This window comes from Phytopseudomonas straminea, from assembly GCF_900112645.1.
In the GTDB taxonomy this organism is placed as follows: Bacteria; Pseudomonadota; Gammaproteobacteria; order Pseudomonadales; family Pseudomonadaceae; genus Aquipseudomonas; species Aquipseudomonas straminea.
Genome location: NZ_FOMO01000004.1, coordinates 399,022 through 455,494, shown reverse-complemented (window position 1 = coordinate 455,494; position 56,473 = coordinate 399,022). Strand labels below are relative to the sequence as shown.

The window sequence follows — 56,473 nt, the reverse complement described above, 5'->3', positions numbered from 1 at the left end:
AAAAGGACCTGGCCGCCGCCCGCGCCAGTGGCCTGGAGCCGGCCATGGTCGACCGCCTGGCGCTGACGCCGAAGGTCATCGACAGCATGATCGAAGGCCTGCGTCAGGTCGCGACCTTGCCGGACCCGATTGGCGAGATCCAGGGTATGCGCTACCTGCCGTCCGGCATTCAGGTCGGCAAGATGCGCGTGCCGCTGGGCGTGATCGGCATCATCTACGAGTCGCGGCCCAACGTGACCATCGACGCCGCCAGCCTGTGCCTGAAGTCCGGCAACGCCACTATCCTGCGCGGCGGCTCGGAAGCCATTCATTCCAACCAGGCCATCGCCCGCTGCATCCAGACTGGTCTGGCCGAGGCCGGTTTGCCGGCCAGCGCCGTGCAGGTGGTGGAAACCACTGACCGCGCCGCCGTCGGCGCGCTGATCACCATGCCGGAATTCGTCGACGTCATCGTGCCGCGCGGCGGCAAGGGCCTGATCGAGCGCATCAGCCGCGACGCCAAGGTGCCGGTGATCAAGCATCTGGATGGCGTGTGCCACGTTTATGTGGATATCGCCGCCGATCTCGACAAGGCCATCCGCGTTTGCGACAACGCCAAGACCCAGCGCTACTCGCCGTGCAACGCCATGGAAACCCTGCTGGTGCATGCCGATATCGCCGCCCGGGTGCTGCCGCCGCTGGCCGCCATCTACCGTGAGAAGGGCGTCGAGCTGCGCGGCGATGCGCAGACCCGCGCACTGCTCGGCAGTGACGTGCTGGAGGCCAGCGAAGACGACTGGTACGCCGAGTACAACGCGCCGATCCTGGCGATCCGCGTGGTCGACTCGCTGGAAGCGGCCATCGAGCACATCAATAAATACGGTTCGCAGCACACCGACGCGATCATCACCGAAAACTTCAGCGACGCCCGGCGCTTCCTTACCGAGGTGGATTCCAGCTCGGTGATGGTCAACGCCTCGACGCGCTTCGCCGATGGTTTCGAGTACGGCCTGGGCGCGGAGATCGGCATTTCCACCGACAAGCTGCACGCCCGTGGCCCGGTCGGCCTCGAGGGGCTGACCAGCGAGAAGTACGTGGTATTCGGCGACGGGCACGTGCGCACCTGATGGCAAATCCCAGGCGCATCGGGCTGCTCGGCGGTACGTTCGACCCAGTGCATATCGGCCATTTGCGCGGTGCGCTGGAGGTGGCCGAGTTCATGGCGCTGGACGAGTTGCGGCTGATCCCCAGCGCGCGGCCGCCGCACCGTGAAACCCCGCAGGTCGGGGCGCAGGATCGCCTGGCGATGGTCGAGCAGGCGGTGGTGGGGCTCTCGCCGCTGCAGGTGGATGATCGCGAACTCAAGCGCGACAAGCCGTCGTACAGCATCGACACCCTGGAGTCGCTGCGCGGCGAGCTGCGCGCCGATGACCAGCTGTTTCTGATTCTGGGCTGGGATGCCTTTTGCGGCTTGCCAGCCTGGCACCGCTGGGACGAGTTGCTGCAGCACTGCCACATTCTGGTGCTGCAGCGCCCGGACGCCGGCAGTGAGGCGAGCGAGCCGCTGCGCGACCTGATGGCCGCGCGCAACGTGGCAGACCCGCTGGCGCTCAAGGGGCCGGCGGGACAGATTTCTTTCATCTGGCAGACGCCTCTGGCGGTGTCTGCCACCCAGATCCGTTCGCTATTGGCGAGCGGCCGCTCGGTGCACTTTCTGGTGCCCGATGCGGTTCTGGCTTATATCAACGCCCATGGACTTTACCGTGGGTGAATCGAACACGAGGCAAACGAGCACGTTATGACGGACAAAACCATGCACAGTGAAGACCTGGTCAAAGTGGCCATCGCAGCACTGGAAGAAATCAAGGCCCAGGACATCACCACCATCGACGTGCGTGAGAAGACCAGCATCACCGACTACATGGTGATCGCCAGCGGCACCTCCAGCCGCCACGTCAAGTCGCTGGTCGACAACGTACTGGAAAAGACCAAGGAGCAGGGCGTGCGTCCGATCGGCAGCGAAGGCCTGGACAGCGGCGAGTGGGCCCTGCTCGACCTGGGCGACATCGTCGTTCACGTGATGCTGCCGACCACCCGCCAGTTCTACGACCTGGAGCGTCTGTGGCAGGGCGCCGAGCAGAGCCGTGCCCAGCAGGGCGGTGAGCGCGAGTAAGGCATTCGCGTGCGCATCAAACTGATCGCGGTCGGCTCGCGCATGCCGCGCTGGGTCGAGGACGGCTGGCAGGAATATGCCAAGCGCATGCCGTCCGAGCTTTCCCTGGAACTGGTGGAAATTCCCCTGACCACGCGTGGCAAGAATGCCGACGTGGCGCGGATGATCCGTCAGGAAGGTGAGGCCATGCTGGCGAAGGTGCAGCCCGGGGAACGCATCGTCACCCTGGAAGTCGAAGGGCGACCCTGGAGCACCGAGCAGTTGGCGGTCGAGCTGGACAAGTGGCGGCTCGATTCGCGCACGGTCAACCTGATGGTCGGCGGCCCCGAAGGCCTGGCGCCGGAAGTGATGGCGCGTAGCGAACAGCGCTGGTCGCTGTCGCCGCTGACCTTGCCCCACCCGCTGGTACGGATACTGGTCGGCGAACAGATTTATCGTGCCTGGACGGTGTTGTCCGGTCACCCTTATCACAAGTAGTCAGCGGTCCCGATGCCCCAGCCGATCCGTCTAAAAGATCACGAGAAGGACGCGCGCCTGATTCGCAAGCGCGCGCTGGTCGGCGGCTCGGTATTTCTGGTGCTGACCCTGGTGCTGATCGCCCGCATGTATTACCTGCAGGTGATCCAGTACGAGTACCACTCCACTCTGGCGGAAAACAACCGCATCCACGTGCAGCCGATCCCGCCCAACCGTGGGCTGATCTACGACCGCAACGGGGTGATCATCGCCGACAACCGGCCCAGCTTCAGCCTGACCCTGACCCGCGAGCGCGCCGGCGACTGGGAGAAGGTGCTGGACGTGATCGTCGAGGTGCTGGAGCTTGCCCCCGAGGATCGCGAGCTGTTCGAGCGCCGCGTCAGGCAAGGGCGGCGGCCATTCGAGCCGGTGCCGGTGCTGTTCGAACTTAGCGAGGAGCAGATCGCCCGCCTGGCGGTGAATCAGTTCCGTCTGCCCGGCGTCGAGGTGGTCGCCCAGCTGGTGCGCCACTATCCGCAGCGCGAGCACTTTGCCCACTCGGTCGGCTATGTGGGGCGCATCAACGAGAAAGAGCTCAAGGAGCTCGATCCGGTCGAATACAGCGGCACTCACCATATCGGCAAGACCGGTATCGAACGCTTCTACGAAGACGAGCTGCACGGCAAGGTCGGTTACGAAGAAGTCGAAACCAACGCCCGTGGTCGCGTGCTGCGGGTGCTCAACCGCACCGACCCACTGCCCGGTCGAGACGTGACGCTGACGCTCGACGTGCATCTGCAGGAAGTCGCCGAGAAGGCCCTGGGCGGACGCCGTGGTGCAGTGGTGGCGATCCAGCCGCAGACCGGTGAAGTGCTGGCGATGGTCAGTCAGCCGAGTTTCGACCCCAACCCCTTCGTGACCGGTATCAGTTTCAAGGCATACGCCGAGCTGCGCGACTCCATCGACCGACCGCTCTACAATCGCGTGTTGCGCGGCCTGTATCCGCCAGGTTCGACCATCAAGCCAATGGTTGCCGTATCGGGGCTGGATGCCGGCGTGGTAACGCCGAGTACACGGGTGTTCGACCCCGGCTACTATCAGTTGCCCAACAACAGCCACAAGTACCGTAACTGGAATCGCACCGGCGATGGCTGGGTGGACATGAACACGGCGATCATGCGGTCCAACGACACCTACTTCTACGATCTGGCCCACAAGATGGGCATTGATCGCCTGCATGACTACCTGAGCCGTTTCGGCATCGGCCAGCGCGTGTCGCTGGACATGTTCGAGGAAACCGCCGGCCTGATGCCGTCGCGGGAGTGGAAGCGCGCCCGCTATCGTCAGGGATGGTACCCGGGAGAGACGCTGATTCTCGGCATTGGACAGGGATACATGCAGGCCACGCCGCTGCAGTTGGCCCAGGCCACCGCGTTGGTAGCCAACAAGGGCAAGTGGATTCGTCCGCACTTGGCGCGCACCATCGACGGCAGCCCGCCCCAGGATCCGAATCCGATGCCGGATATCGTGCTGCGCGATCCCAAATATTGGGATTACGCGCGACAGGGTATGGAGTCGGTGATGCACGGCGCTCGTGGTACGGCGCGCAAGGTCGGCGACACCGCCGCCTACCGGATCGCCGGCAAGAGCGGTACCGCCCAGGTGGTCGCGATCAAGCAGGGCGAGAAGTACGACCGCAGCAAGGTACAGGAACGCCACCGTGACCACGCCCTGTTCGTCGGTTTCGCGCCGGCGGACAATCCACAGATCGTGGTGTCGGTGATGGTCGAGAATGGCGAGTCCGGCTCCGGGGTCGGTGCACCGCTGGTCAAGCAGGTAATGGACGCCTGGCTTCTCGACGAAAACGGCCAGCTCAAGGCCGAGTACGCCAAGCCCGGTGCCGCGGCGCCACTCAACGCAGAGGTGAAGCAACCATGAGCCTGACCGGCAGCTTCGACCGTACGCTGTCCAGCGAAGACGTTTTGCGGCGGCGCTCCAGCCTGCTGCAGCGCATGCACATCGATGGCATCTTGCTGCTGCTGTTGTTGCTGCTCGCCACTGGCAGCCTGTTCGTCCTCTATTCGGCCAGCGGCAAGAACGTCGACCTGCTGATGAAACAGGCTTCATCCTTCGGTATCGGCCTGGTGGCGATGGTGATCATCGCCCAGTTCGAGCCGCGCTTCATGGCCCGCTGGGTGCCGCTGGGTTACCTGTGCGGGGTTGGTCTGCTGGTGGTGGTGGACGTCATGGGCCACAACGCCATGGGTGCCACGCGGTGGATCAACATCCCCGGTGTGATTCGCTTCCAGCCCTCGGAATTCATGAAGATCCTGATGCCGGCGACCATGGCCTGGTACCTGTCCAAACGCACCTTGCCGCCGAGCCTCAAGCACGTGTCGGTGAGCCTGGGCCTGGTGGTCACGCCGTTCGTGCTGATTCTGCTGCAGCCGGACCTCGGTACTTCGCTTTTGATTCTTGCCTCGGGCGCCTTCGTGCTGTTCATGGCCGGTCTGCAGTGGCGCTGGATCGCTGGGGCTGTGGCAGCGGTGGCGCCGATTGCCGTGGCGATGTGGTTCTTCGTGATGCATGACTACCAGAAGCGCCGGGTACTGACCTTCATGAATCCGGAAAGCGATCCGCTGGGCGCCGGCTGGAACATCATCCAGTCCAAGGCTGCGATCGGCTCCGGCGGCGTGTTCGGCAAGGGCTGGCTGCTCGGCACCCAGTCGCACCTGGACTTTTTGCCGGAAAGCCACACGGACTTTATCATTGCCGTTCTGGCCGAAGAATTCGGCCTGATTGGTGTCTGTCTGTTGCTGCTGTTGTACAGCCTGTTGATTGCGCGCGGTCTGGTGATTACCGTGCAAGCGCAGACGCTGTTCGGTAAGCTGCTTGCCGGCGGTTTGACCATGACCTTCTTCGTTTATGTGTTCATCAATATCGGCATGGTCAGCGGTTTGTTGCCGGTAGTGGGGGTACCGCTGCCGTTCATCAGTTATGGCGGCACGTCACTGATTACGTTGTTGTCGAGTTTCGGAATCCTGATGTCCATCCACACGCATCGCAAGTGGATCGCTCAGGCATGATTGGGGTTATGAATTCAATGCAGATTCTGCGTGGCTGGGCCGCACGACATGCACACTGGCTGGCAGTCGCCGGCCTGCTCGGAGCGCCTCAGGCGATGGCTGCCGGCGAATACGCGAACTCCCCGGACGTGGGCGAGTTCATCACCGAGATGACCCGTGACTACGGCTTCGCCAGCGAACAACTGACCGCTCTGTTCGCCGATGTGGAACGCAAGCAACCGATCATCGATGCCATCTCGCGGCCCGCCGAGCGGGTCAAGCCGTGGAGCGAATACCGGCCGATCTTCATCACCGACGCACGCATCAACAAGGGCGTGGCGTTCTGGAACGAGCATGCCGAAGCTCTGGCGCGTGCCGAGAAGGAATACGGTGTACCGGCGCAGATCATCGTTGCCATCATCGGCGTGGAAACCTCCTATGGTGGCAATACCGGCAACTACCGAGTGATCGACGCGCTGTCGACCCTGGCCTTCGATTACCCACCGCGCGCGCCGTTCTTCCGCAAGGAGTTGCGCGAATACCTGATGCTGACTCGTGAGGAGCAGGTCGACCCGGCCAGCCTCAAGGGTTCCTACGCCGGCGCCATGGGGCTGCCGCAGTTCATGCCGAGCAGTTTCCGCGCCTACGCCGTGGACTTCGATGGCGATGGCCACATCAACATCTGGAGCGATCCGACTGACGCCATCGGCAGCGTGGCCAGCTACTTCAAACGCCATAACTGGCAGCCGGGGCAGCCGGTGGCAACCCCGGCCAAGGTCAAGGGCGAGCATGTCGATCAGGGCCTGAGTGCGGGGCTCGATCCGGACAAGACGGTTGGCGAGCTGCGCGCCCTTGGCTGGTCGAGCCAAGATGCGCTTGCCGACGATCTTCCGGTCACCGCCTTTCGTCTCGACGGCGCCGAAGGCCCCGAGTACTGGATTGGTCAGCCGAATTTCTTCGTCATTACTCGCTACAACCGCAGCGTGATGTACGCCATGGCGGTCAATCAGTTGTCCGAGTTGCTGGTTCAGGCCCGAGGTGCCAATCAATGACACGCTTGCCGTTCAAGCTGGCCGCCTGCGGCATCGCTGTTTTGCTGCTGGCCAGTTGTTCTTCCAGCCGGGCGCCGAGCAGCTCGTCGCCAACCCAGGCGGGCAGCTCGATGTCCGGCCCGGATGATTTCAACCGTCCGCACAAGGACGGCGCGCCCTGGTGGGACGTCGACGTCTCGAAGATCCAGGACGCCGTGCCGATGCCTCACTACGGCCCGGTCAAGGCCAGCCCCTATGTCGTGTTCGGCAAGCAGTATTACCCGCTTACCGACGCCCGTCGCTACGTGGCGACCGGCCCGGCGTCGTGGTACGGCACCAAGTTCCATGGTCAGGCCACCGCCAATGGTGAAGCCTACGACCTGTACGGTATGACCGCGGCGCACAAGACCTTGCCGCTGCCCAGCTATGTGCGGGTGACCAACCTGGAGAATGGCAAGAGCGTGATCCTGCGCGTCAACGACCGTGGGCCGTTCTATTCCGACCGGATCATCGACCTGTCCTTCGCCGCCGCCAAGAAGCTCGGGTATGCCGAGAAGGGCACTGCCCAGGTGCGCGTCGAAGGCATCGACCCGACCGAGTGGTGGGCCCAGCAGGGGCGCCCGGTGCCGATGATGATGGCGCAGCCTAAGATGGCCCAGGTGCAGGGCGCTCAGGTGGAGCAGTTGAAACTGGCTAGCGCGCCGGTCGAGCAGTACTCGCCACCACCGCAGCAGCATGCCGCCGCCACCGTACCGGTGCAGATCGACTCAAAAAAAAACGGTTCAGCCGCAGCGTCTGGCCTGTATCTCCAAGTTGGAGCTTTCGCCAATCCCGACGCTGCGGAGCTCCTGAAGGACAAGCTGAGCCAAACGGTGAGTGCGCCGGTATTCATCAACTCAGTGGCGCGCAACCAGCAGATACTGCACCGCGTGCGGCTGGGACCGATCAGCAGCCAGGGCGAGGCTGACCGGGTGCGTGACAGCATCCGCGTCGCCAACCTCGGCCAGGCGACCCTGGTCAAGGCGGAGTGAGGGCATAGCCCTCTGGCGAGCAACTAAATGGCTCGCCGCCTGACTAAGCAGTGGCTCGCTGCGATGTGGCGGCCACGTTGCACATTTACCCGCAAGGGCCTGTTCCACCTTCCAGCGATCTAGAGAGACGGATGAAAATCACCAGCTTCGCGCAACGCATCTTCCTGTCACTTACTTTGCTCGGCGCTTCCAGTGCCTGGGCAAACCAGGCGCCGCTGCCGGCTCCACCCCAACTGGCAGCCAAGTCCTACGTGCTGATGGACGGCGCCAGTGGCAACATCCTGGTCGAGAACAACGGTGACGAGCGTCTGCCGCCGGCCAGCCTGACCAAGCTGATGACCGCCTACATTGCCACGCTGGAAATCCGCAACGGCAAGATCAGCGAGCAGGACAAGGTCACCATCAGCGAGCACGCCTGGCGTACAGGTGGTGCGGCTTCCGGTGGCTCGACCATGTTCCTGCCGGTGAACAGTCAGGCCACCGTCGGCGAGCTGCTGCACGGTGTGATCATTCAGTCCGGCAACGACGCCAGCATCGCCATCGCCGAGCACATCGCCGGCAGTGAAGACGCCTTCGCCGACATGATGAACGCCACTGCCGAGCGTCTGGGCATGAAGAACAGCCACTTCATGAACGCCACCGGCCTGCCGAACCCTGAGCACTACTCCAGTGCTCATGACATGGCGATTCTCGCGCGCGCGATCATCAACGAAGATGCCGAGCACTACGCCATCTACTCGCAGAAAGAGTTTCTGTGGAACAACATCAAGCAGCCCAACCGCAACCTGCTGCTGTGGCGCGACCGCACCGTCGACGGTCTGAAAACCGGCCACACCCAGGAAGCCGGTTTCTGCCTGGTAGCCTCGGCCGTACGTGACGGCGCGCGGATGATCACCTCGGTATTCGGCACCGACAGCGAAAGCGCTCGTGCTGCCGAAACCCAGAAGCTGCTGACCTACGGTTTCCGTTTCTTCGAAACCCGTACCTTCTACCAGAAGGGCACCGAGCTGGCTCAGGCGCCTGTGTGGAAAGGCCAGACCTCCCAGGTCAAGGCCGGTCTGGCGCAGGACCTGACCCTCACGTTGCCCAAAGGCCAGCTGGAGAGGCTGCAGGCGAGTATGACTCTCAACCAGCAGATCACCGCGCCCATCGCCAAGGGCGACGTGATCGGCAAAGTAGAAGTGAAGATGGGTGATCAGGTGGTGCACAGCGCCGACCTGGTGGCGCTGGAGGCGGTTGAGGAGGGTGGTTTCTTCCGTCAGCTGTGGGATAGCATCCGCCTGTTCTTCTACGGGTTGTTTAACTGACAGCTTGCCCCCATGTTGTGATGAACGCCCTCGAACCGAGGGCGTTTCATTTTGGATCCGGGAACATCATGACCGACACCGACGTACAAGCCCCGAAAATCGAATTCCCCTGCAAGAACTATCCGATCAAGGTGATCGGTGAAGCTGGCGACGGGTTCACCGACATGGTGATCGAAGTGATGCAGCGCCACGCGCCCGACTTCGACGCCGGCACTCTGGTCACGCGCGACAGCAGCAAGGGCCGCTTTCTCTCCGTGCAGGTGCTGATCACCGCCACCGGTGTCGAGCAGCTGGAAGCCATTCATGTCGACCTGCGTGCCACCGGCCGCGTGCACATGGTGCTGTAGTGGCTGCAGCCGAACTGATCGTGCGCCATCTCGGGCTGGTGGACTATCTGCCAACCCTGGAGGCCATGCGCACGCTGACCGCCGAGCGAGATGAAGCCACGCCCGACGAGATCTGGCTGTTGCAGCACCCGCAGGTGTTCACCCAGGGGCAGGCTGGCAAGCCCGAGCACCTGCTGGCACCCGGCGACATTCCGGTGGTGCAGGTCGAGCGCGGCGGGCAGGTGACCTTTCACGGCCCCGGCCAACTGGTCGGCTACCTGATGCTGGATTTGCGTCGCCTCGATCTGGGCGTGCGTGAACTGGTCACGCTGATGGAGCAGGCACTGGTCGAGGTACTGGCGGGCTATGGCGTCGAGGCAGCGCCCAAGGCTGATGCGCCGGGCGTTTACGTGGGCGGTGACAAGATCGCCTCGCTGGGGCTGCGGGTGCGCCGCGGCTGCTCGTTCCACGGCCTGGCGCTCAACGTCGACATGGACATGACGCCTTTCGGGCGCATCAACCCGTGCGGCTATGCCGGCTTGAAGATGACCCAGTTGAAGGATCTGGTGGCGACGCCGCCTGCCTTCGATGAGGTCGCCAAGCGCCTTGAGCAGGTGCTACGTCAGTGCTTGGGCTACGTTTAATACGGTAAGCAACAAAAAAGGGACGCCGAGGCGTCCCTTTTTTGTTCGTCCGGTAGAACGTGATCAGTTGACGTTCAGCGCGGGGATCAGGCTGTTGTCGACCTGCTGGCCCGGCACCGGAACCGGTGCAGCCAGGCCCAGATTGTTCTTCTCGAACACCTTGTCGGCACGGTAGCTGGAGCGCACCAGCGGGCCGGCTGCCACTTCCATGAAGCCCATCTGCAGGCCGATGTCGCGGAAGCGATTGAATTCGTCCGGGCTCACCCAGCGCTTGACCGGAAGGTGGTTACGGGTCGGCTGCAGGTACTGGCCGAGGGTAAGGATGTCGACGCCCACGGCGCGCATGTCCTGCATGGCTTCGAACACTTCGTCATCGGTCTCGCCGAGACCGAGCATCAGGCTGGTCTTGGTGAGCACGTCGGGACGATGGCGCTTGGCGTGGGCCAGCACGTCGAGCGTTTTGCGGTAACCCGCGCGCGGATCGCGCACTTCACGGGTCAGACGGTTGACGGTCTCGACGTTCTGGGCGAACACCTCGAGGCCCGAATCCACTACGCGCTCGATGCACGCCAGGTCGCCGTCGAAGTCCGGCGTCAGGGCTTCGACCACCACCTGCGGGGTGTTGGCCTTGATCGCCTGGACGCAGGCCGCGTAATGCGCGGCGCCACCGTCGGGCAGGTCGTCGCGGTCCACCGAGGTCAGCACGATGTAGCGCAGGGCCATCAGCTCTACCGATTTGGCGGTGTTCTGTGGCTCTTCCTTGTCCAGCCAGCCGTTCGGGTTGCCGGTGTCCACTGCACAGAAGCGGCAGGCGCGGGTGCACACCGAGCCCATCAGCATGATGGTCGCCGTGCCATTGGACCAGCACTCGCCCATGTTCGGGCAGTGCGATTCCTGGCAGACGGTGCTCAGGCGATGCTCGCCAACGTTACGCTTGACCGCTTCGAAACGGCTGCCGCCCGGCGCCTTGACCCGCAACCAGCTCGGCTTGGGCTCGTACACCTTTGCTTCGGTCGAGGCGCGGCGCTTCTGACCGTCCTTGATGGCGGTAATACCCTGTGCAGTGCGGAATTTTTCGCCGCTGGCGATGGGCTTCGGGGGGGCAGTATCGGACATCGAAAATCTCGGCTCCGGTAGGGGCTGCGGTGGCGGAGGGGCAGCTTTTGACCGCCGCGCAGTGTATCACAGCGCGCGGCGGCAAGCGCCCGACCGTCTGCCCCTGTGGAGCCGCCTCGGGCGGCGATCAGGTGTCCGGCAGCTTGGCGATCACCTTGATCTCGAACTGGAAGCCATACAGCCAGGTCACGCCCACGCAGGTGATGTTCGGGAAAGGCGCGTCGCCCCAATAGTCGGGCACCACTTCCCAGATGGTCTCGAAGCGCTCTTCGGGGTTGACGATGAATACCGTCACGTCGACCACGTCGTCGAAGCTGCAATCGGCGGCCCTGAGCACCGCATTGAGATTCTCGAAGGCCAGACGAACCTGGGCCTTGAGATCCGGCTCGGGTGAGCCGTCCGGGCGGCTGCCCACCTGGCCGGATACGAACAGCAGGCCGTTGGAGCGTACAGCCGGTGAGTAGCGGTTGCGTTCGTAGAGGGCCTGGCGGCCGGCGGGGAAAACCACCTCGCGCGTTGTCATGTCGTCTCCTCTGGGCCTTTGGCCCGTTCAAGTGATGGATTCACTTTAGAAAGGCTCGGGCGCTGGATAAACCGGCCAGTTCGTTCAACACTGTTTGTAAATCCCAAACAATCAGTGGTTGAGCGGATGGACCGATTCGATGCGATGCGCGCCTTCGCCCGGGTGGTGGAGTCAGGCAGCTTCACCAAGGCAGCCGATACCCTGCACATGAGCAAGACCAGCGTGACCCAGCTGGTGCAGCAGCTCGAGGCGCGTTTGCGTGTGCGCCTGCTGAATCGCACTACCCGCAAGGTTGCCGTTACAGCCGATGGCGCTGCCTATTACGAGCGTGTGGTGCGCCTGCTCGCCGACATGGACGACGCCGAGACCAGTCTGTCCGATGCCAGTAGCCAACCCCGCGGGCGCCTGCGTATCGACGTGCCGAGCCCATTCGCGCGGATGATCCTGGTGCCCTCGCTGCCGGCCTTTTATGCCCGCTATCCGGATATCCAGCTCGATCTCGGCGCCAGTGATCGCCTCGTCGACCTGCTCGGCGAGAACGTCGATTGCGTGATCCGCGGCGGGGAGATCACCGATCAGTCACTGATGGCTCGCCGCGTCGGCGACCTGCGTTCCGGCGTCTATGCCGCGCCGGATTACCTGCAGCGCTGCGGTACGCCGCTGCACCCACAGCAGCTGGTCGACAGCCATCACCGTATCGTCGGCTTCAAGCGGGCGCGGACCGGCAAGCTGTTTGCTTACCGCATGCAACGCGGCGACGAACGCCTGGAGGTGGAAGGTCGCTACGTGCTGGCCGTGGATGACGGTAATGCCTATCAGGCCGCCGGCCTGGCCGGCTTGGGCGTACTCTGGCTACCCACTTACATGGCCGATGAGCATGTGCAGCGCGGCGAGCTGGTCGAGGTGTTCACGGATTGGCAGTTCGAGCCGATGCCCATGTACATCGCCTATCCGCCCAACCGTCACGTTAGCGCCAAGCTGCGGGTGTTCATCGAGTGGATCGTCGAGCTCATGGCGCTGCATGCGCCGGTGATCGACCGCAGCGACCGCTGAACGACCGGGCAGAGGCGATCCTGTGCCGCGGATAGCGGCGGCGTTGCGGTAAACTGCATGCCCGTTTCGCCATGATGTTCGTCGCATGTCTCGACCCAAACGCCCCGCATCGCGTCCCTACCGAGTGGCCAAGGCCCCGCCCGCCGAGCCGCGGCTGATCGTGCTGAACAAGCCGTTCGATGTGCTGACCCAGTTCAATGACGACCAGGGCCGCGCCACGCTCAAGGATTTCGTCGCCGTGCCCGGCGTGTATCCGGCTGGTCGGCTGGATCGCGACAGCGAAGGTTTGCTGCTGCTCACCAATGATGGGCAGTTGCAGGCGAAGATCGCCGACCCCAAGCACAAGCTGGCCAAGACTTATTGGGTGCAGGTAGAAGGCGAGCCCAGCGCGGAACAGCTGAAGCAGTTACGCGACGGCGTGCAGCTCAACGATGGGCCGACGTTGCCTGCCGAGGCGCGGCAATTGGATGAGCCCGAGCTGTGGCCACGCAATCCGCCGGTGCGCTTTCGCAAGAGCGTGCCCACCAGCTGGTTGGAGCTGGTGATTCGCGAAGGCCGTAACCGCCAGGTGCGGCGCATGACGGCAGCGGTCGGCTTGCCGACCCTGCGCCTGGTGCGCGTGCGCATCGGGCCCTGGTCCCTGGATGGCCTGCAGCCGGGGGAGTGGCGCGACCTGTCGCCGCGCCTCGATTGAACCGGGCGGCTTAGCCGTTGTAGCCGGCCTTGATCACGCTGATGCCCTTGATCAGCACTTCGCGCCAGCCTTGCTGGGTGGCTGCGTCAGCTTCCCTGTCGTGCTCGATGATGGTCTTGAGCAGCGCCTCCAGCCACAGATCGTAGAGCTCGGGGCGAATATCCATGGCGCTGCGTGCGTGGGTGCAGCCCAGGGCGCGCAATTTGGTGTCCGGCATACCGCGGGCGTGCATCACCAGGTTGAGAATGCCCTGGCGCAGCAGCAACTTCTGCGCGGCCATGTCGGTATTGACGAACTTCTCGCGCACGGCCGGTGAGCTGGCGAGGAAGTGCCGGTAGAAATCGTCGAAAAAGGCCGGGCTGGCACAGCAGCGTCCGTAACTTTGCATGACGCGATCGGTGGCGTTCATGTGTTTCTCCATGGGCAGCAGACAAGGCAATGCGGCGGGCGCCGCGATTCTTTTTGGTGGTTTCAGACGCTTTCCAGGCCAGCGATGACTAGGCTCTTGATGACAAAGCCGAGCACGCCCAGGCCCAGGGCGAAGAACAGAATGAAGGTGCCAAAGCGGCCGGCGCGGGACTTTTTCGCCAGGTCCCAGACGATGAACGCCATGAACAGCACCAGGCCGCCTACTAGCAGGGTCATCATCAGCTCTTCGAAAAACTCGGGTTCCATCCTGACCTCGGCGGCGATCCATCGGCTGCCGCCCAGGGTCGGGCGGCAAGGCACAACAAAGGTGTGGATATTACAGCGTTGCTGGCCAGTAGGCGTAGTTGCCCGATGGTCTTAGAACCTGTTCACGATCTTTATGCGCCTGAAGCGGTAGCTACAAGGCAAAAGCGGACTGTCTCTGCAAAGGGGGGACGACGCTTCACCTACGCGGCCCGACGCGTCCACCGCTCCAAAACCACAATGGTGGACGAAAAAAGCGTCATCCACCCTACGTCCTGACTTTCAGCGATCTCGTGGGAGCGGCTTTAGCCGCGAGTTTTTTATTGAGGCAAACATAGAGCTCGGGGCTAAAGCGCCCCTCCTACACGTTTACGAGAACGGCTACTCCCGCCACTTAGCCGCGCAGGTGCTGCAGCGGCAGCTGGGTGCTGGAGAGGATCTGCTGCAGCACGAAGCTTGAGCGTACGCTGGACACGCCATCGATCCGGGTCAGGGTGCCGAGCAGCAGCTTCTGGTAATGGTCCATGTCCGGCACCACCACCTTGAGCTGGTAGTCGGCGTCCATCCCGGTAACCAGGCAGCATTCCAGCACTTCCGGGCATTTGCGGATCTCTTCCTGGAAGTGCTCGAAGCGTTCGGGCGTATGGCGATCCATGCCGATCAGTACATAGGCGGTCAGGGTGAGCCCCAGTTGGCGGCGGTCGAGCAGCGCGACCTGGCCAGTGATGTAACCGTCATCCTGCAGTTGTTTGACGCGGCGTGAGCAAGGCGAGGGCGACAGGCCGATACGCTCGGCCAGTTCCTGATTGGATAGCGTCGCGTCGCGCTGCAATTCGGCGAGAATATTCAGGTCGTAGCGATCGAGTTTGTTCATGGTTAACCGATTTCGTTATCAGATTGCTGTTTTGGTTTGTTAATCGATTTATTATTGCGCAATTGGTTATCTGATTAGCAATGTTAGCAATCTTTCTTCACGGCCGTGGGCGTAGTCTTTACCTCAGTTTCACGGCCCGGACGACACGTCCACCCGGCTCGCCCAATCAGGGGAGCTGGCGCCGCCGACCCTACCGGGTCGTCACGGCACCCGGGTCCGCACTGCCCAACCAGGCGGGCGACGAAAGCGGCGACAGAATTGCCAGCACAGGACATCTACGAGAGGGGAGGCCGAGAGGTCTCCCCTTTCTTCTTTTCGTGCCTCAGTGATTCTTGCAGCAGGATACCCAGTGCTTCTTCTTGGACGTCTGGCCGATGCCCGGGTTGAAGGCATTGGTCGGGTCCAGCTCGCGGTAGAAGTCCGCCAGGGCCGGTTTGGCGACGTAGAGATGGCCCACGTTGTGCTCGGCCGGGTACTCGGCGCGGCGCTCGTCGAGCAGCTTCCACATCGCGTGCTCCATGGCGATCGGATCGACGCCCTTCTTGACGATGTAGTCCTGGTGGAACACGTGGCAGAAGAAGTGCCCGTAGTAAAGCTTGTGGATGATCTGCGCCTCCATGTGCGCCGGTAGCGTTTCCACCCAGTCACGGTCGTTGCGGCGCAGGGCGATATCCAGAGCGAGGATGTCCTCGACGCTGCCGGGGTGCGCCTCACGGTAGCGAATCGCCGCGCCGGCAATGGCAAAACGATGCAGAAAGGCCTTGCGGCCTTCGTCGGCGTCGCACTCGAAAAAGGCTCCGGTGCTGGCGCTGCCGAAGTACTCGGCTAGAAAACGCCTGGTTTCTTCCAGGCTGTCGTTGGCCACGCGAATCATCAGGTGATGCTCGAAACGCTCGCGGTAATCGCGCATGCGCGCCGGCAGGTGGCTGGGCAGCAGATTCATGGCCAGCTGGATGATGCGGTCGCTGACGCCGCGCAGGCCGAAGCGCTCGAAGAAGCCGTCGACCCGGCTTTTCATGGCGAAGGCAGCCGGCACTCTGGCGGTGCCGAAGCGGTCGATCAGCAGAAAAGTGTCCTTGCCATATTTCTCGCCGATATCGAAAGCGGTGCGGTGAATGTATTCACCGGCGATCGGCAGGCTCGGCAGCTGGTTGAGCAGGTGGCGGCGTACCTCGGTCAGGTCGTCCGCGGCGTTGGTGCCGATGTAGAAGACCGTACTCGGCTCCTTGGGGAAGGTGTCCAGGCGCACGGCGAACAGGCACAGCTTGCCAGCCGAGCCCGAGGCTTCGAACAGCCGTGATGGGTCGGCATTGAAACGTGCCGGCGTGTCGGCGTCGACATCGCGTACGTGCTCGCCGTAACGCTGGTCCGAGGCTTTGCCAGCTGCCTCGTTGCTGACCTGGTGCGGGCCGTAGTCGCCGCGCTGCAGGCGCGTGAGGATTTCCTCGGGGCTGTTGCCCAGGTCGATACCCAGGTGGTTGACCAGCTCCAGGGAGCCATCGGCTCTCACCTGGGCATAGAGCGCGAGCTCGGTGTAGGCCGGCCCACGGCGTACCAGCGAACCTCCGGAATTGTTGCACACGCCGCCGAGCACCGACGCGCCGATGCACGACGAGCCGATCACCGAGTGCGGCTCGCGGCCCAGGGGCGCTAGGGCCTGCTCCAGGCGGTCGAGGGTGGCGCCGGGCAGGCATATCACCTGCGCGCCGTCGTTGATCAGCTGTACGCCGCTGATACGCAGGGTGTTGATCAGCACGATTTCGCGGTCGTAATCGTTACCGTCCGGCGTCGAGCCGCCGGTCAGGCCGGTGTTGGCCGCCTGCATGATGACAATACGGTCGGCGGCAACGGCGGCCTCAAGCACCCGCCACTGTTCCAGCAGGGTGCCGGGGCGCACCACCGCCAGCACGTTGCCCTCGCCGGTACGGTGGCCCTTGCGAAAGCGCCGGGTGCTTTGCGCGTCGGTGAGCACATGGTCGCGGCCAACGGCGTCGCGTAGCTGTTTTAGCAGTGCGTCGCGGCTGATCATCTCAGAGCTCCCGAACCAGTGAATCTGCACTGATCTGGTCGATGGACCTAGCGCCGGTCAGCACCATGGCCACGCGCATTTCCTTGTCGATCAGGCTCAGCAGGTTGCTCACCCCGGCACCACCCGCAGCAGCCAGGGCATACACGAAGGCGCGACCGAGCATCACCGTGTCGGCGCCCAAGGCGATCATGCGCACCACGTCGAGGCCGCTGCGGATGCCGGAGTCGGCGAGAATCTTCAGGTCACCCTTCACTGCGTCGGCAATGGCCGGCAGCGCGCGGGCGCTGGAAAGAACACCATCGAGCTGACGACCGCCGTGGTTGGAGACCACGATGCCGTCGGCGCCGAACTTGACCGCGTCGCGCGCATCCTCGGCATCGAGAATACCCTTGATGACCATCGGGCCGTCCCAGAACTCACGAATCCACTCCAGATCCTTCCAGGAAATCGACGGGTCGAAGTTGGCACCCAGCCAGCCGATGTAATCGGCCAGCCCAGTCGGGTTGCCTCGGTAAGTGGAGATGTTGCCCAAATCATGGGGCTTGCCCATGACGCCCACGTCCCAGGCCCAAGCCGGGTGCGTGAAAGCCTGCAGCATGCGGCGCATGGCAGCGTTCGGCCCGCTCATGCCGGAGTGGGCGTCACGGTAGCGGGCACCGGGCGTGGGCATGTCCACAGTGAACACCAGGGTGGTCACGCCCGCGGCCTTGGCGCGCTCCAGGGCGTTCTTCATGAATCCGCGGTCTTTCAGTACATACAGCTGGAACCACATCGGCCGGCTGATCGCTGGTGCGACCTCTTCGATCGGGCACACCGACACGGTCGACAGGGTAAAGGGGATGCCCTTGTCCGCCGCTGCCTTGGCGGCCTGCACTTCACCGCGGCGCGCATACATGCCGGTCAGGCCGACCGGTGCCAGGGCCACCGGCATCGACAGGGTCTCGCCGAACAGCTTCGTTTCCAGGCTCAGCTCGGCCATGTTCTTCAGCACGCGCTGGCGCAGGGCGATACCTGCCAGGTCTTCGACGTTGCGCTTGAGGGTGTACTCGGCATAGGCGCCGCCATCGATGTAGTGGAACAGAAACGGCGGCAGGCGCCGCTGGGCAGCAGCGCGGTAATCGGTGGAGGCAGAAATGATCATGGGCTCTATTCCGAGTCTGGGCTGGCGCGTTGCCGCGGCAGCTACAAAGCCCGGACACTGTCGCGGGCTTTGGGTGTGTAGCACGCCCGGGGCAGGGCGCTGCGTTTGTATTCAAGTGCGCGTGGCCGCAGGGCCGACGCGCAGCTGCTCGTACCTCAATGCACCAGCATGCCGGTCAGCCAGTAAGCCTGCGTCAAGGTGATCAGGCCGACGAAGGTGGCGAAGATCAGGCTGTGCTTGAGGGTGAAGCGGAACAGGTCGGATTCCTTGCCGACCATGCCGGTCGCGGCGCAGGCTACGGCGATCGATTGCGGCGAGATCATCTTGCCGGTTACCCCGCCGCTGGTGTTCGCCGCCACCAGCAGGGTGTCGCTGACACCGATCTGATGTGCCGTGGTGGCTTGCAGCGAGCTGAAGAGTGCGTTGGACGAGGTATCCGAGCCGGTCAGGAACACGCCCAGCCAGCCGAGGAACGGCGAGAAGAACGGGAAGGCCGCGCCGGTTCCAGCCAGCACCAGGGCAAGGGTAGTCGACATGCCGGAGTAGTTGGTGACGAAGGCGAATGCCAGCACCATACCGATGGACAGGATGGGCCAGCGCAGTTCGTAGAAGGTTTCCTTAAAGGTGGTCAGACCAATTTTAAGGTTGATCTTCAGAATCAGCATCGACAGGACAGCAGAGAAGAAAATCGCAGTGCCGGTCGCCGAGATCGGATCGAGCTTGAATACGGCAGCGATCGGCGTCGGGTTGGCGACGATGGGGGCGACCTTGACCACCAGCTGATCCAGATGCGGGATCGGCACCATGAACACCAGGTGATCCAGAGCGCCGCCTGGGGCGAATAGCGCCTTGAAGGGTTTCAGCGTCCAGACGGTGACCATGGCGGTGAGAATCAGGAAGGGCGACCAGGCCTTGAGGATCTGCGCGAAGCTGTAGGGCGACGGTGTGGTGCTGCGCACACCGCCAAAGCCGCCGGCTACCGCAGCGCCACCGGAGGTGCCGGCGACCTGGCTGTCGGCAGCGCGCTTGGGCTGCCAGACCTTGAGGAACAGGGTCAGGCATACCAGGCTGACCAGCGCCGAGGTGATGTCCGGCAGCTCAGGGCCGATGTAGTTGGAGGTGTAGTACTGGGTGATGGCGAAGCTCACGCCAGCCACCAGCGCAGCCGGCCAGGTTTCGCGGATGCCTTTCCAGCCGTCCATCATCGCCACCAGCCAGAACGGCACGATGATCGACAGGATGGGCAGCTGGCGACCTGTCATGGCGCCGATCTTGAAAGCGTCGATACCCGTGACCTGGCCGGCGACGATGATCGGGATGCCCAGGGCGCCGAACGCCACCGGGGCGGTGTTGGCGATCAGGCACAGGCCGGCTGCATAGAGCGGGTTGAAACCAAGGCCGACGAGTAGGGCGGCGGTGATTGCCACCGGTGCGCCGAAGCCCGCTGCGCCTTCCAGGAAAGCACCGAACGAGAAGCCGATCAGCAGTACCTGCAGGCGCTGGTCATCGGTGATCGAAAGCACCGAGCTGCGGATGACTTCGAACTGGCCGCTCTTGACGGTCAGTTTGTAGAGGAACACTGCCGCGACGATGATCCAGGCGATCGGCCACAGGCCGTAGGCGAAGCCATAGCCGGCGGCGGCCAGGGCCATGTCCACCGGCATGCCGAAGGCAGCGATGGCGATGATGATCGACAGCGCCAGAGTGATGCTACCCGCTAAATGCCCCTTGAGGCGGAATACGGCGAGGGCGAGAAAGAAGAAAACGATGGGGATCACGGCCGCTAGTGCGGACAGGCCAAGGCTGCCGAGCGGTGTGTAGAACTGTTGCCATGTTTGCATGGGGAGGCTCGCTGATTGTTGTTGGTATCGCCTGATCGCGAGCTGCTGGTGATTCACCGAATGCAGAGCAGTTTTGCGAACGGGTTGTTATTATTGGTAAGACCAATTTACAAGTGGCAAGCGCCAGAATAATTTCTTTTGCTCGGGTGCGTCAATTTGCGCTGTTTCGACTTTGGTCTGAGGAGTGGTGAAGGGAGCCGTGCTTGTGGCGATAGAGGTCACTGGGTAGGCTGCATGGATTTTCGGCCGCCAGGCGATCTGGCGCCGTTTTCGGGGTGGTGTGGGATGTTGAAGCAATGAATTTCGGTCCGCTGCGCCAAAGGCGTCTGTCCGACGATATCGTCGAGCGCCTGGAAGCAATGATCCTCGAAGGCACGCTCAAGGCCGGTGAGCGCCTGCCAGCCGAGCGGGTGCTCGCCGAACAGTTCGGTGTGTCACGGCCTTCGTTGCGTGAGGCTATCCAGAAGCTGGCGACCAAGGGGTTGCTCAGCAGCCGTCAGGGCGGCGGTACATATGTATGCGAGAACCTTGGCTCGACCTTTAGCGACCCGCTGATGCACCTGCTGGAAAGCAGCGCCGACGCCCAGCGCGACCTGCTCGAATTTCGCCATACCCTGGAAGGCTCCTGCGCCTATTACGCGGCACTGCGCGCTACCGATGTGGATCGCCGGCGTCTCACTGAAGCCTTTGAGCGGCTACAGGATTGCTACGGCCGCGCAGGTGAGGTGACCCGTGCCGAGGAGGGTGTGGCGGACGCCAATTTCCACCTGGCCATCGCCGAGGCCAGCCATAACGCTGTGCTACTGCACACCATTCGCGGTCTGTTCGATCTGCTCAAGCGCAACGTGGTCACCAACATCGGTGGCATGTATGCCCTGCGCGGCGAGACCCGCGGCATGCTTAACGCCCAGCATCGTGCTCTATACGAGGCGATCATGCAGGGTCGTGCCGAGGATGCGCGGGCGCTGTCCAATCAGCATATCGATTATGTGCAGGAGGTCTTGGCGGACGTTGTTCAGCAGGAAGCCCGTGAGCAGCGTGCGCAACGGCGCCAGGGGCTGTAGTCAGTCGGTCGGAGTTGCCTGGAAAGGCGAGATGTAAGGGGTTGGAGCGCGCTGCGGTTCGCTATCGAACCGCAGTGCTTACTCGTCCTTGCCCTTGCTGCGCATGGCGCGCTGCACTTCGCGATCGGCGTCGCGCTCTTTCTCGGTGTGGCGCTTGTCGAAATCCTTCTTGCCCTTGGCCAGGGCGATTTCGCATTTGACCAGATGCTGTTTCCAGTACAGAGACAGCGCCACGCAGGTGTGGCCCTTCTGCTGCACGGCGCCGAACAGCTTTTCCAGCTCGCGACGATTGAGCAACAGCTTGCGCGTGCGCGTCGGATCGGCGATGACGTGGGTGCTGGCGGTTTTCAGCGGCGTGATGTGGCAGCCCATCAGCCAGGCTTCGTCGTCCTTGAGCAGGACGTAACTGTCGACCAATTGAGCCTTGCCGGCACGCAGGCTCTTCACTTCCCAGCCGGCCAGCGCCAGGCCGGCCTCGAAGCGGGACTCCACGAAATAGTCGTGCATCGCCTTCTTGTTCTGGGCGATGCTGCCTTGCGGATGTTTCTTTTGTTTAGCCATAGGCGGCGCATTATAGGGAGTCATGTGACGGTGCGCCATGCGTGCGCGTGCTAAAAGCACTGCGGCAGCTGTCCGCTTGAGCCCTCAAGGCGAATCCCCGACAATATTGGGATACTCGCCTCGGGTTGATGTCTTTAGTAAGAGCATCAGCCCGAGACATCGCGCTGCTGCGATGTCGTCAACCGTGGAAATTCAATCGTTATGAGTACTCACATCCAGCGCTCGGCCTTGCTTCCGTATCCGGCCCAGGCTCTCTACGACCTGGTCAATGATGTTGAGCGCTATCCCGAGTTCCTGCCCTGGTGTGCGTCAAGCGAGGTCGTCGAGGCCAGCGATACGCACATGGTCGCCAGCCTGGAAGTGGCCAAGGCTGGTTTGAGCCAGCGCTTCACCACGCGCAATGTGCTGGTGCCGGGGCAGTCCATCGAGCTGAACCTGGAAGATGGCCCGTTCGAGCATCTGCACGGTCAGTGGACCTTCAAGGCATTGGGCGACAAGGCCTGTAAAATCAGCCTGGACCTGACCTTTGACTACGCCGGCCCGATCATGCGCGCAACCCTCGGCCCGCTGTTCAATCAGGCGGCCAACACCATGGTCGACGCCTTCTGCCAGCGGGCCAAGGAACTGCATGGTCAGTAATCAGTTGTCGGTGGAGGTGGTTTTCGCCGCGCCGGATCGGCAGATGTTGATCAGTCTGCGTTTGCCTGTCGGCGCCACGGTGCGCGAGGCCGCCTTGCAATCCGGCTTGCAGGCGCACTTTGCCGGGCTGGATCTGGCTGCGGCGCCACTGGGAATATTCGGCAAGATCGTTACGTCGCCCGAGACGCAGCGTCTGGAGGAGGGCGATCGTGTGGAAATCTACCGGCCTCTGCTCGCTGATCCGAAAGAGGTGCGCAAACGCCGCGCCGCCCAGGCCGCTGAGCGGGCGAGGAATGCTGACCAGCGTTGAGCTTCCAGATTTCCAGGCGGTAATGAAAAGCCCCGGCATTTGCCGGGGCTTTTCGTTGTGCGCTGCTCGCGAGCTCACTGCGGCGAGGTTTCCAGCGGTTCCGGTGTCGGTACCGGTACGGTTTCGACGTTGTCGACGTCACGCTGGATCTGCTCGAGTACCGAGCCTGGTGCGGCTGGCTCATCTTGTTGCTGAGTCGGTGCCTGTGTCGGGGCGCCATCGCGGCCGAGAATCTGGTCGTCGCGGCTGGTGCCTGGCATGAAGTCGCCGGACAGGCTGACCAACTGGTCGTTGCCGTCGAAGTTGAGCGTTACACGCTCCTGCTGACGCTGGCTGCCGCCGGCCTGCATGCTGTACAGATAATCCCAGCGGTTGGCGTGGAAGGTATCCGTGATCAGTGGGTTACCCATGATAAACCGCACTTGGCGCCGGGTCATTCCGGGGCGCAACTGGTCTATCATGTCCTGCGTGACGACATTGCCCTGTTGGATGTCGATTTTATAAACCCCGGGGAATGAGCAACCGGCGAGTGCGATGAGCCCCATGAAGGTGAGGCTGGTCAGCAGGAGTCTGGTTTTTTGCATCGGTGGGCGTCTTCCACTATCTTGGCTGGGCAACGTAAACCCCGATCATACCCGCAATAAGGGAAGCTGCGAAGCGCTTCCGCGAGAAAGCAGACCATGGTTGAAAATAGCGAACTGCGCAAAGCTGGCCTGAAAGTAACCCTGCCACGGGTCAAAATCCTGCAGATGCTGGACTCTGCCGAGCAGCGTCACATGAGCGCCGAAGATGTCTACAAGTCGCTGATGGATGCGGGCGAGGATGTCGGTTTGGCGACCGTCTACCGCGTACTGACCCAGTTCGAAGCGGCCGGCCTGGTGGTGCGCCATAACTTCGATGGCGGCCATGCCGTGTTCGAGCTGGCTGACGGTGGTCACCACGATCACATGGTGTGCGTGGACTCCGGCGACGTGATCGAATTCTTCGACGCCGAGATCGAGAAACGCCAGAAGGAAATCGTTCGTGAGCACGGTTTCGAGCTGGTGGACCACAATCTGGTGCTTTACGTACGCCGTACCGCTAAATAAGCGTTCGGTTGACAAAAAAGGCGACTTAGGTCGCCTTTTTCATGCCTGCAGGAAATGTTTTCTGCAGATGTCTGTGGGGCGTCAGCTCTGGGCGTTGCTGACCAGTTTACGGGCGTGAGCCAGGGATTCGTCGGTGAGATCGATGCCGCCCAACATGCGTGCGACTTCCTCGATACGCTGGGCTTCGCCGAGCTTGCTGACCGCCGTACGGGTGGCGTTGTTGCCACGCACCTTGTGGACGAACAGGTGCTGGTGGCCCTGGGCGGCGACCTGAGGCAGGTGGGTGACGGTCAGCACCTGACCGCGCTCGCCGAGGCGGCGCAACAGCTGGCCGACCACTTCGGCGGTCGGGCCGCCAATGCCCACGTCCACCTCGTCGAACACCAGGGTCGGAACCCGTGAGGTTTGCGCGGTGATCACCTGGATGGCCAGGCTGATGCGCGACAGTTCACCGCCCGAGGCGACCTTGGCCAGTGCCTTGATCGGTTGCCCAGGGTTGGCGCTGACCAGAAACTCGACCTGTTCCAGGCCATTGGCATTTGGCTCGCCGCCTTCGATGGGCTGCAGCTGAATACTGAAGCGTCCGCCTGGCATGCCCAGGGTCTGCATTTCCTTTTCAACCGCCTTGCCCAGTTTGCTAGCGGCCTTCTGGCGCTTGGCGCTGAGTTCGGCCGCCTTTTCCTGGTAGTGACGACCGTAGGCGGCAAGCTCTTCGCCCAGGCGCTCGGCGGCCTGGTCGTCGGCATTGAGACTTTCCAGTTCGTCGAACAACTGCTGCTGCATGGCGGGCAGTTCGCTGGGGTGGATGCGGTGTTTACGCGCCAGGGTATAGATGGTGTCCAGGCGTTCTTCGAGTTGTTGCTGGCGCCCAGGGTCGGCGTCGAAGTGGTCGAGAAAACGGTTGAGCTCGCCCACTGCTTCCTCGATCTGGATCTGCGCGCTGGCCAGCAGGTTGGTGGCTTCGTTCAGGGCGCCCGGCTGGCCTTGCAGGCCGCTAAGGCGGTTGAGGCTGGCAGTGAGCACCGACAGTACGTTGCCGGCATCGCTTTCGCTGCACTGATCGATCACCTGGCGGCAGGCGCTGAGCAGGCTCTCGGCATTGGTCAGCGCCTTGTGATCCTGCTCCAGTTGCTCCAGTTCGTTGTCACCCAAACCAAGGTTCTCAAGTTCTTCGAGCTGATAGCTGAGCAACTGATGGCGGGCGCGCTGCTCGTCGCCCTGGGAGGTCACGCGTTCGAGTTCACTGCGGGTCTGCTTCCAGCGCTGCGCGGCCAGCTGGACCTGGCGGGCCAGCTCCTGGGCGCCGGCGTATTCGTCGAGCAGCCGGCGGTGGGTGTCGGTCTTGAGCAGCGACTGGTGCTCGTGCTGGCTGTGAATGTCGATCAGCAGCTCGCCCAGTGCCTTGAGGTCGCCGAGCGGGCAGGGCGTGCCGTTGATGTAACCGCGCGAGCGGCCTTCGGCGGTGATCACCCGGCGCAGGATGCACGGCCCGTCGTTATCCAGGTCGCGCTCGGCGAGCCAGGCGTGGGCTTCGGGGATGTCGGCGAGGTCGAAGCTGGCCAGTATGTCCGCCTTGTCGGCGCCTGGGCGAACCACGCCGCTGTCGGCGCGATCGCCCAGAGTCAGGCCGAGGGCGTCGAGCATGATCGACTTGCCGGCGCCGGTTTCGCCGCTGATGACGCTCATGCCCCGGTCCAGTTCCAGATCCAGGTGTTCGACGATGGCGTAATTGTGGACGGACAGGTGCACCAGCATGGCGAGGCCTCTCAGGGTTGTTCTGGTTATTTATACAGTGGTTTGCGATGAGGTGGCAATACGCTGACGACTGGCTGCCGGAAAGTGGTAGTGGCCCTTGAAACCCTACAAATCATCCTTATATAGGCGGCAGACGCGCGAGTTGAGGCTCGTCGAATCATTCAGAGGAGAAATGCATGGCTGACGAACAGAACCTGGATCCGCAGACTTCCGAAGCGCAAGCGAACGACGCCGCGCCAAGCGAAGACCTGGCTGCTCGCGTGCAAGCGCTGGAAGAGCAACTGGCGACTGCGCAGGATCAGTCGCTGCGCATGGCTGCCGATCTGCAGAACGTGCGCCGTCGCGCTGAACAGGATGTCGAGAAGGCGCACAAGTTCGCCCTCGAGAAATTTGCCAACGACCTGCTGCCGGTGGTCGACAGTCTCGAACGTGGTCTCGAGTTGTCCAGCGCCGACGACGAATCGATCAAGGCGGTGCGTGAGGGCATGGAGCTGACGCTTAAGTTGCTGCTCGACACCCTCAAGCGCCACCAGCTGGAAGCCATTGACCCTCATGGTGCGCCGTTCAACCCGGAGCATCATCAGGCGATGGCCATGCAGGAAAGCACCAACGTCGAGCCCAACAGCGTGCTCAAGGTTTTCCAGAAGGGCTACCTGCTCAACGGTCGCCTGCTGCGTCCGGCCATGGTCGTGGTCAGTAAGGCCCCGGCCGAGGCGCCGCCATCTATCGATGAGCAGGCTTGAAATCGGCGGGCCACACCCCATTTAGTGAGTCAAGCGTATTAGTGCTACCGCAGCGGTCACGACAACGCGGCGGATATTTCAAAGTTTCGGGAGAGTGAAATGGGCAAAATCATCGGTATCGACCTGGGGACCACCAACTCCTGCGTCTCCATTCTTGAAAACGGTAACGTCAAAGTCATCGAAAACGCCGAAGGCGCGCGTACCACGCCGTCCATCGTTGCTTATGCCAACGATGGCGAGATTCTGGTCGGTCAGTCGGCCAAACGTCAGGCGGTTACCAACCCGCACAATACCCTGTTCGCGGTTAAGCGCCTGATCGGCCGTCGCTTCGAAGAAGACGTCGTGCAGAAAGACATCAAGCTGGTGCCTTACAAGATCGTCAAGGCCAGCAACGGTGACGCCTGGGTGCAGGCCAGCGGCAAGGACATGGCGCCGCCGCAGATCAGCGCCGAAGTGCTGAAGAAGATGAAGAAGACCGCCGAGGACTACCTGGGCGAGCCTGTCACCGAAGCGGTCATCACCGTGCCGGCCTACTTCAACGACAGCCAGCGTCAGGCCACCAAGGACGCCGGCCGCATCGCCGGTCTGGACGTCAAGCGCATCATCAACGAGCCGACCGCTGCAGCCCTTGCCTATGGCATGGACAAAGCCAAGGGCGACCACACTGTGATCGTCTATGACCTGGGCGGCGGTACCTTTGACGTGTCGGTGATCGAAATCGCCGAAGTCGACGGCGAGCACCAGTTCGAAGTACTGGCCACCAACGGTGACACCTTCCTGGGTGGTGAAGACTTCGACATGCGCCTGATCGACTACCTCGTCGACGAGTTCAAGAAAGAGTCCGGCATGGACCTGAAGAACGATCCGCTGGCTTTGCAGCGCCTGAAGGAAGCTGCCGAGAAGGCCAAGATCGAGCTGTCGTCTTCGCAGTCGACAGACGTCAACCTGCCGTACATCACTGCCGATGCCACCGGTCCGAAGCACCTGAACGTGAAGATCTCCCGCGCCAAGCTGGAGTCGCTGGTCGAGGATCTGGTCAGCCGTACCATCGAGCCTTGCCGCATCGCGCTGAAAGACGCCGGTATCGACGTCGGCAAGATCGACGACGTGATCCTGGTCGGCGGTCAGACCCGTATGCCGCTGGTACAGAAGGCCGTTTCCGACTTCTTCGGCAAAGACGCTCGCAAGGACGTCAACCCGGACGAGGCTGTGGCCATGGGCGCTGCCATTCAGGGCGCTGTACTGGCCGGTGACGTCAAGGACGTACTGCTGCTCGACGTCTCCCCGCTGACCCTGGGTATCGAAACCATGGGCGGTGTGATGACGCCGCTGATCGAAAAGAACACCACCATCCCGACCAAGAAGTCGCAGGTGTTCTCGACCGCCGACGACAACCAGAGCGCGGTGACCATTCATGTGCTGCAGGGTGAGCGTAAGCAGGCCGCACAGAACAAGTCCCTGGGCAAGTTCGACCTGGCCGAGATTCCGCCGGCTCCGCGCGGCGTGCCGCAGATCGAAGTGACCTTCGACATCGACGCCAACGGCATCCTGCACGTCGGCGCCAAAGACAAGGCCACCGGCAAGCAGCAGTCCATCGTGATCAAGGCCAACTCCGGTCTGTCCGATGACGAGATCGAGCGCATGGTGCGTGACGCCGAGGCCAACGCCGAGGAAGACCGCAAGTTCGAAGAGCTGGCAGCAGCGCGCAACCAGGGTGACCAACTGGTGCACGCCACCCGCAAGATGCTCACCGAGGCTGGCGACAAGGCGACTGCCGAAGAGAAGACAGCCATCGAAGCGGCGCTGGGCGAGCTGGAAGTTGCCGTGAAGGGCGACGACAAGGCGGCCATCGAAGCGAAGATGAATGCGCTGTCCGAAGCCACCACTCCGCTGGCGCAGAAGATGTACGCCGAGCAGCCGCAGCCTGGCGCTGCCGGTGCGGCGGATGCTGGCGAAACCAAGGGCTCTGCCGACGACGTGGTCGACGCCGAGTTCGAGGAAGTCAAGGACAACAAGTAAGCCCCGGCTTGCCTGTGTTTGCGCCCTGTCACGCTACGGTGTGGCAGGGTGATCCGCCGCGCGGGGGCTTGCTCCCGCGTTGGCGTGTCTGGACTTTAAGAATTTTGAGAGTGCTAGAAACCCATGTCTAAACGTGACTACTACGAAGTGCTCGGGGTCGAGCGCGGGGCCAGCGAGGCGGAGCTGAAGAAGGCTTACCGTCGCCTGGCGATGAAGCATCACCCCGATCGCAATCCCGGCGACAAAGCGGCCGAAGACGCCTTCAAGGAGGCTAACGAGGCCTACGAAGTGCTGTCCGATGCCGGCAAGCGCAGCGCCTACGATCAGTACGGTCATGCAGGCGTCGACCCGCAAATGGGCGGCGGTGGCGGCTTTGGTGGTGGCGGCGCGAACTTCTCCGACATCTTCGGCGACGTGTTCAGCGATTTCTTCGGCGGCCAGCGTGGCGGTCAGCGCGGTGGTGCGCAGCGCGGCAGTGACCTGCGTTACACCCTGGAGCTGGATCTCGAGGAGGCGGTACGTGGCACCACGGTGACCATTCGCGTGCCGACCCTGGTCAACTGCAAGACCTGCGATGGTTCGGGTGCCAAGAAGGGCACCAGCCCGGTGACCTGTACCACGTGCGGCGGCATCGGCCAGGTGCGCATGCAGCAGGGCTTCTTCTCGGTGCAGCAGACCTGCCCGCGCTGCCACGGCAGCGGCAAGATGATCACCGACCCCTGCGGCTCCTGCCATGGCCATGGTCGTGTCGAAGAGCACAAGACCCTGTCGGTCAAGGTACCGGCCGGTGTCGATACCGGCGACCGTATCCGTCTGTCCGGCGAGGGCGAGGCGGGTACCCTGGGCGGCCCGTCGGGCGACCTCTACGTGGTGGTCAACGTGCGCGAGCACGCGATCTTCCAGCGTGACGGCAAGCACCTGTATTGCGAGGTGCCGATCAGCTTCGTCGATGCCGCTCTGGGCGGCGAGCTGGAAGTGCCTACCCTCGATGGTCGGGTCAAACTGAAGATTCCGGAAGGCACCCAGACCGGCAAGTTGTTCCGTCTGCGCGGCAAGGGCGTCGCCCCGGTGCGTGGCGGCGGTGCGGGCGATCTGATGTGCAAGGTGGCGGTGGAAACGCCGGTCAATCTCGATCGTCGCCAGCGCGAGCTGCTCGAAGAGTTTCGTCAGTCCCTGGTGGGCAACAGCTCCAATTCGCCCAAGGCCAATGGCTGGTTCGAAGGCGTGAAGCGCTTCTTCGGCGACCTTTAATGCGGTAATGCACGGCGAGCAACTGGCGGTGGCCGGCTGCTCGCCGTTTGTACTTTGGAGTTATGCATATGCGTATTGCAGTCACGGGCGCCGCCGGGCGCATGGGCAAGAACCTGATCGAGGCCGTGCATCAGGCCGATGGCGTCGTGCTCGGCGCCGCTGTGGCGCGTCCGACCAGCACACTGCTCGGCGCCGATGCCGGTGAGCTGGCGGGCGTCGGCAAGCTGGGCGTGGCTCTGTCCGGCAGCCTGGAAAGCGTGCTCGACGAGTTCGACGTGCTGATCGACTTCACCCATCCCTCGGTGACCCTCGAGAACCTGGAGGTCTGCCGCCGCGCCGGCAAGGCGATGGTCATTGGCACCACCGGTTTCAGTGCCGCGCAAAAGCAGTTGCTGGTCGATGCCGGCAAACAGATTCCGATCGTCTTCGCCGCCAATTTCAGTGTGGGCGTGAACCTGTGCCTGAAGTTGCTCGATACCGCCGCCCGCGTGCTGGGCGACGATGTGGATATCGAAGTACTCGAGGCTCATCACCGTCACAAGGTCGACGCGCCATCGGGAACCGCGCTGCGCATGGGCGAGGTGGTGGCCAATGCGCTGGGGCGTGACCTGGAAAAGGTCGCGGTCTATGGGCGTGAAGGGCAGACCGGTGCACGCCAGCGCGAGACCATCGGTTTCGCCACGGTGCGCGCCGGTGATGTGGTCGGTGATCACACCGTACTGTTCGCCGCTGACGGCGAGCGCGTGGAAATCACCCACAAGGCGTCCAGCCGCATGACCTTCGCCAAGGGCGCAGTGCGCGCGGCCTCCTGGCTGCAGCAGCGCTCGCCAGCGCTCTACGACATGCAGGACGTGCTGGGGCTGAAGTAACCGAAATCGAGGGTGCCAATGGCGCCCTCGGTGGTTATCAGGGGCGGCCGCGGATCGGATTTCAGGTTTTTGGCCTTGAACGCCTTTCGAAAAAGGCACTTTTCCTGTAAGCTTTTCGCTTTAGTGTGTCCACTAAAAGTTGCGCAGAATGAATCAATCAAAAAAGCGGGATGACCTTCACACGTCATCCCGCTTTTTTACAATCTGCGTTTGCTCCACGATCTACGGGAGGTCTTCTTGAGTAAGCCAGCCATACTCGCCCTTGCTGACGGCAGCATTTTTCGCGGCGAGGCCATCGGGGCCGACGGCCAAACTGTCGGGGAGGTGGTGTTCAACACCGCCATGACCGGCTATCAGGAAATTCTTACCGATCCGTCTTATGCCCAGCAGATCGTTACCCTGACCTATCCACATATCGGCAATACCGGCACCACGCCGGAAGACGCCGAGTCCGATCGTGTCTGGGCTGCCGGCCTGATCATTCGCGATCTGCCGCTGATCGCCAGCAACTGGCGTAACAAGCAGTCGCTGCCTGATTACCTCAAGGAAAACGGCACCGTCGCCATCGCCGGTATCGATACCCGCCGCCTGACGCGCATCCTGCGTGAAAAAGGCTCCCAAAACGGCTGCATCCTGGTTGGCGCCGACGCCACCGAGGAAAAAGCCCTGGAGCTGGCGCGTGGCTTCCCGGGCCTGAAAGGCATGGACCTGGCCAAGGAAGTCAGCTGCACCGAGCGCTACGAGTGGCGCTCCAGTGTGTGGAACCTGAAAGACGACAGCCATCCCGAGATCGCTGCCAGCGAGCTGCCGTACCACGTGGTCGCCTACGACTACGGCGTCAAGCTGAACATCCTGCGCATGCTGGTCGAGCGCGGTTGCCGCCTGACCGTGGTGCCGGCGCAGACCCCGGCCAGCGAAGTGCTGGCGCTCAATCCCGAGGGCGTGTTCCTGTCCAACGGTCCTGGCGACCCCGAGCCGTGTGACTACGCCATTCAGGCGATCAAGGACGTTCTGGAAACCGACATCCCGGTATTCGGCATCTGCCTCGGCCACCAGTTGCTGGCCCTGGCCTCCGGCGCCAAGACCCTGAAAATGGGCCACGGCCACCACGGTGCCAACCATCCGGTACAGGATCTCGACACCGGCGTGGTGATGATCACCAGCCAGAACCACGGTTTCGCCGTGGACGAGAACAGCCTGCCGAGCAATCTTCGCCCGATCCACAAGTCGCTGTTCGACGGCACCCTGCAGGGCATCGAGCGTACCGACAAGGACGCCTTCAGCTTCCAGGGTCACCCCGAAGCCAGCCCGGGCCCGAACGATGTCGCCCCGCTGTTCGACCGCTTCATCGAAGCCATGGCCAAGCGCCGCTAAGCCTCGCCGACTGACCCAAGGATTCGAGTAACCGCTATGCCAAAACGTACAGACATCAAAAGTATCCTGATCCTCGGCGCCGGCCCCATCGTCATCGGCCAGGCCTGCGAGTTCGACTATTCCGGCGCCCAGGCCTGCAAGGCCCTGCGCGAGGAAGGTTTCCGCGTCATCCTGGTGAACTCCAACCCGGCCACCATCATGACCGACCCGGCCATGGCCGACGCCACCTACATCGAGCCGATCAAATGGGCCACCGTGGCCAAGATCATCGAGAAGGAACGTCCGGACGCGCTGCTGCCGACCATGGGCGGCCAGACCGCGCTGAACTGTGCGCTGGATCTGGAGCGTCACGGCGTGCTGGAGAAGTTCGGCGTCGAGATGATCGGTGCCAACGCCGACACCATCGACAAGGCCGAAGACCGCTCGCGCTTCGACAAGGCGATGAAGGACATCGGCCTGGCTTGCCCGGTATCGGGTATCGCCCACAGCATGGAAGAAGCCTACGGTGTGCTCGAGAAGGTCGGCTTCCCGTGCATCATCCGTCCGAGCTTCACCATGGGCGGCACCGGCGGCGGTATCGCCTACAACCGCGAAGAGTTCGAGGAAATCTGTACACGTGGTCTGGACCTGTCGCCGACCAACGAGCTGCTGATCGACGAGTCGCTGATCGGCTGGAAGGAATACGAGATGGAGGTGGTCCGCGACAAGAAGGACAACTGCATCATCGTCTGCTCCATCGAGAACTTCGACCCGATGGGCGTGCACACCGGTGACTCGATCACCGTGGCACCGGCCCAGACCCTGACGGACAAGGAATACCAGATCCTGCGTAACGCCTCCCTGGCGGTGCTGCGCGAGATCGGCGTGGAAACCGGCGGCTCCAACGTGCAGTTCGGCATCTGCCCGAACACTGGTCGTATGGTCGTCATCGAGATGAACCCGCGCGTATCGCGTTCCTCGGCACTGGCTTCCAAGGCCACCGGCTTCCCGATCGCCAAGATCGCCGCCAAGCTGGCCGTGGGTTACACCCTCGACGAACTGCAGAACGACATCACCGGCGGTCGTACCCCGGCGTCGTTCGAGCCGGCCATCGATTACGTGGTCACCAAGATCCCGCGTTTCGCTTTCGAGAAATTCCCCAACGCCGACGCCCGCCTGACCACTCAGATGAAGTCCGTCGGTGAAGTCATGGCCATCGGCCGGACCTTCCAGGAATCCCTGCACAAGGCGCTGCGCGGTCTGGAAGTTGGCGTTGCCGGCTTCGATCCGAAGCTCGATCCGGCTGACCCGGAAGCCGAAAGCACCCTCAAGCGCGAGCTGATCGTGCCGGGCGCCGACCGTATCTGGTACGTGGGCGACGCCTTCCGTGCCGGCAAGACCGTCGAGGAAGTGTTCGAGCTGACCCGCATCGATGAATGGTTCCTGGTGCAGATCGAAGACCTGATCAAGGACGAGCAGCGCATCCAGACCCTGGGCCTGTCGAGCATCGACCGCGACCTGATGTTCAGCCTCAAGCGCAAGGGTTTCTCCGATGCGCGCCTGGCCGCGCTGCTCGGCGTCACCGAGAAGAACCTGCGCAGCCATCGTCACAAGCTCAAGGTGCTGCCGGTCTACAAGCGCGTCGACACCTGCGCCGCCGAGTTCGCCACCGACACCGCCTACATGTACTCGACCTACGAGGAAGAGTGCGAGGCCAATCCGAGCAGCCGTGACAAGATCATGATCCTCGGTGGCGGCCCGAACCGCATCGGCCAGGGTATCGAGTTCGACTATTGCTGCGTACACGCCGCGCTGGCCATGCGTGAAGACGGTTACGAGACCATCATGGTCAACTGCAACCCGGAAACCGTCTCCACCGACTACGACACCTCCGATCGCCTCTACTTCGAACCGGTGACCCTGGAGGACGTGCTGGAAATCGTCCGCGTCGAGCAGCCCAAGGGCGTGATCGTCCAGTACGGCGGCCAGACCCCGCTGAAGCTGTGCCGCGCCCTGGAAGAGGCGGGCGTGCCGATCATCGGCACCAGCCCGGACGCCATCGACCGCGCCGAAGACCGCGAGCGCTTCCAGCAGATGGTGCAGCGCCTCGGCCTGCGTCAGCCGGCCAACGCCACCGCGCGCAGTGAAGAAGAAGCGCTGACCCTGTCCAAGAACATCGGCTACCCGATGGTGGTGCGTCCGTCCTACGTGCTGGGCGGCCGGGCGATGGAAATCGTCTACCAGGAAGAAGAGCTCAAGCGTTACATGCGCGAAGCGGTAAAGGTTTCCAACGACAGCCCGGTGCTGCTCGACCGCTTCCTCAACTGCGCCATCGAGGTGGACGTGGACGCAGTCAGCGACGGCGAGATCGTGGTGATCGGCGCGATCATGCAGCACATCGAGCAGGCCGGCGTTCACTCCGGTGACTCGGCGTGCTCGCTGCCGCCGTACTCGCTGCCGGCGCACATCCAGGACGAGATCCGCGACCAGGTCAAGAAGATGGCTCTGGAGCTGGGCGTCGTCGGCCTGATGAACGTGCAGATGGCCGTGCAGGGCGAGGACATCTACGTGATCGAGGTCAATCCGCGTGCCTCGCGTACCGTGCCGTTCGTGTCCAAGTGCATTGGCGAGTCGCTGGCCAAGGTGGCTGCCCGCGTGATGGCCGGCAAGAGTCTGGCTGAACTGGGCTTCACCCAGGAAATCATCCCGCCGTTCTTCAGCGTCAAGGAAGCGGTGTTCCCGTTCAACAAGTTCCCGGGTGTCGACCCGATCCTCGGCCCGGAAATGAAGTCCACCGGTGAAGTGATGGGCGTTGGCGACAGCTTCGGCGAGGCGTTTGCCAAGGCGCAGCTCGGTGCCAGCGAGATCCTGCCGAACTCCGGTTGCGCGTTTATCAGCGTGCGTGAAGACGACAAGCCGGAAGCCGTACGGGTCGCCCGCGATCTGGTCGCGCTGGGCTTCGAAGTGGTGGCCACTGCCGGCACCGCCAAGGTGATCGAAGCGGCTGGTCTGCCGGTACGCCGCGTCAACAAGGTGACCGAGGGCCGTCCGCACGTGGTCGACATGATCAAGAACGACGAAGTCACCCTGATCATCAACACCACCGAAGGCCGTCAGTCCATCGCTGACTCCTACTCCATTCGTCGTAACGCTCTGCAGCACAAGATCTACTGCACCACCACCATTGCGGCGGGGCAGGCGGTCTGCGAGGCGCTCAAGTTCGGTCCCGAGAAGACCGTGCGCCGTCTGCAGGATCTGCACGCAGGAATCAAGGCATGAACAAGTACCCCATGACCATTCAGGGCGCTCGCGCCCTGGAAGAAGAGCTGGCGCACCTGACCAAGGTGCGTCGCCCGGCGCTCAGTCAGGCGATCGCCGAGGCCCGTGAGCTGGGTGACCTCAAGGAAAACGCCGAATACCATGCCGCCCGCGAGGAGCAGGGCATGGTCGAGGCGCGTGTGCGTGACATCGAAGGCCGCCTGCAGAATGCGGTGATCATCGACGTCACCACTATTGCCCATACCGGCAAGGTGATCTTCGGCACCACCGTGGAAATCGCCAACGTCGAGACCGACGAGAGCGTGACCTACCAGATCGTTGGCGAGGACGAAGCCGACATCAAGCAGGGCAAGATTTCCGTGGGTTCGCCCATCGCTCGCGCCCTGGTGGGCAAGAGCGAAGGTGACGTGGTTGGTGTCAACACGCCCAGTGGCTTGGTCGAGTACGAGATTGTCGAAGTTCGCCACATCTGACCGGATGGCTGCGCGTGACAGCGCAGCCAACGCCTGGATGCTGCTGCAAACCCTCTGGGTCGGCGGCATCTGGATCCTGCACTTTCTGGTGCTGCCGGGGCTCGCTAGTGTCGGTCTGGCGTCCTTGCTGATCGAAGAAGTCGCGCGCACTCTGGTGCCGCAGATGGTCGGCATTACGCTGGGTGCAGCGCTGCTGCAGCTCTTGCTGCTGGTTCGTCAGTGTGGAATGTCGGCGCTGTGGCGAGTGCGCAGCGGGCAATTGCTGCTCGCGGTGCTGGTCGTCTCGCTGGCCTTTCTGGTTTCGCTGGTGCTGTGGCCGCAGGCGCTGCGCTGGCAACTGTTCAGCTACCTGCTGCTGGCGTTCTTCGGCGTGTTGCTGGTGTTGCAGCCTGTGCCGCGCAAGAGCGGGGCAGCCGACCCGTAGGTCGGCTGAGCATCTGAATCAGCCCTGATAACGGCTGATGTTGGACAGGTTGCGATTGGCCTTGGGGTTCTTGCGGTACAGCAGCGCCATCTTGCCGATGACCTGCGCCAGTTCGGCATTGCCGGCCTTGCACAGTTCTTCGATCACCGCCAGGCGGTCGTCACGTTCGGCGACACGCACCTGGATCTTGATCAGTTCATGGTCGTTCAGCGCGCGTTCGAGTTCGGCCGCTACGCCTTCGGTAACACCGTTGTCGGCGACGATCAATACCGGTTTCAGGTGGTGGCCGATAGATTTGAACTGTTTCTTCTGCTCTTGAGTGAGCGGCATAATCTGAACCCTGCGTATTAATCTGGGAAAGCGGGCTATTTTAACCGAGCCGCCCGAGGCCCGCCCAGTTATTCATTCTGTTCTCTCGAGGTGTTGTGTGGCCCGTTCCAAGACCAGCCAGCGTTGGCTGAAAGAGCATTTCGACGATCCGTACGTCAAAATGGCGCAAAAGGACGGCTACCGTTCACGCGCCAGTTACAAGCTTTTAGAGGTGCAGGAGAAGGATCGCATCCTGCGGCCCGGTATGACCGTGGTCGACCTCGGCGCTGCGCCGGGCGGTTGGTCCCAGGTTACCAGCCGGGTGATCGGCGACAAGGGCCGGCTGATCGCCTCCGACATCCTGGAGATGGACAGCATCCCGGACGTCACCTTCATTCAGGGCGATTTCACCGACGACGCCGTGTTCGCCCGGATTCTCGAGGCCATCGACAATAATCCCGTCGACCTTGTGATTTCCGATATGGCCCCCAATATGAGTGGGGTGAGGGCCGCCGATCAGCCGCGCGCGATGTACTTGTGCGAGCTGGCGCTGGATCTGGCTGGCCGGGTGCTCAAGCCCGGCGGCGATTTCCTGATCAAGATCTTCCAGGGCGAGGGTTTCGACGAGTACCACAAGGAGGTGCGCCGTCAGTTCGACAAGGTGCAGATGCGCAAACCCCTGTCGTCCCGTGACCGCTCCCGCGAGCAGTATCTGCTGGCCCGAGGCTTCAAGGGGCCGGTGGCCGAGTAAAACCAATGGCGTGGTTGTCAGTCCAAGCCAAGACGCGCATCGTAATGGGCAGACGTCTCATAAAGGGTTACAGACGGTGTCAGCCACGAGCGGGCGTTTGTAGTAAGTTAGATCGGTTTATAACTGGTCGTCATGCGAAGCACGCTTCGGCAAGGGGCCTGCTTCAGAGGGTAGCTAATTGAACGACATGGCAAAGAATCTGATCCTGTGGCTGATCATCGCCGCCGTCCTCGTCACGGTGATGAACAACTTCTCCAGCCCCAGTGAGACCAACAAGCTCAACTACTCGCAATTCATCGAGCAGGTGCAGAGCGGTGGGGTCAAGCGCGTCACCGTCGATGGCTACATCATCAGCGGCCTGCGTTCCGACGGCTCCTCGTTCGAAACCGTGCGCCCGGCGATCCAGGATAACGGCCTGATCAAGGATCTGATGGACAACAACGTCGAGATCGTTGGCAAGCAGCCAGAGCAACAGAGCATCTGGACTCAGCTGCTGGTCGCCAGCTTCCCGATTCTGGTGATCATCGCCGTGTTCATGTTCTTCATGCGCCAGATGCAGGGCGGTGCAGGCGGCAAGGGCGGGCCAATGAGCTTCGGCAAATCCAAGGCGCGCCTGCTCTCCGAAGATCAGGTCAAGACCACCTTTGCTGACGTCGCCGGCTGCGACGAGGCCAAGGAAGAGGTCAGCGAGCTGGTCGAGTTCCTGCGCGATCCGGGCAAATTCCAGCGTCTGGGCGGTCGTATTCCTCGCGGCGTGCTGATGGTCGGCTCGCCAGGTACCGGTAAGACACTGCTGGCCAAGGCCGTTGCCGGCGAAGCCAAGGTGCCGTTCTTCACCATTTCCGGTTCCGATTTCGTCGAGATGTTCGTCGGTGTCGGTGCTTCCCGCGTGCGCGACATGTTCGAGCAGGCCAAGAAACATGCCCCCTGCATCATCTTCATCGACGAGATCGACGCCGTCGGTCGCCACCGTGGCGCTGGCATGGGCGGTGGTCATGACGAGCGCGAGCAGACCCTCAACCAGCTGCTGGTGGAGATGGACGGTTTCGAAATGAATGACGGCATCATCGTCATCGCCGCCACCAACCGTCCGGACGTGCTCGATCAGGCCCTGCTGCGTCCGGGTCGTTTCGACCGTCAAGTGGTCGTCGGCCTGCCGGACATCCGCGGCCGCGAGCAGATTCTCAACGTGCACATGCGCAAGATCCCGATGGGCGAAGACGTCAAAGCTGCGGTCATCGCCCGTGGTACGCCGGGCTTCTCCGGTGCCGACCTGGCCAACCTGGTCAACGAGGCGTCGCTGTTCGCTGCCCGCGCGGGCAAGCGACTGGTGGAGATGAAAGAGTTCGAACTGGCCAAAGACAAGATCATGATGGGCGCCGAGCGCAAGACCATGGTCATGTCCGACAAGGAAAAGCTCAACACCGCGTATCACGAGGCGGGCCACGCCATTGTCGGTCGCCTAGTGCCCGAGCACGATCCAGTCTACAAGGTCACCATCATTCCCCGCGGCCGCGCCCTGGGCGTAACTATGTTCCTGCCCGAGGAAGATCGCTACAGCCTCAGTAAGCGCGCGCTGACCAGCCAGATCTGTTCGCTTTACGGCGGCCGTATCGCCGAGGAAATGACTCTGGGCTTCGATGGCGTCACCACCGGTGCGTCCAACGACATCATGCGGGCCAGCCAGATCGCTCGGAACATGGTCACCAAGTGGGGGCTTTCCGAAAAACTCGGTCCACTTCTGTATGCCGAAGACGAAGACCAGCCCTTCCTGCGCGGTGGTGGCGGTTCCTCCGGTGCCAGCGTGTCGGGTGAAACTGCCAAGCTGATCGACTCCGAAGTGCGCGCAGTCATCGACGGCTGCTACAACACTGCCAAGCAGATTCTGACCGACAACCGCGACAAGCTCGATGCCATGGCCGAAGCGCTGATGAAGTTCGAGACCATCGACATCGATCAGATCGATGACATCATGAGTGGTCGCCCAGTGCGCGAACCGAAGGACTGGACGGGCGGCGGCAACGGTGCCGGCACGCCTTCTGCCAAGCCTGACGAAGCGGATCGTCCCGAGAAGCCCATCGGCGGTCCTGCTGCCGAGGTATAAAAGTCTTCTCATGTCTCTTGTGCAAAAAAACAACCGGCTGCCTTGTGGCAGCCGGTTTCTTGATTTAAGCCGTCCGCAAGTGATGGGCATCCTCAACGTCACCCCAGATTCCTTTTCCGACGGTGGTCGCTTCGCTCTTCGCGATACGGCGCTACGGCACGCCGAAGGCATGGTGCGTGCCGGTGCGACGCTGATCGATATCGGCGGCGAATCCACGCGTCCCGGCGCTGCGCCGGTGTCGGTGGTCGAGGAGTTGGAGCGGGTCGCGCCCATGGTGGAGGCGGTCGCCGCCGAACTGGACGTGATCATCTCCGTGGATACTTCCACGCCCGAGGTGATGCGCGAGTCGGCCAGGCTGGGTGCCGGGTTGATCAACGATGTTCGCTCGCTGCAGCGTGAGGGTGCGCTGCAGGCTGCTGCCGAAAGCGGTTTGCCGGTGTGCCTGATGCATATGCGGGGCGAGCCAACGACCATGCAGCAAAGCCCTCAGTACGATGACGTGCTACAAGCCGTGGCCGATTTTCTGCGCGAGCGACTAGCCGTCTGCGAGGCGGCCGGTATCCCGGCGCAGCGCATCGTGCTCGACCCTGGTTTCGGCTTCGCCAAGACCTTGGAGCACAACCTCAGCCTGTTCAGGCGTATGCCGGCGTTGCAGGAATTTGGTCTGCCGCTGCTGGTCGGCGTGTCACGCAAGAGTATGATTGGCGCCGTGCTGGGCCGCGAGGTCGATGGTCGTCTGTACGGCAGCCTGGCCCTGGCGGCCCTGGCGGTCGCCAAGGGCGCGCATATCCTGCGCGTGCACGATGTGGCGGAAACCGTGGACGTGGTGCGCATGGTCGCTGCGGTCGAAGCGGCGCAGTGAATAGAAAAAGGGAGTTGTCGTTTTGAGTCGCAAGTATTTTGGCACCGACGGTATCCGTGGGCGCGTCGGTCAGTACCCCATCACGCCGGACTTCATGCTCAAGCTGGGCTGGGCCGCCGGTATGGCGTTTCGCAAACAGGGCAAGTGCCGCATTCTGATCGGCAAGGACACGCGCATTTCCGGCTACATGTTCGAATCGGCACTCGAGGCGGGGCTCTCCGCAGCGGGTGCTGACGTGATGTTGCTGGGGCCGATGCCGACGCCAGCGATCGCCTATTTGACGCGCACCTTTCACGCCGAGGCTGGCATCGTTATCAGTGCTTCGCACAATCCGCACCACGACAACGGCATCAAGTTCTTCTCAGGGCAGGGCACCAAGCTGCCGGATGAAGTCGAGCTGATGATCGAAGAACTGCTCGATGCGCCTATGACCGTGGTCGAGTCCGAGCAGCTCGGCAAGGTATCGCGAATCAACGACGCCGCCGGCCGCTATATCGAATTCTGCAAGAGCAGTGTGCCGACCAGCACCAACTTCTCCGGGTTAAAGATCGTGCTCGACTGCGCCCACGGTGCAGCCTACAAGGTCGCGCCGGCGGTATTTCAGGAGCTTGGCGCCGAGGTTTCAGTATTGTCGGCCCAGCCCAACGGGCTGAATATCAATGCCGATTGCGGTTCGACCCATATCGAGAACCTTCAGGCCGAAGTGACGGCGCGTCACGCTGACCTGGGTATTGCCTTCGATGGTGATGCCGATCGAGTATTGATGGTCGATCACACTGGTGCCGTGGTGGATGGCGATGAGCTGCTCTTCATCATCGCCCGGGATCTGCAGGCCCGCGGCAAGCTGCAGGGCGGTGTCGTGGGTACGCTGATGAGCAATCTGGGCCTGGAGCTTGCGCTCAAGGAGCTGGATATTCCTTTTGTGCGAGCCAATGTCGGTGACCGCTACGTGATCGCCGAGCTGCTCGAGCGCGGCTGGCAGGTCGGCGGTGAGAATTCGGGTCATCTAGTGTGCTTCCAGCATGTGACGACTGGCGATGCCATCGTTGCTGCGCTGCAGGTGCTTCTAGCCATTCGTCGCCGCGGTCAGAGCCTGGCGGAAGCCCGTCAGGGGCTGCGCAAGTGCCCGCAAGTATTAGTCAATGTGCGTTTCGGCGGTGGCGTCGATCCGCTCAAACACCCGGATGTACAGGCGGCCAGCGACAGTGTGACCGAACGCATGGCTGGGCGTGGCCGGGTGCTGCTGCGCAAGTCCGGTACCGAGCCACTGGTGCGGGTAATGGTCGAAGGCGAGGACGAAACTCAGGTTCGAGCCTATGCCGATGAATTGGCTGAAATTGTCTCGCGCGTCTGTGCTTGATTCGGCTTGCCAGTCCACAAGCGGTTGGGTAACATCTGCGCCCTCTTTGACCAACGAGGTAAAGCATGCGTCGCTCAATGGTTGCTGGTAACTGGAAAATGCACGGTACCCGCGCCAGTGTCGCAGAGCTGATCGATGGTCTGAATCGGCAGTCACTGCCTGCCGATGTCGAGGTTGCGGTGTTTCCTGTCAGTGTTCATCTCGGCCAGGTTGTCGAGGGGGTCAGTGGTCTTGCGGTGTCGGTAGGCGCCCAGGATTGCGCCGTCGAAGCGGGGCAGGGTGCATTGACCGGAGAGGTGTCGAGCGATCAGTTGCGCGATGTCGGTTGCGAGTTGGTGCTGATCGGTCATTCCGAGCGTCGCCTGATTCTGGGTGATAGCGAAGAGCAGGTCGTACGCAAGTTCGCGGCGGCTCAGGTCGCAGGGCTGGTGCCGGTGCTGTGCGTTGGGGAAACCCTGGAGCAGCGCGAGGCAGGTGAAACCCTCAAGGTGGTTGCCGGTCAGCTCGATAGTGTGATCGATGCGCTGGGTGTTTCGGTGCTTGCTGGTGCGGTTGTGGCATATGAGCCGGTCTGGGCAATTGGTACCGGGCTGACGGCGACGCCTCAGCAAGCGCAGGACGTGCATGCGGCCATTCGTGCGCAAGTCGCAGCGAAAGACCCGCAGGTAGCGGGTGGTTTGAGAATTCTTTACGGCGGCAGCGTCAAGGCCGCCAATGCAGCCGAGCTTTTCGGCATGCCTGATATCGATGGGGGGCTTGTGGGTGGGGCCTCTCTGAATGCGGATGAGTTCGGTGCGATTTGTCGCGCTGCAGGAAACTAAGAATATGCTGGAAACAGGCGTTGTAGTTCTTCATCTGCTGGCTGCGATCGGCGTGGTTGTGCTGGTTCTGCTGCAGCAGGGTAAAGGTGCCGATGCAGGTGCTTCGTTCGGCGCGGGTGCTTCCAATACCGTTTTCGGTAGCCAAGGAAGTACTACCTTTCTGAGTCGAGTTACTGCTATACTCGCCGCCAGTTTTTTCATTACCAGCTTGGGGTTAGCGTATTTTGCTAATCAAAAGTCTGATACACTGGGTCAGGCTGGTTTGCCGGATCCGGCGGTGATGGAAGCGCCGCAGAGCAGCAAGCCTGCGGAAGATGTACCGGTGCTTGAGCAACAACAAGCGCCAGTTTCGGGAGAGCAAGACGTACCTCAGGCTCCCGAAACGAAGTAAGTGTCAAATTGCCGAGGTGGTGGAATTGGTAGACACGCTACCTTGAGGTGGTAGTGGCCATAGGCTGTAGGGGTTCGAGTCCCCTTCTCGGTACCAATTAAACAGAAAAGCCCGCTGCATGCGGGCTTTTCTGTATTTGGGGGTTGGTTGACCCGTGTGGCGTTTCAGCCGTATAATCCGCTCCCAGTTTTAGCGCGGGGTGAACAGTCCGGTAGCTCGTCGGGCTCATAACCCGAAGGTCTTTGGCTCAAGTCCATCCCCCGCAGTCGGTTTTCATTGAGCCCCTTTCAAGGGGCTTTTTGTTACTTGGCAGACAGATTTTCCGCCGTCTGGGCGGTCTTGTAGATGGGCGTTTCGCCCATTTTTTATTTGCACAGCATGCGCGAGGGGTTCAGGTGTCGAGCAAGCTAGAACAGTTGCAGGCCTTGGTGGCCCCAGTAGTCGAAGCGCTTGGCTACGAATGCTGGGGTATCGAGTTCCTGTCTCAGGGGCGGCACTCGCTGCTGCGTATCTACATCGATCATGCCAACGGCATTCTTATCGACGATTGCGAGAAGGTCAGTCGGCAGATCAGTGGCGTTCTCGACGTCGAGGATCCCATCAGTGCCGAATACACTCTCGAGGTATCGTCGCCTGGCATGGATCGGCCACTGTTTACGTTGGCTCAGTTCGCCAGTCACGTCGGCGAGCAGGTGAAAATCAAGTTGCGCTCGCCGTTCGAAGGGCGCCGCAACTTCCAGGGTCTGCTCCGTGGTGTGGAGGAAGAGGACGTGGTGGTGCAGGTGGATGACCACGAGTTTCTTTTGCCGATCGACATGATCGACAAGGCCAACATTATCCCCCGATTTGATTGAGACACGGATCCTGCGGGATCGGAATGTGTGGATCCCAATGGATTGCGAAAGGCGAGGCGTACGATGAGCAAAGAAGTACTGCTGGTTGTTGAGTCGGTATCCAATGAAAAGGGCGTACCGGCCGCTGTGATTTTCGAGGCGCTCGAGTTGGCGCTGGCCACAGCGACCAAGAAACGTTTTGAAGACGAAGTCGAACTGCGTGTGTCGATCAATCGTCAGAGTGGTAACTACGAGACCTTCCGTTGCTGGACCGTGGTCGACGAAGAAAACTTCGAAGACCCGGCTCATCAGGTAACGACCGACATGCCGCGTGCTGTCGAGGCCAATGCCAAGGTCGGCGACGTGCTCGAGGAGAAGATCGAATCCATCGAGTTCGGTCGTATCGCTGCGCAGACCGCCAAGCAGGTCATCGTGCAAAAGGTTCGTGAAGCCGAGCGCGCCCAGGTGGTCGAAGCCTACCGCGAACGGTTGGGTGAGATCATCGCCGGTACCGTCAAGAAGGTGACCCGCGACAGCGTCATCGTTGATCTGGGTGCCAACGCCGAGGCCCTGCTGGCGCGCGAAGACATCATCCCGCGTGAGACTTTCCGTGTCGGTGTGCGCCTGCGTGCACTGCTCAAGGAAATCCGCACCGAGAACCGCGGCCCTCAGCTGATCCTGTCGCGTACCGCGCCGGAAATGCTGATCGAGCTGTTCCGCATCGAAGTGCCGGAGATCGCTGAAGGCCTCATTGAGGTCAAGGCCGCCTCCCGAGACCCGGGTTCGCGCGCCAAGATCGCGGTGCGTTCCAAGGACAAACGCATTGATCCGCAGGGTGCCTGCATCGGCATGCGCGGTTCGCGCGTTCAGGCTGTTTCCGGCGAGCTGGTTGGCGAGCGTGTGGATATCGTGCTGTGGGACGACAACCCGGCGCAGTTCGTCATCAACGCGATGTCGCCGGCCGAAGTCGCGGCGATCATCGTCGATGAAGATGCCCACGCGATGGACATCGCCGTTGGCGAAGACAACCTGGCGCAGGCGATTGGTCGTGGTGGCCAGAACGTGCGCCTGGCTAGCCAACTGACTGGCTGGACGCTGAACGTGATGACCGAGGCGGACATCCAGGCCAAGCAGCAGGCCGAGACCGGCGATATCCTGCAGGGCTTCATCGACGAGCTGGAAGTCGACGAAGAGCTGGCCCAGGTGCTGGTCGAAGAAGGCTTCACCAGCCTGGAAGAAATCGCCTACGTGCCGATGGAAGAGATGCTCAGCATCGATGGTTTCGACGAAGAAATCGTCAACGAACTGCGCTCTCGGGCGAAGGATCGTTTGCTGACCAAGGCTATCGCCACGGAAGAAAAACTGGCAGACGCCCAGCCGGCCGAAGACCTCCTCGAAGTCGAGGGTATGGACAAAGGTTTGGCGCAGGAACTGGCAGTACGCGGGGTGGTTACCCGTGAAGACCTGGCCGAGCAGTCGATCGACGACCTGCTCGACATCGACGGCATCGACCAAGAGCGTGCCGGCAAGCTGATCATGGCCGCCCGAGCCCACTGGTTCGAGTAAGTTTTACGGCCTGAGGAGAGAAGTGCATGACGCAAGTCACGGTGAAAGAACTGGCCCAAGTGGTCGACACACCGGTAGAGCGCCTGCTGCAGCAGATGCGAGAGGCGGGTTTGCCGCACAGCAGTGCCGAGCAAGTTGTCACCGATAACGAAAAGCAGGCCCTGCTTGCTCACCTGAAGAGCAGCCACGGCGACAAGAAAGCCGAGGAACCGCGCAAGATTACCTTGCAGCGCAAGACCACCAGCACCCTCCGGGTTGCTGGTAGCAAGACCATCAGCGTTGAAGTGCGTAAGAAGAAGACCTTCGTCAAGCGCAGCAACGAAGAGATCGAAGCCGAGAAACAGCGCGAGCTCGAAGAGCAACGTGCTGCGGCGGAAGCTGCTCGCCTGAAGGCCGAGGAAGAAGCCAAGCGCCAGGCCGAAGAAGAAGCCAAGCGTCAGACGGCTGCAGCCCCGGCTGAGCGCGCTGTCGAAGCGACTGCGGCTCCGGCCACTGTCGATGCGCCAGTTGCCCCGGTTGTCGAGGAGCGCAAGAAAGAAGAGCCACGTCGTCCCGATAAGGCACGTAGCGACGATGCCGATCGTCGTGGTGGTGAGCGCAAGACCACTCAGCACCGCCCGACCGTCAAGGAAAAGGCACCTGCTCCACGTGTGGCGCCGCGTACCATCGACGAAGAGAGCGATGGCTTCCGTCGCGGTGGCCGTGGCAAGTCCAAGCTCAAGAAGCGCAACCAGCATGGCTTCCAGGCTCCGGCCGGCCCGGTGGTGCGTGAAGTGTCGATCGGCGAGACCATCACCGTGGGCGAACTGGCCCAACAGATGTCGGTGAAGGCTGCTGAAGTCATCAAGTTCATGTTCAAGATGGGCACGCCTGCCACCATCAACCAGGTGCTGGACCAGGAGACCGCTCAGCTGGTCGCCGAAGAGCTCGGCCACAAAGTCAAGCTGGTCAGCGACAACGCGCTCGAAGAGCAGTTGGCCGAGTCCCTGAAGTTCGAAGGTGAGGCGATTTCCCGTGCGCCGGTGGTGACCGTAATGGGTCACGTCGACCATGGTAAGACCTCGCTGCTCGACTACATTCGTCGTGCCAAGGTCGCGTCCGGTGAAGCCGGTGGTATCACGCAGCATATTGGTGCCTACCACGTGGAAACCGAGCGCGGCATGGTGACCTTCCTCGATACCCCTGGTCACGCTGCGTTCACTCAGATGCGCGCCCGTGGTGCCAAGGCTACCGACATCGTCATCCTCGTGGTGGCGGCCGATGACGGCGTGATGCCGCAGACCCAGGAAGCGGTTCAGCACGCGAAAGCGGCTGGCGTGCCGATCGTGGTCGCGGTTAACAAGATCGACAAGCCCGATGCCAACCCGGACAACATCAAGAACGGCCTGGCCGCACTCGACGTGATTCCGGAAGAGTGGGGCGGCGACGCACCCTACGTGCACGTCTCGGCCAAGATGGGTACAGGCGTGGACGAACTGCTCGAAGCAGTTCTGCTGCAGGCCGAAGTGCTCGAACTCAAGGCCATGCCGACGGCGCCTGGCCGTGGCGTGGTCGTCGAATCGCGTCTGGACAAGGGCCGCGGCCCTGTAGCCACCGTTCTGGTCCAGGACGGTACGCTGCGCCAGGGCGACATGGTGCTGGTCGGCTCCAACTACGGCCGCATCCGCGCCATGCTGGACGAAAATGGCAAGCCTGTTAAGGAAGCCGGCCCGTCCATCCCGGTCGAGATTCTCGGCCTGGACGGCACGCCTGAAGCCGGCGACGACATGACCGTCGTCGCCGACGAGAAGAAGGCTCGTGAGGTTGCGCTGTTCCGTCAGGGCAAGTTCCGCGAAGTGAAACTGGCTCGTGCCCACGCCGGCAAGCTGGAGAACATCTTCGAGAGCATGGGCCAGGAAGAGAAGAAAACCCTCAACATCGTTCTCAAGTCCGATGTGCGTGGTTCTCTCGAGGCACTGCAGGGCTCGCTCAGCACCCTGGGCAACGACGAAGTGCAGGTGCGCGTGGTCGGTGGCGGCGTCGGTGGTATCACCGAGTCCGATGCCAACCTGGCCCTGGCGTCGAACGCCGTGCTGTTCGGCTTCAACGTCCGTGCTGACGCTGGTGCGCGCAAGATCGTCGAGGCCGAAGGCCTGGACATGCGCTACTACAACGTCATCTACGACATCATCGAGGACGTCAAGAAGGCGCTCACCGGTATGCTCGGCAGCGACGTTCGCGAGAACATCCTCGGTATCGCCGAAGTGCGCGACGTATTCCGTTCGCCGAAGTTCGGTGCGGTCGCCGGTTGTATGGTGGTCGAGGGTACGGTTTACCGTAACCGTCCGATCCGCGTACTGCGCGACGACGTGGTGATCTTCGAAGGCGAGCTGGAGTCCCTGCGTCGCTTCAAGGACGATATGGCCGAAGTGCGTAACGGCATGGAGTGCGGTATTGCCGTGAAGAGCTACAACGACGTCAAGGTCGGCGACAAGATCGAAGTGTTCGAGAAAGTCCAGGTGGCTCGCAGCCTGTAATCGCGAGTCGCAACACGCAACGCCCGGCCCCGCATCTGCGCGGCCGGGCGTTTGCCGCTTTTGAGTCCGCTGCTTTTGCAGGCAGCGAGACGAGTGGAAGGTAGCAACGATGGCAAAAGACTACAGCCGTGCCCAGCGTATCGGCGACCAGATTCAACGCGAATTGGCGCAGCTGATTCGTACCGAAGTCAAAGACCCGCGGCTGGGTGGCCTGGTCACCGTTACCGCGGTCGATGTCAGCCGTGACGCCAGCCATGCCAAGGTGTTCGTCACCGTCATGGGCGCCGAGCCGCAGGAGGGTTCCGACCCCATTGCGCAGAGCCTCAAGGTGCTGAACGACGCCAGTGGTTTCCTGCGCATGCAGCTGGGCAAGGCGATGAAGCTGCGCAGCGTGCCGCACCTGCGTTTCCATTACGATGAAAGCATCGTGCGTGGTGCCCAGTTGTCGGCGCTGATCGAGCGTGCGGTGACCGAGGACAGCAAGCACGTTGACAGCGACACCGAGGCCAAGGAGTAAGCGCGTGGCCCAGGTTAAACGTATTCGTCGCAAGGTCGACGGCATCATCCTGCTCGACAAGCCCAAGGGCTTCAGCTCCAACGCGGCGTTGCAGAAGGTGCGCTGGTTGCTCAATGCCGAGAAGGCCGGGCACACCGGTAGCCTCGATCCGCTGGCCACCGGTGTGCTGCCGTTGTGCTTCGGCGAGGCGACCAAGTTCTCCCAGTACCTGCTCGATGCCGACAAGGGCTATGAGACGGTCATGCAGCTCGGCGTGACCACCACCACGGCCGATGCCGAGGGTGAGGTGATCGAGCGCCGCGAAGTGAATGTCGAAGCTTCGGACATCGAGGCGCTGCTGCCGCGTTTTCGCGGTGACATCCGCCAGGTGCCGCCGATGTATTCGGCGCTCAAGCGCGATGGCCAGCCGTTGTACAAACTTGCGCGTGCCGGAGAAGTAGTGGAGCGCGAGGCGCGTTCTGTTACTATTGCGCGCCTGGAGTTGCTGAGCAGCGCGGCCGACAAGGCGAGCCTGGCGGTGGACTGCAGTAAAGGTACCTATATCCGTACGCTGGTCGAGGATATCGGGCATCTGCTGGGCTGTGGTGCCCATGTCACCGAGCTGCGCCGTACCAAGGCCGGCCCGTTCGACCTGTCCCAGAGCGTCAGTCTGGATGAACTGCTGCAGGCCCATGAAGAGGGTGGCAACGAAGCCGTCGATCGCTTCCTGCTGCCGGTGGACAGCGGGCTGGAGCATTGGCCGCTGCTGAGCTTTTCGGAGCACAGTTCGTTCTATTGGCTGCAAGGGCAGCCGGTTCGCGCCGCGGACGCGCCGAAGTTCGGCATGGTTCGGGTGCAAGATCACAATGGTCGCTTCATCGGTATCGGTGAAGTGAGCGAAGACGGGCGCATTGCGCCGCGTCGTCTGATTCGGTCCGCGTGACCGTGGCGAACCGTTTCGGCGGTTCGTAACGAGGGTGGCTGTCAATAGGCACGGTCATACCTCCTTTTAAAACACGGGAAGCGATTCCCGGCCTATTGAGACTGCCCTTGCGACTGTCTCCAGATGAGAGGATGCCCACATGGCACTCAGCGTTGAAGAAAAAGCCCAGATCGTTAACGACTACAAGCAAGCTGAAGGCGATACCGGTAGCCCGGAAGTCCAGGTTGCTCTGCTGTCCGCCAACATCAACAAGCTGCAAGGCCACTTCAAGGCCAACGGCAAAGACCACCACTCGCGTCGTGGCCTGATCCGTATGGTCAACCAGCGCCGCAAGCTGCTGGACTACCTGAAGGGTAAGGACACCAGCCGTTACAGCGCCCTGATCGGTCGCCTGGGTCTGCGTCGCTAAGCAATGCTTAGTCGTCGTTGACCGCAAAAGCTGGAAGTGGGCTCGCCCCGCTTCCAGCTTTTGCGTTTATGCTTCATCCGTTTTACGCCGTACCGAAGCCTTAAGTCGCTTCATCTCAGGACAGCGCCGGGCCGACTCCCGAAGCGATTGCCCACGAATTCGCAAGAAACCGTTTCCCCAAAGGCAACAGAGAGAAGGAAAACACCGTGAACCCGGTAATCAAGAAATTTCAATTCGGTCAGTCGACCGTAACCCTCGAGACTGGCCGTATCGCCCGTCAGGCCTCCGGCGCCGTGCTGGTCACCGTCGACAACGACGTAACCGTGCTGGTCACCGTGGTAGGCGCCAAGTCGGCTGACCCGAGCAAAGGCTTCTTCCCGCTGTCCGTGCACTACCAGGAAAAGACCTACGCAGCCGGCAAGATCCCTGGCGGCTTCTTCAAGCGTGAAGCGCGCCCGAGCGAGAAGGAAACCCTGACCTCGCGCCTGATCGATCGTCCGATCCGCCCGCTGTTCCCGGAAGGCTTCCAGAACGAAGTGCAGGTCATTTGCACCGTGGTCTCCACCAGCAAGAAGACCGATCCGGACATCGCTGCGATGATCGGCACCTCCGCTGCCCTGGCCATCTCCGGCATTCCGTTCGACGGCCCCATCGGTGCCGCCCGTGTTGCCTATCACCCCGAGACCGGCTACCTGCTGAACCCGAACTACGAGCAGCTCAAGGCGTCGAGCCTGGACATGGTCGTGGCCGGCACCAAAGACGCCGTACTGATGGTCGAATCCGAAGCCAAAGAGCTGACCGAAGACCAGATGCTGGGTGCCGTGCTGTTCGCCCATGACGAATTCCAGGCCGTTATCCAGGCCGTTACCGAGCTGGCCGCCGAAGCGGGCAAGCCGCGTTGGGACTGGCAGCCTGCTGCTGCCAACACCAGCCTGCTGGACGCCATCCGCGCCGAGTTCGGTGCCGCGATCTCCGACGCCTACACCATCATCATCAAACAGGATCGCTATGCGCGCCTGGGCGAGCTGCGTGACCAGGTGGTTGCCAAGTTCTCTGGTGAGGAAGGTCAGCCGAGCGCTGGCGAAGTCAAAGACGCCTTCGGCGAAATCGAATACCGCACCGTGCGCGAGAACATCGTCAACGGCAAGCCGCGTATCGATGGTCGTGACACCCGTACCGTACGTGGCCTGAACATCGAAGTCGGTGTGCTGGACAAGACCCACGGTTCGGCCCTGTTCACCCGTGGCGAAACCCAGGCGCTGGTCGTGGCCACCCTCGGTACCGCCCGCGACGCACAGCTGCTCGACACCCTCGAAGGCGAGAAGAAAGACCCCTTCATGCTGCACTACAACTTCCCGCCCTACTCGGTGGGCGAGTGTGGTCGCATGGGCGCCACTGGTCGTCGTGAGATCGGTCACGGTCGTCTGGCTCGTCGTGGCGTTGCTGCCATGCTGCCGAGCGCTGACGAGTTCCCGTACACCATCCGTATCGTCTCGGAGATCACCGAATCCAACGGTTCGTCCTCCATGGCCTCCGTTTGCGGCGCTTCCCTGGCGCTGATGGACGCGGGTGTACCGATGAAGGCGCCGGTTGCCGGTATCGCCATGGGTCTGGTCAAGGAAGGCGAGAAATTCGCCGTTCTGACCGACATCCTCGGTGACGAAGACCACCTGGGCGACATGGACTTCAAGGTAGCTGGTACCGCCAATGGCGTCACCGCGCTGCAGATGGACATCAAGATCCAGGGCATCACCGAAGAGATCATGGAGATCGCCCTGAATCAGGCCCTGGAAGCGCGCCTGAACATCCTCGGCCAGATGAACCAGGTGATCGCCCAGTCGCGCAGCGAGCTGTCGGCCAACGCCCCGACCATGCTGGCGATGAAGATCGATCAGGACAAGATCCGTGACGTCATCGGCAAGGGCGGCGCCACCATCCGCGCCATCTGCGAAGAGACCAAAGCCTCGATCGACATCGAAGACGACGGCTCGATCAAGATCTTTGGCGAAACCAAGGAAGCCGCCGACGCTGCCAAGCAGCGCGTACTTGCGATCACCGCCGAGGCCGAGATCGGCAAGATCTACGTCGGCAAGGTTGAGCGCATCGTCGACTTCGGCGCCTTCGTCAACATCCTGCCGGGCAAGGACGGTCTGGTGCACATCTCCATGCTCAGCGATGCGCGCGTAGAGAAGGTCACTGACATCCTCAAGGAAGGTCAGGAAGTAGAAGTGCTGGTGCTGGACGTGGACAACCGCGGCCGTATCAAGCTGTCCATCAAGGACGTCGCCGCCGCCAAGGCCTCGGGTGTCTGATCCGGGCTGAAGTCGCGTAACGAGAAAGCCAGTCAGGGTGACCTGACTGGCTTTTTTATTATCCGTCGTCTGGCTGGCCGGCTTCTCTTGGCATTCTGCTGTGTTGAAACCAGCGGCTGGGATAAGGTGGCGCTTTTTCTGGAGAAGCCTATGGCATCCGTTATGGTTGCTGCCCAGTGTGTGGTTCGCGCTGGCGATCTCGAGGCCAATCTGGCCATGCATATACGTTTCATGCAGCACGCCGCTGAGCAGGGTGCCAGGTTGCTGGTTTTTCCTGAGTTATCGCTAACGGGATACGAGCCGACCTTGGCATGTGGCCTGGCGCAGGGGCCTGACAGCGGCCTGTTCGACCCTTTGCGCAGTATGGCCAGGGAGGCGGAGATGACCACGGTAGTCGGTGTTCCGCTACGTGTGCCTGGTCTCGACAAACCGCAAATCGCGGCCTGTGTCCTCAAAGGCGACGGTTCTCTGGGCGTATACACCAAGCAGCACCTGCATGCGGGAGAGGAGGTGTTCTTCTGTCCGGGGGCCGGCGGCGAGTTGCTGTGTATCGATGATCGGGCAGTGGCCTTGTCGGTATGCGCCGACTTCAGCCGCGCTGAGCATCCGGCTCAGGCCGCTGAGCGTGGCGCGCAAATTTACGCCTCCAGTGTGCTGATCGGCGAGGGCGGCTACACCCATGACAGTGCATTGCTGCAGGGGTATGCGTAGCGTCATGGCATGGCTGTGCTGATGGTCAATCACGGTGGACCGACGGGTGGTTGGGCGGCAGCCGGGCGTAGCGCATTCTGGGATGAGCAGGGGCGCTGCGTTGCCGCAACAGCCGGCACGTGCAATCGTCTGCTGGTCATATCCAGGCAGGCCGATGGCTGGCACGGGCGCGATATCGTGCTGGCCTGCTGAACCGTCAGGCATAAAAAACGCCAGTCAGGCTCGGCCTAGCTGGCGTTTTTTATGGGGTGTGGCGGTCAGTCGGTGTACTGGAACAGCTTGATGACTTTCTGCACGCCCGAGGTGTTCTGCACCACGTTGCTGGCCGCGTTGGCCTCCTGGCGGCTGACCACGCCGAGCAGGTAGACGATGCCGTTTTCGGTGATCACCTTGACGCGGCTGCCCGGCACGCCGCTGTCGGCGAGCATCTGGGTCTTGATCTTGGTGGTCAGCAGCGAGTCGTTGCTACGTGCCAAGAGTGAGCTAGGCTGCTGTACCTGCAGCTCGTTATGTACCTTACGTACGCCCTGAACGCGGCGGGCGGCCTGCTCGGCGGTAGATTTCAGTTCAGCGCGGGGCGTTTGCCCGGCAAGCAGAATCACGCCGTTGTAGCTGGTCACCACGATGTGCGAGGTGGGGCTGGCAAGGTCGGCGTGAGCGCGGCTGATGGCGTTGGCCACATCCGGGCCGACGAACTGGTCGTCGATCTTGTTGCCAATGCTGCGGCTGCCGCAACCGCCCAAGATCAAGCTCAATGCCAAGGCGGCGAAGATCAGTGGTGAACGGGTCATTCTTCACTCCCAAACAGTTGACTGTCGATAAGGTCGCACAAGCAGTGGATGGCCAATAGATGGACTTCCTGAATGCGCGCCGTGACCTTCGACGGCACGCGAATTTCGACATCTTCGGGCAGCAGCAGCGAGGCCATGCCGCCGCCGTCGCGGCCAGTCAGGGCGACCACGGTCATTTCCCGGTCATGGGCAGCCTGGATGGCTTGAATGACGTTGGCGGAGTTGCCGCTGGTGGATATGGCCAGCAGCACGTCGCCGGGTTGACCCAGGGCGCGGATCTGCTTGGAAAAGACTTCGTTATAGCTGTAATCGTTGGCGATCGAGGTGATCGTCGAGCTGTCGGTAGTCAGGGCGATCGCCGGCAGGCTGGGGCGCTCGCGCTCGAAGCGGTTGAGCAGCTCCGAAGAAAAGTGCTGCGCATCGCCGGCCGAGCCACCATTGCCGCAGGAGAGAATCTTGCCCTCGCTGAGCAGCGCCTGAACCATCACCTGGCTGGCGTGCTCGATGAACGGAGGCAGCACCTCCATGGCGTGGTGCTTGGTTTCGATGCTGGCTTGAAACAGCTGGCGAATACGGGCTTGCATGTCCATGTAGAGCTTTGACCTTGACTATAACGAGGCCGCGGCCGCTGGGCGCGTGGCGCTGTCGTTGGAAAGGGCGGTGAATCAGGGCATCTCAGCGAGCAAGTGCTTCAACTGTCGAAGGCGTTTCTGATCCATTGCAGTGATGCGGGTGTGCCATGGCCTACGGCTATGACATCGAAACGGCAGGGATGTTTGGCCCAGCGCTTCTCCTGTTGCAGAAATTGCGTAGCGGTGGCGATCAGTTTGTCACGCTTGCGCCAGTCGACGCTTTCCACCGCGCCACCCCAGGCGCTGTGCTTGCGGTAGCGCACTTCGGCGAATACTACTGTATCGCCATCGAGCATGACCAGATCGAGTTCGCCGCGCTTGCCGCGCCAGTTCTGCTCTATCAGGCGCAGGCCATGGTCTTGCAGATGCTCGCGGGCGAGGGCTTCGGCCGCTCGCCCGCTGACATGGCGCGGATCGTCACTCAATGTTGGCGTCGGGCAGGCGCTGAACCTGGCCATTGCTGAATTGTGCCCAGGGCAGCTGACGCTCGACGCGCTGCGAGGCGCCCAGGCTCAGGTTGCCGGACAGGCCTTCGACGCGGCTGTCGGGCAGGGTCTTGAGCTGATCCAGGCGCGGTGCCAGGCGGAAGGCGTCGACGCCCATGGCGTACAGCCGGCCCAGGCTGCCACCGGCCTGCGGCCACTGGCTGTTGACCTGCTGGCGCAGCGGGTCGTTGGCATCCAGCAGCCACGGGGTTTCGCAGAAGCGTATGCCGTCCAGGTCGCGGTACTGGGCTGCGCTCATGCTGCCGCTGAACAGATGCGAGGTGGCGTACACCGGTACGTCGCCGGCATATTGGTAGGCCAGGGTCGGTTTGATCTGCTGGGCCTGTTGCGGTGTGGCGGCGAGGAAGATGAAATCCACGTCCTGACGGCGCGAAGTGCCGTTTACCTGCATCAGGCGGGCGACCTGGCTGGCCATGTCCACCGGCTGATCAATCTGCTCGGCGCCCAGGAAGGTGCCGCCGGCGGCTTGCCAACTCTGGCGGAAGGCATCCAGCACGCGGTTGCCCCAATCGCCCTTGGGTACCAGCGCGACGGCACTGCGCTTGCCATCGGCCCAGGCGCGGCGGGCGACTTCACGGGCTTCGTCTTCGGCGGCCAGGCCGAACTGGAACAGCTGGGCCGGGTTCTTGGCGCTTGGATCGGCATAATTCAGGGCCAGGGTGGTGATCGGCAGCTGATCGCGGTTGCCCAGCTGGGTAACCAGGTTCTTCTCCAGCGGGCCGATCACCAGCTCTACGCCGTCAGCCTGGGCCTGGCGATAAAAGTCGTCCAGCGAGCTGAGGCGGGCGCTGTCGTAAAACTGGATCTGCGGCGGCTTCTCACCAGCTTGCTGGGCTTGGTAGTGTGCGGCCAGGAAACCGTCACGCAGGGCACGCGACACCGAAGCCAGCTGGCCTTCCTGGGGCAGCAGCAGGGCGATCTTTTCCAGCGGCTTGCTGGACAGGGCGCGCAGGTCGGCGAGGGCCTTGGGCAGCTGCTGGGCGGCCGGGTGGTTGGGGTGCTGGGCCAGCCAGTTGTCGATGGCGTCCTGTTGCTGTTTGAGCGTGCCGACGGTTTTCGCCACCTGGGCCAGCGACAGCCAGCCAGCCAAGTCTGCGTCATCGGCGGTCGCAGCAGGCTCGGTCGGCAGGCTGGAGACCAGGCTCCAGATATGGTCCTGATTGCGCTGCGCTTCGTCGCCGCTCAACAGCGGGGCGATGAATACGCGCTCGCGGGCGGCGGCGAGAACCTGGCCGTCCTTTTCCAGCGCGTTGGCGCGGGCCAGCTGGGTGCGGGTCTGCTGTTCGACCGGCAGTTCGCCGAGGCGCTCCAGGCTGGGGTGGTTCAGGGCGGCGAGGGCGGCCTTGGCGTCGTTGCGCATCAGGGCCAGTTCGGCCTTGAGGGTGCTGGCATAGATCTGCTGCGCCGGTTTGAGCAGTTGCAGGTCGACCTGCCCGAGAATGCTTTCGGCGCGTTGCGTGTTGCCCTGCTTGGCAGCCAGGTCGGCGGCCGACAGGCGCAGCAGTTGGGCCTCTTCGTTCTGGCTGGTGCCGGCTTTCTGGAGCATCTGCTCCACGCTGGCCTGGGGTGTGCGCGGCAGTTCGCCAAGGTTCGAGGAGGGCGAGCTGCTGCAGGCAACGAGCAGGCCGGCTAGGCAGAGTGCAGAGAGCGGACGCAGGCAGGCAATCATGTAAGCGATTCCGGGTCTTGAGCAAATGAACGCCGGATTGTACCCAAGGCACCGCCTTGGCGCGACGCTGAAGGTGTTAACCGGTACGCAGAGGTCGCAGGCGCTCGTATTGCGCCCGTATTGGTGGTGCAGTTCTGCCCTGGCGGTTGGCTCGCGTTACAATGGCGGCTTTCCGCTTATTTAAAGAGGCATTGCCGTGACTGCTAATGAAGCACCCCGAAGCGCCGCGGGCACCCTGTTCGTGGTGGCGACGCCCATTGGCAATCTCGACGATCTCAGTGCCCGGGCCTTGAAGGTGCTTGGCGATGTGGCGCTGATCGCCGCTGAAGACACCCGGCACTCGGCGCGCCTGATGCAGCACTTCGGTATCGGTACACCGCTGGCGGCCTGCCATGAGCACAACGAGCGCGATGAAGGCAATCGGTTCATCGAGCGCCTGCTGGCGGGAGACGATGTGGCGCTGATTTCCGATGCCGGCACGCCGCTGATTTCCGACCCGGGCTATCACCTGGTGCGCCAGGCCCGGGCCGCCGGGGTTCGCGTGGTTCCGGTGCCTGGTGCCTGCGCACTGATCGCGGCACTGTCGGCTGCCGGCCTGCCGTCCGATCGCTTCGTCTTCGAAGGCTTTCTGCCAGCCAAGACGGTCGGGCGGCGGGCCCGCCTCGAGCTGGTTCGCGAGGAGCCGCGCACGCTGATCTTCTATGAAGC

The 56,473-nt window shown here is 62.4% G+C and carries 54 protein-coding genes, 2 tRNA genes and 2 pseudogenes (2 of these 58 running past the window's edge); 42 read left to right on the top strand and 16 right to left on the bottom strand.

Annotation, left to right across the window (positions count from 1 at the left end):
- The 11 genes from BM279_RS12625 to lipB form a co-directional block, all read left to right on the top strand.
- Positions 1-1,106, top strand: the 3' portion of a protein-coding gene (locus BM279_RS12625) for a glutamate-5-semialdehyde dehydrogenase (RefSeq protein WP_093504168.1). Its footprint begins 160 nt before the window's first position; the window shows 1,106 of its 1,266 coding nt (coding positions 161-1,266); its start codon lies off the left edge, out of view; it ends in the stop codon at positions 1,104-1,106.
- Positions 1,106-1,750, top strand: coding sequence for a nicotinate-nucleotide adenylyltransferase (gene nadD / locus BM279_RS12620; protein ID WP_093504167.1), 645 nt, complete (start codon positions 1,106-1,108; stop codon positions 1,748-1,750). Before BM279_RS12625 ends, nadD begins: the two co-directional genes overlap by 1 nt.
- A gap of 42 nt (positions 1,751-1,792) precedes the next feature.
- Positions 1,793-2,152, top strand: coding sequence for a ribosome silencing factor (rsfS, locus tag BM279_RS12615; RefSeq protein WP_027903646.1), 360 nt, complete (start codon positions 1,793-1,795; stop codon positions 2,150-2,152).
- Positions 2,153-2,161: 9 nt separating this feature from the next.
- Complete coding sequence (gene rlmH / locus BM279_RS12610; protein WP_013792712.1) at positions 2,162-2,629, top strand: 23S rRNA (pseudouridine(1915)-N(3))-methyltransferase RlmH; 468 nt, start codon at positions 2,162-2,164, stop codon at positions 2,627-2,629.
- Between the two features lie 12 nt (positions 2,630-2,641).
- On the top strand, positions 2,642-4,546 hold the full coding sequence (gene mrdA / locus BM279_RS12605; RefSeq protein WP_093504166.1) for a penicillin-binding protein 2: 1,905 nt from the start codon (positions 2,642-2,644) through the stop codon (positions 4,544-4,546).
- Between the two features lie 2 nt (positions 4,547-4,548).
- Positions 4,549-5,694: a rod shape-determining protein RodA gene (gene rodA / locus BM279_RS12600; protein ID WP_093504287.1), complete on the top strand. Its 1,146-nt coding sequence runs from the start codon at positions 4,549-4,551 to the stop codon at positions 5,692-5,694.
- 17 nt (positions 5,695-5,711) lie between these two features.
- A complete protein-coding gene (gene mltB, locus BM279_RS12595; protein ID WP_093504285.1) occupies positions 5,712-6,725 on the top strand; it encodes a lytic murein transglycosylase B in 1,014 nt (337 codons plus the stop codon).
- Entirely contained in the window at positions 6,722-7,735 is a 1,014-nt protein-coding gene (locus BM279_RS12590) for a septal ring lytic transglycosylase RlpA family protein (protein WP_093504165.1), read from the top strand. Before mltB ends, BM279_RS12590 begins: the two co-directional genes overlap by 4 nt.
- A gap of 131 nt (positions 7,736-7,866) precedes the next feature.
- Positions 7,867-9,042, top strand: coding sequence for a D-alanyl-D-alanine carboxypeptidase family protein (locus BM279_RS12585; protein WP_093504164.1), 1,176 nt, complete (start codon positions 7,867-7,869; stop codon positions 9,040-9,042).
- Positions 9,043-9,110: 68 nt separating this feature from the next.
- Positions 9,111-9,389 (top strand): DUF493 domain-containing protein, encoded by a 279-nt coding sequence (locus BM279_RS12580; RefSeq protein ID WP_093504163.1) that lies wholly within the window; start codon positions 9,111-9,113, stop codon positions 9,387-9,389.
- The gene (lipB, locus tag BM279_RS12575; RefSeq protein WP_093504162.1) at positions 9,389-10,012 is read left to right on the top strand and encodes a lipoyl(octanoyl) transferase LipB; all 624 of its coding nucleotides are present in this window, start codon (positions 9,389-9,391) and stop codon (positions 10,010-10,012) included. Before BM279_RS12580 ends, lipB begins: the two co-directional genes overlap by 1 nt.
- 63 nt (positions 10,013-10,075) lie before the next feature.
- Here lipB and lipA read toward each other — a convergent pair whose 3' ends face one another.
- On the bottom strand, positions 10,076-11,128 hold the full coding sequence (gene lipA, locus BM279_RS12570) for a lipoyl synthase (protein WP_013792704.1): 1,053 nt from the start codon (positions 11,126-11,128) through the stop codon (positions 10,076-10,078).
- A gap of 127 nt (positions 11,129-11,255) precedes the next feature.
- Positions 11,256-11,651, bottom strand: coding sequence for a RidA family protein (locus BM279_RS12565; RefSeq protein WP_093504161.1), 396 nt, complete (start codon positions 11,649-11,651; stop codon positions 11,256-11,258).
- 126 nt (positions 11,652-11,777) lie between these two features.
- Here BM279_RS12565 and BM279_RS12560 point away from each other — a divergent pair, with 126 nt between their 5' ends.
- Both BM279_RS12560 and BM279_RS12555 read left to right on the top strand, forming a co-directional pair.
- The gene (locus BM279_RS12560; RefSeq protein WP_093504160.1) at positions 11,778-12,704 is read left to right on the top strand and encodes a LysR family transcriptional regulator; all 927 of its coding nucleotides are present in this window, start codon (positions 11,778-11,780) and stop codon (positions 12,702-12,704) included.
- 85 nt (positions 12,705-12,789) lie between these two features.
- Positions 12,790-13,398, top strand: a complete 609-nt coding sequence (locus BM279_RS12555) for a pseudouridine synthase (protein ID WP_093504159.1) — start codon at positions 12,790-12,792, stop codon at positions 13,396-13,398.
- Between the two features lie 10 nt (positions 13,399-13,408).
- Here BM279_RS12555 and BM279_RS12550 read toward each other — a convergent pair whose 3' ends face one another.
- The 6 genes from BM279_RS12550 to BM279_RS12525 form a co-directional block, all read right to left on the bottom strand.
- Positions 13,409-13,807: a globin gene (locus BM279_RS12550; RefSeq protein WP_093504158.1), complete on the bottom strand. Its 399-nt coding sequence runs from the start codon at positions 13,805-13,807 to the stop codon at positions 13,409-13,411.
- Positions 13,808-13,869: 62 nt separating this feature from the next.
- On the bottom strand, positions 13,870-14,073 hold the full coding sequence (locus BM279_RS12545) for a DUF2788 domain-containing protein (protein ID WP_093504157.1): 204 nt from the start codon (positions 14,071-14,073) through the stop codon (positions 13,870-13,872).
- A 391-nt stretch (positions 14,074-14,464) separates the two neighbouring features.
- A complete protein-coding gene (locus BM279_RS12540; RefSeq protein ID WP_027903635.1) occupies positions 14,465-14,944 on the bottom strand; it encodes an Lrp/AsnC family transcriptional regulator in 480 nt (159 codons plus the stop codon).
- Between the two features lie 322 nt (positions 14,945-15,266).
- Positions 15,267-16,973 carry a D-lactate dehydrogenase gene (gene dld, locus BM279_RS12535; RefSeq protein WP_093504156.1) on the bottom strand — a complete coding sequence of 569 codons (1,707 nt, stop codon included), beginning with the start codon at positions 16,971-16,973 and terminating at the stop codon, positions 15,267-15,269.
- 1 nt (position 16,974) lies between these two features.
- Positions 16,975-18,114 (bottom strand): FMN-dependent L-lactate dehydrogenase LldD, encoded by a 1,140-nt coding sequence (gene lldD / locus BM279_RS12530; protein WP_093504155.1) that lies wholly within the window; start codon positions 18,112-18,114, stop codon positions 16,975-16,977.
- Positions 18,115-18,269: 155 nt separating this feature from the next.
- On the bottom strand, positions 18,270-19,955 hold the full coding sequence (locus BM279_RS12525; RefSeq protein WP_093504154.1) for a lactate permease LctP family transporter: 1,686 nt from the start codon (positions 19,953-19,955) through the stop codon (positions 18,270-18,272).
- A 296-nt stretch (positions 19,956-20,251) separates the two neighbouring features.
- Between BM279_RS12525 and BM279_RS12520 the strand changes: the two genes are divergently transcribed.
- Positions 20,252-21,019: a GntR family transcriptional regulator gene (locus BM279_RS12520; RefSeq protein WP_093504153.1), complete on the top strand. Its 768-nt coding sequence runs from the start codon at positions 20,252-20,254 to the stop codon at positions 21,017-21,019.
- A 78-nt stretch (positions 21,020-21,097) separates the two neighbouring features.
- On the opposite strand, the gene smpB is transcribed toward BM279_RS12520, so the two are convergent.
- Positions 21,098-21,580: an SsrA-binding protein SmpB gene (gene smpB, locus BM279_RS12515; protein WP_013792693.1), complete on the bottom strand. Its 483-nt coding sequence runs from the start codon at positions 21,578-21,580 to the stop codon at positions 21,098-21,100.
- Between the two features lie 201 nt (positions 21,581-21,781).
- Here smpB and BM279_RS12510 point away from each other — a divergent pair, with 201 nt between their 5' ends.
- Positions 21,782-22,219 carry a type II toxin-antitoxin system RatA family toxin gene (locus BM279_RS12510; protein WP_093504152.1) on the top strand — a complete coding sequence of 146 codons (438 nt, stop codon included), beginning with the start codon at positions 21,782-21,784 and terminating at the stop codon, positions 22,217-22,219.
- Positions 22,209-22,529 (top strand): RnfH family protein, encoded by a 321-nt coding sequence (locus tag BM279_RS12505; RefSeq protein WP_093504151.1) that lies wholly within the window; start codon positions 22,209-22,211, stop codon positions 22,527-22,529. Before BM279_RS12510 ends, BM279_RS12505 begins: the two co-directional genes overlap by 11 nt.
- A 74-nt stretch (positions 22,530-22,603) precedes the next feature.
- Here BM279_RS12505 and BM279_RS12500 read toward each other — a convergent pair whose 3' ends face one another.
- Entirely contained in the window at positions 22,604-23,113 is a 510-nt protein-coding gene (locus BM279_RS12500) for an outer membrane protein assembly factor BamE (RefSeq protein WP_027903629.1), read from the bottom strand.
- 96 nt (positions 23,114-23,209) lie between these two features.
- Here BM279_RS12500 and fur point away from each other — a divergent pair, with 96 nt between their 5' ends.
- Complete coding sequence (gene fur, locus BM279_RS12495; protein ID WP_093504150.1) at positions 23,210-23,617, top strand: ferric iron uptake transcriptional regulator; 408 nt, start codon at positions 23,210-23,212, stop codon at positions 23,615-23,617.
- Positions 23,618-23,698: 81 nt separating this feature from the next.
- Here fur and recN read toward each other — a convergent pair whose 3' ends face one another.
- Positions 23,699-25,372: a DNA repair protein RecN gene (recN, locus tag BM279_RS12490; RefSeq protein ID WP_093504149.1), complete on the bottom strand. Its 1,674-nt coding sequence runs from the start codon at positions 25,370-25,372 to the stop codon at positions 23,699-23,701.
- Positions 25,373-25,545: 173 nt separating this feature from the next.
- Between recN and grpE the strand changes: the two are divergent.
- The 8 genes and pseudogenes from grpE to BM279_RS12450 form a co-directional block, all read left to right on the top strand.
- Positions 25,546-26,115: pseudogene (gene grpE / locus BM279_RS12485) on the top strand (nucleotide exchange factor GrpE); the annotation flags it as partial.
- A 99-nt stretch (positions 26,116-26,214) separates the two neighbouring features.
- Positions 26,215-28,134 (top strand): molecular chaperone DnaK, encoded by a 1,920-nt coding sequence (gene dnaK / locus BM279_RS12480; RefSeq protein ID WP_093504147.1) that lies wholly within the window; start codon positions 26,215-26,217, stop codon positions 28,132-28,134.
- Positions 28,135-28,257: 123 nt separating this feature from the next.
- The gene (gene dnaJ, locus BM279_RS12475; RefSeq protein ID WP_093504146.1) at positions 28,258-29,385 is read left to right on the top strand and encodes a molecular chaperone DnaJ; all 1,128 of its coding nucleotides are present in this window, start codon (positions 28,258-28,260) and stop codon (positions 29,383-29,385) included.
- Between the two features lie 68 nt (positions 29,386-29,453).
- Positions 29,454-30,254 (top strand): 4-hydroxy-tetrahydrodipicolinate reductase, encoded by an 801-nt coding sequence (dapB, locus tag BM279_RS12470; RefSeq protein WP_093504145.1) that lies wholly within the window; start codon positions 29,454-29,456, stop codon positions 30,252-30,254.
- Between the two features lie 237 nt (positions 30,255-30,491).
- Positions 30,492-31,628 (top strand): glutamine-hydrolyzing carbamoyl-phosphate synthase small subunit, encoded by a 1,137-nt coding sequence (gene carA / locus BM279_RS12465; RefSeq protein WP_093504144.1) that lies wholly within the window; start codon positions 30,492-30,494, stop codon positions 31,626-31,628.
- 36 nt (positions 31,629-31,664) lie between these two features.
- Complete coding sequence (carB, locus tag BM279_RS12460; protein WP_093504143.1) at positions 31,665-34,886, top strand: carbamoyl-phosphate synthase large subunit; 3,222 nt, start codon at positions 31,665-31,667, stop codon at positions 34,884-34,886.
- Entirely contained in the window at positions 34,883-35,359 is a 477-nt protein-coding gene (gene greA / locus BM279_RS12455; protein WP_093504142.1) for a transcription elongation factor GreA, read from the top strand. The genes carB and greA overlap by 4 nt, the downstream gene beginning before the upstream one ends.
- A gap of 4 nt (positions 35,360-35,363) precedes the next feature.
- Complete coding sequence (locus tag BM279_RS12450) at positions 35,364-35,783, top strand: DUF4149 domain-containing protein (protein ID WP_093504141.1); 420 nt, start codon at positions 35,364-35,366, stop codon at positions 35,781-35,783.
- A gap of 18 nt (positions 35,784-35,801) precedes the next feature.
- Here BM279_RS12450 and yhbY read toward each other — a convergent pair whose 3' ends face one another.
- Positions 35,802-36,113, bottom strand: coding sequence for a ribosome assembly RNA-binding protein YhbY (gene yhbY / locus BM279_RS12445; protein WP_093504140.1), 312 nt, complete (start codon positions 36,111-36,113; stop codon positions 35,802-35,804).
- Between the two features lie 97 nt (positions 36,114-36,210).
- Between yhbY and rlmE the strand changes: the two genes are divergently transcribed.
- The 16 genes and pseudogenes from rlmE (at position 36,211) to BM279_RS12365 (ending at position 52,359) form a co-directional block, all read left to right on the top strand.
- Positions 36,211-36,843, top strand: a complete 633-nt coding sequence (rlmE, locus tag BM279_RS12440; RefSeq protein WP_093504139.1) for a 23S rRNA (uridine(2552)-2'-O)-methyltransferase RlmE — start codon at positions 36,211-36,213, stop codon at positions 36,841-36,843.
- Between the two features lie 178 nt (positions 36,844-37,021).
- Positions 37,022-38,947 carry an ATP-dependent zinc metalloprotease FtsH gene (gene ftsH, locus BM279_RS12435; protein ID WP_093504138.1) on the top strand — a complete coding sequence of 642 codons (1,926 nt, stop codon included), beginning with the start codon at positions 37,022-37,024 and terminating at the stop codon, positions 38,945-38,947.
- Positions 38,948-38,957: 10 nt separating this feature from the next.
- Positions 38,958-39,809 carry a dihydropteroate synthase gene (gene folP / locus BM279_RS12430; RefSeq protein WP_093504137.1) on the top strand — a complete coding sequence of 284 codons (852 nt, stop codon included), beginning with the start codon at positions 38,958-38,960 and terminating at the stop codon, positions 39,807-39,809.
- A gap of 22 nt (positions 39,810-39,831) precedes the next feature.
- Complete coding sequence (glmM, locus tag BM279_RS12425; RefSeq protein WP_093504136.1) at positions 39,832-41,169, top strand: phosphoglucosamine mutase; 1,338 nt, start codon at positions 39,832-39,834, stop codon at positions 41,167-41,169.
- Positions 41,170-41,234: 65 nt separating this feature from the next.
- A complete protein-coding gene (gene tpiA / locus BM279_RS12420; protein WP_093504135.1) occupies positions 41,235-41,990 on the top strand; it encodes a triose-phosphate isomerase in 756 nt (251 codons plus the stop codon).
- Between the two features lie 4 nt (positions 41,991-41,994).
- The gene (secG, locus tag BM279_RS12415; protein WP_093504134.1) at positions 41,995-42,381 is read left to right on the top strand and encodes a preprotein translocase subunit SecG; all 387 of its coding nucleotides are present in this window, start codon (positions 41,995-41,997) and stop codon (positions 42,379-42,381) included.
- Positions 42,382-42,391: 10 nt separating this feature from the next.
- A tRNA-Leu gene (locus tag BM279_RS12410) sits at positions 42,392-42,477 on the top strand.
- Positions 42,478-42,574: 97 nt separating this feature from the next.
- Positions 42,575-42,647, top strand: a tRNA-Met gene (locus BM279_RS12405).
- A 129-nt stretch (positions 42,648-42,776) separates the two neighbouring features.
- Entirely contained in the window at positions 42,777-43,235 is a 459-nt protein-coding gene (gene rimP, locus BM279_RS12400) for a ribosome maturation factor RimP (RefSeq protein ID WP_093504133.1), read from the top strand.
- Between the two features lie 63 nt (positions 43,236-43,298).
- Entirely contained in the window at positions 43,299-44,780 is a 1,482-nt protein-coding gene (nusA, locus tag BM279_RS12395) for a transcription termination factor NusA (RefSeq protein WP_093504132.1), read from the top strand.
- A gap of 26 nt (positions 44,781-44,806) precedes the next feature.
- Positions 44,807-47,296: a translation initiation factor IF-2 gene (gene infB / locus BM279_RS12390; RefSeq protein WP_093504131.1), complete on the top strand. Its 2,490-nt coding sequence runs from the start codon at positions 44,807-44,809 to the stop codon at positions 47,294-47,296.
- Between the two features lie 109 nt (positions 47,297-47,405).
- The gene (rbfA, locus tag BM279_RS12385; RefSeq protein ID WP_013792669.1) at positions 47,406-47,813 is read left to right on the top strand and encodes a 30S ribosome-binding factor RbfA; all 408 of its coding nucleotides are present in this window, start codon (positions 47,406-47,408) and stop codon (positions 47,811-47,813) included.
- 4 nt (positions 47,814-47,817) lie between these two features.
- Positions 47,818-48,735 (top strand): tRNA pseudouridine(55) synthase TruB, encoded by a 918-nt coding sequence (gene truB / locus BM279_RS12380; protein WP_093504130.1) that lies wholly within the window; start codon positions 47,818-47,820, stop codon positions 48,733-48,735.
- A gap of 139 nt (positions 48,736-48,874) precedes the next feature.
- Positions 48,875-49,144, top strand: coding sequence for a 30S ribosomal protein S15 (gene rpsO / locus BM279_RS12375; protein WP_042554902.1), 270 nt, complete (start codon positions 48,875-48,877; stop codon positions 49,142-49,144).
- A gap of 206 nt (positions 49,145-49,350) precedes the next feature.
- A complete protein-coding gene (pnp, locus tag BM279_RS12370; RefSeq protein ID WP_093504129.1) occupies positions 49,351-51,456 on the top strand; it encodes a polyribonucleotide nucleotidyltransferase in 2,106 nt (701 codons plus the stop codon).
- Between the two features lie 150 nt (positions 51,457-51,606).
- A pseudogene (locus BM279_RS12365) lies at positions 51,607-52,359 on the top strand (carbon-nitrogen hydrolase family protein).
- A 65-nt stretch (positions 52,360-52,424) separates the two neighbouring features.
- Here the strand turns inward: BM279_RS12365 and BM279_RS12360 are convergent.
- The 4 genes from BM279_RS12360 to BM279_RS12345 form a co-directional block, all read right to left on the bottom strand.
- Positions 52,425-52,958 (bottom strand): BON domain-containing protein, encoded by a 534-nt coding sequence (locus tag BM279_RS12360; protein ID WP_093504128.1) that lies wholly within the window; start codon positions 52,956-52,958, stop codon positions 52,425-52,427.
- A complete protein-coding gene (locus BM279_RS12355) occupies positions 52,955-53,548 on the bottom strand; it encodes a phosphoheptose isomerase (RefSeq protein WP_013792664.1) in 594 nt (197 codons plus the stop codon). The genes BM279_RS12360 and BM279_RS12355 overlap by 4 nt, the downstream gene beginning before the upstream one ends.
- 101 nt (positions 53,549-53,649) lie before the next feature.
- Positions 53,650-54,048: a YraN family protein gene (locus tag BM279_RS12350; protein WP_093504283.1), complete on the bottom strand. Its 399-nt coding sequence runs from the start codon at positions 54,046-54,048 to the stop codon at positions 53,650-53,652.
- Entirely contained in the window at positions 54,008-55,765 is a 1,758-nt protein-coding gene (locus BM279_RS12345; RefSeq protein ID WP_093504127.1) for a penicillin-binding protein activator, read from the bottom strand. Before BM279_RS12345 ends, BM279_RS12350 begins: the two co-directional genes overlap by 41 nt.
- A gap of 196 nt (positions 55,766-55,961) precedes the next feature.
- Here BM279_RS12345 and rsmI point away from each other — a divergent pair, with 196 nt between their 5' ends.
- Positions 55,962-56,473 carry the 5' portion of a 16S rRNA (cytidine(1402)-2'-O)-methyltransferase gene (gene rsmI, locus BM279_RS12340; protein WP_093504126.1) on the top strand. Its footprint extends 361 nt past the window's final position, so the window shows 512 of its 873 coding nt (coding positions 1-512); the start codon lies at positions 55,962-55,964; its stop codon lies beyond the right edge, outside the window.

Bases quoted from the DNA above. Each gene is read 5' to 3' on its own strand.
- dapB (WP_093504145.1), top strand. From the start codon at position 29,454: ATGCGTATTGCAGTCACGGGCGCCGCCGGGCGCATGGGCAAGAACCTG.
- BM279_RS12550 (WP_093504158.1), bottom strand. From the start codon at position 13,807: ATGAACGCCACCGATCGCGTCATGCAAAGTTACGGACGCTGCTGTGCC.
- mrdA (WP_093504166.1), top strand. From the start codon at position 2,642: ATGCCCCAGCCGATCCGTCTAAAAGATCACGAGAAGGACGCGCGCCTG.
- BM279_RS12355 (WP_013792664.1), bottom strand. From the start codon at position 53,548: ATGGACATGCAAGCCCGTATTCGCCAGCTGTTTCAAGCCAGCATCGAA.
- mltB (WP_093504285.1), top strand. From the start codon at position 5,712: ATGCAGATTCTGCGTGGCTGGGCCGCACGACATGCACACTGGCTGGCA.
- BM279_RS12590 (WP_093504165.1), top strand. From the start codon at position 6,722: ATGACACGCTTGCCGTTCAAGCTGGCCGCCTGCGGCATCGCTGTTTTG.
- greA (WP_093504142.1), top strand. From the start codon at position 34,883: ATGAACAAGTACCCCATGACCATTCAGGGCGCTCGCGCCCTGGAAGAA.
- folP (WP_093504137.1), top strand. From the start codon at position 38,958: ATGTCTCTTGTGCAAAAAAACAACCGGCTGCCTTGTGGCAGCCGGTTT.
- rbfA (WP_013792669.1), top strand. From the start codon at position 47,406: ATGGCAAAAGACTACAGCCGTGCCCAGCGTATCGGCGACCAGATTCAA.
- BM279_RS12540 (WP_027903635.1), bottom strand. From the start codon at position 14,944: ATGAACAAACTCGATCGCTACGACCTGAATATTCTCGCCGAATTGCAG.
- BM279_RS12345 (WP_093504127.1), bottom strand. From the start codon at position 55,765: ATGATTGCCTGCCTGCGTCCGCTCTCTGCACTCTGCCTAGCCGGCCTG.
- carB (WP_093504143.1), top strand. From the start codon at position 31,665: ATGCCAAAACGTACAGACATCAAAAGTATCCTGATCCTCGGCGCCGGC.
- BM279_RS12505 (WP_093504151.1), top strand. From the start codon at position 22,209: ATGGTCAGTAATCAGTTGTCGGTGGAGGTGGTTTTCGCCGCGCCGGAT.
- dnaK (WP_093504147.1), top strand. From the start codon at position 26,215: ATGGGCAAAATCATCGGTATCGACCTGGGGACCACCAACTCCTGCGTC.
- rpsO (WP_042554902.1), top strand. From the start codon at position 48,875: ATGGCACTCAGCGTTGAAGAAAAAGCCCAGATCGTTAACGACTACAAG.
- nusA (WP_093504132.1), top strand. From the start codon at position 43,299: ATGAGCAAAGAAGTACTGCTGGTTGTTGAGTCGGTATCCAATGAAAAG.
- rsfS (WP_027903646.1), top strand. From the start codon at position 1,793: ATGCACAGTGAAGACCTGGTCAAAGTGGCCATCGCAGCACTGGAAGAA.
- BM279_RS12560 (WP_093504160.1), top strand. From the start codon at position 11,778: ATGGACCGATTCGATGCGATGCGCGCCTTCGCCCGGGTGGTGGAGTCA.
- lldD (WP_093504155.1), bottom strand. From the start codon at position 18,114: ATGATCATTTCTGCCTCCACCGATTACCGCGCTGCTGCCCAGCGGCGC.
- dld (WP_093504156.1), bottom strand. From the start codon at position 16,973: ATGATCAGCCGCGACGCACTGCTAAAACAGCTACGCGACGCCGTTGGC.
- nadD (WP_093504167.1), top strand. From the start codon at position 1,106: ATGGCAAATCCCAGGCGCATCGGGCTGCTCGGCGGTACGTTCGACCCA.
- BM279_RS12580 (WP_093504163.1), top strand. From the start codon at position 9,111: ATGACCGACACCGACGTACAAGCCCCGAAAATCGAATTCCCCTGCAAG.
- infB (WP_093504131.1), top strand. From the start codon at position 44,807: ATGACGCAAGTCACGGTGAAAGAACTGGCCCAAGTGGTCGACACACCG.
- BM279_RS12510 (WP_093504152.1), top strand. From the start codon at position 21,782: ATGAGTACTCACATCCAGCGCTCGGCCTTGCTTCCGTATCCGGCCCAG.
- secG (WP_093504134.1), top strand. From the start codon at position 41,995: ATGCTGGAAACAGGCGTTGTAGTTCTTCATCTGCTGGCTGCGATCGGC.
- recN (WP_093504149.1), bottom strand. From the start codon at position 25,372: ATGCTGGTGCACCTGTCCGTCCACAATTACGCCATCGTCGAACACCTG.
- BM279_RS12520 (WP_093504153.1), top strand. From the start codon at position 20,252: ATGAATTTCGGTCCGCTGCGCCAAAGGCGTCTGTCCGACGATATCGTC.
- BM279_RS12565 (WP_093504161.1), bottom strand. From the start codon at position 11,651: ATGACAACGCGCGAGGTGGTTTTCCCCGCCGGCCGCCAGGCCCTCTAC.
- lipA (WP_013792704.1), bottom strand. From the start codon at position 11,128: ATGTCCGATACTGCCCCCCCGAAGCCCATCGCCAGCGGCGAAAAATTC.
- BM279_RS12555 (WP_093504159.1), top strand. From the start codon at position 12,790: ATGTCTCGACCCAAACGCCCCGCATCGCGTCCCTACCGAGTGGCCAAG.
- smpB (WP_013792693.1), bottom strand. From the start codon at position 21,580: ATGGCTAAACAAAAGAAACATCCGCAAGGCAGCATCGCCCAGAACAAG.
- yhbY (WP_093504140.1), bottom strand. From the start codon at position 36,113: ATGCCGCTCACTCAAGAGCAGAAGAAACAGTTCAAATCTATCGGCCAC.
- BM279_RS12360 (WP_093504128.1), bottom strand. From the start codon at position 52,958: ATGACCCGTTCACCACTGATCTTCGCCGCCTTGGCATTGAGCTTGATC.
- fur (WP_093504150.1), top strand. From the start codon at position 23,210: ATGGTTGAAAATAGCGAACTGCGCAAAGCTGGCCTGAAAGTAACCCTG.
- BM279_RS12545 (WP_093504157.1), bottom strand. From the start codon at position 14,073: ATGGAACCCGAGTTTTTCGAAGAGCTGATGATGACCCTGCTAGTAGGC.
- tpiA (WP_093504135.1), top strand. From the start codon at position 41,235: ATGCGTCGCTCAATGGTTGCTGGTAACTGGAAAATGCACGGTACCCGC.
- dnaJ (WP_093504146.1), top strand. From the start codon at position 28,258: ATGTCTAAACGTGACTACTACGAAGTGCTCGGGGTCGAGCGCGGGGCC.
- BM279_RS12585 (WP_093504164.1), top strand. From the start codon at position 7,867: ATGAAAATCACCAGCTTCGCGCAACGCATCTTCCTGTCACTTACTTTG.
- BM279_RS12350 (WP_093504283.1), bottom strand. From the start codon at position 54,048: ATGGCCAGGTTCAGCGCCTGCCCGACGCCAACATTGAGTGACGATCCG.
- BM279_RS12500 (WP_027903629.1), bottom strand. From the start codon at position 23,113: ATGCAAAAAACCAGACTCCTGCTGACCAGCCTCACCTTCATGGGGCTC.
- BM279_RS12525 (WP_093504154.1), bottom strand. From the start codon at position 19,955: ATGCAAACATGGCAACAGTTCTACACACCGCTCGGCAGCCTTGGCCTG.
- BM279_RS12450 (WP_093504141.1), top strand. From the start codon at position 35,364: ATGGCTGCGCGTGACAGCGCAGCCAACGCCTGGATGCTGCTGCAAACC.